44 protein-coding genes and 1 pseudogene (1 of these 45 running past the window's edge) are annotated in these 57,671 nt (G+C 49.7%); 34 read left to right on the plus strand and 11 right to left on the minus strand.

Annotation, left to right across the window (positions count from 1 at the left end):
- Window positions 1–599: 599 nt before the first annotated feature.
- Entirely contained in the window at window positions 600–1,493 is an 894-nt protein-coding gene (locus DMN77_RS19280; RefSeq protein WP_082790103.1) for a helix-turn-helix domain-containing protein, read from the minus strand.
- 155 nt (window positions 1,494–1,648) lie between these two features.
- Between DMN77_RS19280 and DMN77_RS19285 the strand changes: the two genes are divergently transcribed.
- The 4 genes from DMN77_RS19285 to DMN77_RS19300 all read left to right on the plus strand — a co-directional run bounded on the left by DMN77_RS19285 (window position 1,649) and on the right by DMN77_RS19300 (window position 6,365).
- Entirely contained in the window at window positions 1,649–2,395 is a 747-nt protein-coding gene (locus DMN77_RS19285; protein WP_179016052.1) for a sugar phosphate isomerase/epimerase family protein, read from the plus strand.
- Window positions 2,396–2,544: 149 nt separating this feature from the next.
- Window positions 2,545–3,630 (plus strand): Gfo/Idh/MocA family protein, encoded by a 1,086-nt coding sequence (locus DMN77_RS19290; RefSeq protein WP_179016053.1) that lies wholly within the window; start codon window positions 2,545–2,547, stop codon window positions 3,628–3,630.
- A 110-nt stretch (window positions 3,631–3,740) separates the two neighbouring features.
- On the plus strand, window positions 3,741–4,277 hold the full coding sequence (locus DMN77_RS19295) for a superoxide dismutase family protein (protein WP_068781104.1): 537 nt from the start codon (window positions 3,741–3,743) through the stop codon (window positions 4,275–4,277).
- 273 nt (window positions 4,278–4,550) lie between these two features.
- Window positions 4,551–6,365 (plus strand): CBM96 family carbohydrate-binding protein, encoded by a 1,815-nt coding sequence (locus DMN77_RS19300; RefSeq protein WP_179016054.1) that lies wholly within the window; start codon window positions 4,551–4,553, stop codon window positions 6,363–6,365.
- A gap of 74 nt (window positions 6,366–6,439) precedes the next feature.
- Here DMN77_RS19300 and DMN77_RS19305 read toward each other — a convergent pair whose 3' ends face one another.
- Window positions 6,440–6,616 carry a hypothetical protein gene (locus tag DMN77_RS19305; RefSeq protein ID WP_179016055.1) on the minus strand — a complete coding sequence of 59 codons (177 nt, stop codon included), beginning with the start codon at window positions 6,614–6,616 and terminating at the stop codon, window positions 6,440–6,442.
- Between the two features lie 306 nt (window positions 6,617–6,922).
- Here DMN77_RS19305 and DMN77_RS19310 point away from each other — a divergent pair.
- A pseudogene (locus DMN77_RS19310) lies at window positions 6,923–8,149 on the plus strand (family 8 glycosyl hydrolase); the annotation flags it as partial.
- A 36-nt stretch (window positions 8,150–8,185) separates the two neighbouring features.
- Window positions 8,186–8,566: a discoidin domain-containing protein gene (locus tag DMN77_RS24030; protein WP_256872498.1), complete on the plus strand. Its 381-nt coding sequence runs from the start codon at window positions 8,186–8,188 to the stop codon at window positions 8,564–8,566.
- A gap of 181 nt (window positions 8,567–8,747) precedes the next feature.
- On the opposite strand, the gene DMN77_RS19315 is transcribed toward DMN77_RS24030, so the two are convergent.
- Window positions 8,748–12,065, minus strand: coding sequence for a DEAD/DEAH box helicase (locus tag DMN77_RS19315; RefSeq protein WP_179016056.1), 3,318 nt, complete (start codon window positions 12,063–12,065; stop codon window positions 8,748–8,750).
- A 90-nt stretch (window positions 12,066–12,155) separates the two neighbouring features.
- Window positions 12,156–12,494 carry a helix-turn-helix domain-containing protein gene (locus DMN77_RS19320; RefSeq protein ID WP_068781107.1) on the minus strand — a complete coding sequence of 113 codons (339 nt, stop codon included), beginning with the start codon at window positions 12,492–12,494 and terminating at the stop codon, window positions 12,156–12,158.
- A gap of 167 nt (window positions 12,495–12,661) precedes the next feature.
- On the opposite strand from DMN77_RS19320, the gene DMN77_RS19325 reads away from it, so the two are divergent.
- The 4 genes from DMN77_RS19325 (at window position 12,662) to DMN77_RS19340 (ending at window position 18,185) form a co-directional block, all read left to right on the plus strand.
- Complete coding sequence (locus tag DMN77_RS19325) at window positions 12,662–13,765, plus strand: hypothetical protein (RefSeq protein WP_179016057.1); 1,104 nt, start codon at window positions 12,662–12,664, stop codon at window positions 13,763–13,765.
- 169 nt (window positions 13,766–13,934) lie between these two features.
- Window positions 13,935–14,699 (plus strand): MerR family transcriptional regulator, encoded by a 765-nt coding sequence (locus DMN77_RS19330; RefSeq protein ID WP_068781109.1) that lies wholly within the window; start codon window positions 13,935–13,937, stop codon window positions 14,697–14,699.
- Between the two features lie 77 nt (window positions 14,700–14,776).
- Window positions 14,777–16,162 carry a protoporphyrinogen oxidase gene (hemG, locus tag DMN77_RS19335; RefSeq protein ID WP_179016058.1) on the plus strand — a complete coding sequence of 462 codons (1,386 nt, stop codon included), beginning with the start codon at window positions 14,777–14,779 and terminating at the stop codon, window positions 16,160–16,162.
- Window positions 16,163–16,478: 316 nt separating this feature from the next.
- Entirely contained in the window at window positions 16,479–18,185 is a 1,707-nt protein-coding gene (locus tag DMN77_RS19340) for a proline--tRNA ligase (protein WP_179016059.1), read from the plus strand.
- Between the two features lie 297 nt (window positions 18,186–18,482).
- Here DMN77_RS19340 and DMN77_RS19345 read toward each other — a convergent pair whose 3' ends face one another.
- Window positions 18,483–19,712 (minus strand): aminopeptidase, encoded by a 1,230-nt coding sequence (locus DMN77_RS19345; RefSeq protein ID WP_179016060.1) that lies wholly within the window; start codon window positions 19,710–19,712, stop codon window positions 18,483–18,485.
- A gap of 317 nt (window positions 19,713–20,029) precedes the next feature.
- Here DMN77_RS19345 and DMN77_RS19350 point away from each other — a divergent pair, with 317 nt between their 5' ends.
- The 10 genes from DMN77_RS19350 (at window position 20,030) to DMN77_RS19395 (ending at window position 34,201) form a co-directional block, all read left to right on the plus strand.
- Window positions 20,030–21,934, plus strand: a complete 1,905-nt coding sequence (locus DMN77_RS19350) for an assimilatory sulfite reductase (NADPH) flavoprotein subunit (RefSeq protein WP_179016061.1) — start codon at window positions 20,030–20,032, stop codon at window positions 21,932–21,934.
- A 117-nt stretch (window positions 21,935–22,051) separates the two neighbouring features.
- Window positions 22,052–23,776 (plus strand): assimilatory sulfite reductase (NADPH) hemoprotein subunit, encoded by a 1,725-nt coding sequence (gene cysI / locus DMN77_RS19355; RefSeq protein ID WP_179016062.1) that lies wholly within the window; start codon window positions 22,052–22,054, stop codon window positions 23,774–23,776.
- A 214-nt stretch (window positions 23,777–23,990) separates the two neighbouring features.
- Window positions 23,991–24,545, plus strand: a complete 555-nt coding sequence (locus DMN77_RS19360) for a MarR family winged helix-turn-helix transcriptional regulator (protein ID WP_179016090.1) — start codon at window positions 23,991–23,993, stop codon at window positions 24,543–24,545.
- 104 nt (window positions 24,546–24,649) lie between these two features.
- Window positions 24,650–26,455 (plus strand): ABC transporter ATP-binding protein, encoded by a 1,806-nt coding sequence (locus DMN77_RS19365; protein ID WP_256872494.1) that lies wholly within the window; start codon window positions 24,650–24,652, stop codon window positions 26,453–26,455.
- A 14-nt stretch (window positions 26,456–26,469) separates the two neighbouring features.
- On the plus strand, window positions 26,470–27,693 hold the full coding sequence (locus tag DMN77_RS19370) for an MFS transporter (RefSeq protein WP_256872495.1): 1,224 nt from the start codon (window positions 26,470–26,472) through the stop codon (window positions 27,691–27,693).
- 191 nt (window positions 27,694–27,884) lie between these two features.
- Window positions 27,885–29,258 (plus strand): extracellular solute-binding protein, encoded by a 1,374-nt coding sequence (locus DMN77_RS19375; protein WP_068781118.1) that lies wholly within the window; start codon window positions 27,885–27,887, stop codon window positions 29,256–29,258.
- 105 nt (window positions 29,259–29,363) lie between these two features.
- Entirely contained in the window at window positions 29,364–30,257 is an 894-nt protein-coding gene (locus tag DMN77_RS19380) for a carbohydrate ABC transporter permease (protein WP_179016063.1), read from the plus strand.
- Between the two features lie 18 nt (window positions 30,258–30,275).
- Window positions 30,276–31,157, plus strand: a complete 882-nt coding sequence (locus tag DMN77_RS19385; RefSeq protein WP_082790105.1) for a carbohydrate ABC transporter permease — start codon at window positions 30,276–30,278, stop codon at window positions 31,155–31,157.
- Between the two features lie 159 nt (window positions 31,158–31,316).
- Complete coding sequence (locus DMN77_RS19390) at window positions 31,317–32,999, plus strand: sensor histidine kinase (protein ID WP_372776236.1); 1,683 nt, start codon at window positions 31,317–31,319, stop codon at window positions 32,997–32,999.
- Window positions 32,996–34,201 (plus strand): response regulator, encoded by a 1,206-nt coding sequence (locus tag DMN77_RS19395; protein ID WP_179016065.1) that lies wholly within the window; start codon window positions 32,996–32,998, stop codon window positions 34,199–34,201. Before DMN77_RS19390 ends, DMN77_RS19395 begins: the two co-directional genes overlap by 4 nt.
- A 115-nt stretch (window positions 34,202–34,316) precedes the next feature.
- Here the strand turns inward: DMN77_RS19395 and DMN77_RS19400 are convergent, their stop codons facing one another.
- Window positions 34,317–34,904, minus strand: a complete 588-nt coding sequence (locus DMN77_RS19400) for a TetR/AcrR family transcriptional regulator (protein WP_068781122.1) — start codon at window positions 34,902–34,904, stop codon at window positions 34,317–34,319.
- Window positions 34,901–39,133 carry a 2-hydroxyacyl-CoA dehydratase gene (locus DMN77_RS19405; protein ID WP_179016066.1) on the minus strand — a complete coding sequence of 1,411 codons (4,233 nt, stop codon included), beginning with the start codon at window positions 39,131–39,133 and terminating at the stop codon, window positions 34,901–34,903. Before DMN77_RS19405 ends, DMN77_RS19400 begins: the two co-directional genes overlap by 4 nt.
- 234 nt (window positions 39,134–39,367) lie before the next feature.
- On the opposite strand from DMN77_RS19405, the gene DMN77_RS19410 reads away from it, so the two are divergent.
- Complete coding sequence (locus DMN77_RS19410; protein WP_068781124.1) at window positions 39,368–40,072, plus strand: DsbA family oxidoreductase; 705 nt, start codon at window positions 39,368–39,370, stop codon at window positions 40,070–40,072.
- A gap of 123 nt (window positions 40,073–40,195) precedes the next feature.
- Here the strand turns inward: DMN77_RS19410 and cls are convergent, their stop codons facing one another.
- The gene (gene cls / locus DMN77_RS19415; RefSeq protein WP_068781125.1) at window positions 40,196–41,653 is read right to left on the minus strand and encodes a cardiolipin synthase; all 1,458 of its coding nucleotides are present in this window, start codon (window positions 41,651–41,653) and stop codon (window positions 40,196–40,198) included.
- A 619-nt stretch (window positions 41,654–42,272) separates the two neighbouring features.
- Between cls and rsgA the strand changes: the two genes are divergently transcribed.
- The gene (gene rsgA / locus DMN77_RS19420; protein ID WP_179016067.1) at window positions 42,273–43,379 is read left to right on the plus strand and encodes a ribosome small subunit-dependent GTPase A; all 1,107 of its coding nucleotides are present in this window, start codon (window positions 42,273–42,275) and stop codon (window positions 43,377–43,379) included.
- Between the two features lie 188 nt (window positions 43,380–43,567).
- Entirely contained in the window at window positions 43,568–44,305 is a 738-nt protein-coding gene (locus DMN77_RS19425; protein ID WP_179016068.1) for a tyrosine-protein phosphatase, read from the plus strand.
- Between the two features lie 180 nt (window positions 44,306–44,485).
- Here DMN77_RS19425 and DMN77_RS19430 read toward each other — a convergent pair whose 3' ends face one another.
- A complete protein-coding gene (locus tag DMN77_RS19430; protein WP_068781128.1) occupies window positions 44,486–45,346 on the minus strand; it encodes a helix-turn-helix transcriptional regulator in 861 nt (286 codons plus the stop codon).
- Between the two features lie 152 nt (window positions 45,347–45,498).
- On the opposite strand from DMN77_RS19430, the gene fabF reads away from it, so the two are divergent.
- Window positions 45,499–46,734, plus strand: a complete 1,236-nt coding sequence (fabF, locus tag DMN77_RS19435) for a beta-ketoacyl-ACP synthase II (RefSeq protein WP_068781129.1) — start codon at window positions 45,499–45,501, stop codon at window positions 46,732–46,734.
- Between the two features lie 54 nt (window positions 46,735–46,788).
- On the opposite strand, the gene DMN77_RS19440 is transcribed toward fabF, so the two are convergent.
- The gene (locus DMN77_RS19440) at window positions 46,789–47,685 is read right to left on the minus strand and encodes a cation diffusion facilitator family transporter (RefSeq protein WP_148466605.1); all 897 of its coding nucleotides are present in this window, start codon (window positions 47,683–47,685) and stop codon (window positions 46,789–46,791) included.
- 418 nt (window positions 47,686–48,103) lie between these two features.
- On the opposite strand from DMN77_RS19440, the gene DMN77_RS19445 reads away from it, so the two are divergent.
- From DMN77_RS19445 to DMN77_RS19480, 8 genes are all read left to right on the plus strand, one after another.
- On the plus strand, window positions 48,104–49,132 hold the full coding sequence (locus tag DMN77_RS19445; protein ID WP_179016069.1) for a UDP-N-acetylmuramate dehydrogenase: 1,029 nt from the start codon (window positions 48,104–48,106) through the stop codon (window positions 49,130–49,132).
- 111 nt (window positions 49,133–49,243) lie between these two features.
- The gene (locus DMN77_RS19450) at window positions 49,244–50,059 is read left to right on the plus strand and encodes a Cof-type HAD-IIB family hydrolase (RefSeq protein WP_068781131.1); all 816 of its coding nucleotides are present in this window, start codon (window positions 49,244–49,246) and stop codon (window positions 50,057–50,059) included.
- A gap of 166 nt (window positions 50,060–50,225) precedes the next feature.
- Window positions 50,226–50,930, plus strand: a complete 705-nt coding sequence (locus DMN77_RS19455; RefSeq protein WP_082790107.1) for a response regulator transcription factor — start codon at window positions 50,226–50,228, stop codon at window positions 50,928–50,930.
- A 5-nt stretch (window positions 50,931–50,935) separates the two neighbouring features.
- Window positions 50,936–52,333: a sensor histidine kinase gene (locus tag DMN77_RS19460; RefSeq protein ID WP_068781132.1), complete on the plus strand. Its 1,398-nt coding sequence runs from the start codon at window positions 50,936–50,938 to the stop codon at window positions 52,331–52,333.
- A 117-nt stretch (window positions 52,334–52,450) separates the two neighbouring features.
- Window positions 52,451–52,990, plus strand: coding sequence for an FG-GAP repeat domain-containing protein (locus tag DMN77_RS19465; RefSeq protein ID WP_069188368.1), 540 nt, complete (start codon window positions 52,451–52,453; stop codon window positions 52,988–52,990).
- Between the two features lie 181 nt (window positions 52,991–53,171).
- Window positions 53,172–54,296: an FtsW/RodA/SpoVE family cell cycle protein gene (locus DMN77_RS19470; RefSeq protein WP_068781133.1), complete on the plus strand. Its 1,125-nt coding sequence runs from the start codon at window positions 53,172–53,174 to the stop codon at window positions 54,294–54,296.
- Between the two features lie 56 nt (window positions 54,297–54,352).
- A complete protein-coding gene (locus tag DMN77_RS19475) occupies window positions 54,353–54,937 on the plus strand; it encodes an undecaprenyl-diphosphatase (RefSeq protein ID WP_068781134.1) in 585 nt (194 codons plus the stop codon).
- A gap of 142 nt (window positions 54,938–55,079) precedes the next feature.
- The gene (locus tag DMN77_RS19480) at window positions 55,080–56,033 is read left to right on the plus strand and encodes an LCP family protein (RefSeq protein ID WP_372776242.1); all 954 of its coding nucleotides are present in this window, start codon (window positions 55,080–55,082) and stop codon (window positions 56,031–56,033) included.
- A gap of 97 nt (window positions 56,034–56,130) precedes the next feature.
- Here DMN77_RS19480 and DMN77_RS19485 read toward each other — a convergent pair whose 3' ends face one another.
- Window positions 56,131–56,583: an SRPBCC domain-containing protein gene (locus DMN77_RS19485; protein ID WP_068781136.1), complete on the minus strand. Its 453-nt coding sequence runs from the start codon at window positions 56,581–56,583 to the stop codon at window positions 56,131–56,133.
- A 154-nt stretch (window positions 56,584–56,737) separates the two neighbouring features.
- Between DMN77_RS19485 and DMN77_RS19490 the strand changes: the two genes are divergently transcribed.
- On the plus strand, window positions 56,738–57,547 hold the full coding sequence (locus DMN77_RS19490; protein ID WP_256872496.1) for a helix-turn-helix domain-containing protein: 810 nt from the start codon (window positions 56,738–56,740) through the stop codon (window positions 57,545–57,547).
- 24 nt (window positions 57,548–57,571) lie between these two features.
- Window positions 57,572–57,671: the start of a DUF3995 domain-containing protein gene (locus DMN77_RS19495; RefSeq protein WP_179016070.1), read on the plus strand. 557 nt of this gene lie beyond the right edge of the window; the window shows 100 of its 657 coding nt (coding positions 1–100); it begins with the start codon at window positions 57,572–57,574; its stop codon lies beyond the right edge, outside the window.

Genomic DNA, 57,671 nt, shown 5'->3' on the forward strand with positions numbered 1-57,671 from the left:
GCGATACAGAGTTTCGTTAGAGTGTGAAGCAGGGGCGATATAGTCCAATAGGGGTTCCCGATTCCGTTAGTTAGGTTGCGAAGCAGTGCTAATATGGCCCAATAGCGATACAGAGTTTCGTTAGAGTGTGAAGCAGGGGCGATATAGTCCAATAGGGGTTCCCGATTCCGCTAGTTAGGTTGCGAAGCAGTGCTAATATAGCCCAATAGCGATACAGAGTTTCGTTAGAATGTGAAGCAGGGGCGATGAACCAATAGGGGTTCCCGGTTCCGTTAAGTTAGGTTGCGGAGCAGTGCTAATATAGCCAAATAGCGATACACAGTTTCATTAGAGTCTGGAGCAGGGGCGATATAGTCCAATAGGAGTCTCCGGTTACATTAGTTAGGATGTACAGCAGGGGCAAATTTAGCAATTTGTTACGTTAGAGTGTGATGCAAGGCTAAATAACGATACCTGGTTTCGTTAGAGCATGTAGCAGCGCTAATTAGCCCTGTTTTTGTTAGGGCTGGACGAGGCGGTGGCTGCGTCGGACTCTGCTATTTCTGCTTTGCTGCTGAATGCAATTGCAATCGGCATACGAAGCCTGATACTCCTTGGTATCAGGCTTTTCCTTTTTTGCGGAATTGGTAGGGAGAGATGTCTTTGTATTGTCTGAACTGCTGAATGAAGTAGCTGGAGCTTGAGAAGCCAACCTCCAGGGCGATCTCGGTCATGCTCTGATCCGTTGTCAGCAGGAGCTTCTCAGCTTCGGTAATACGGATATAGTTCAAATAGTTTGTGAAAGTCTTGCCCATGATCGCCTTGAATCTTCGGGAGAAATAGCTGTAGCTCATATTGCACAGACGGGCTGCGGTTTGCGCATTAATATCGCTTTTATAGTTATAGTCGATATATTCGAACACCTTCTGCAGCATTTGATAGTCGCTGTCATTCAAGGAATTCGCCACTTCCCAGTTCCAATGCTGCTGTTGACGAGGCTGCCGCAGAAACCACAGGAAGACGCGGCAAATCAGCGTACGGACGGCAAGCTCAAAGCCAAAGCTTTTGGCACTGAATTCATGGTAGATCTCCCAGATCATGTCCGGGATTGGCGTATCTCTAATCTCGGAAGCCGTGAAGACGCGCTGATTGCTAGACTCAGCCAGGGTGAACGGCAGAATATATTTTGATTCTAAAAACGTCCGGGAAGTCGAGTACAGAATCTCCGGATCAAATTTGACAACGATATAGGAGAGCTCATGATCCAGAGAATAAATCGAATGCGTCTCATGGGAATGAATCAGGATGAGGTCGCCCTCACTAAGGACATAGGCTTCGCCTCCTGAATAGACCTTGGCCGTCCCGGATAGCAAATATAAGATTTCAATATACAGATGCCAGTGAGATGGCACAATGCAGCGCGGCTCTTTGCCGTAATGGATCATACTCTCATAAGGATAGTGGATCGACCCGTCCTGGGTCCGGTTGGATTCAAAATAGGGCTCGTTCATCATCTCATCACCTCAACCTCAGTTGCCCCGTATGCAAAAAATAACCTTTGCGGCACCAAGAACAAATATTTGATATTTTTAAGTAGCTTCATTGTATTACTTCTTCTATGATTTTGGTATCTTTACCTTACCTAAGGATTGGGAAGGGGACATGAAATATGGAAAATATTGCGTTGCAACTTTATTCTATTAAAGAACTGACAGGTGAAGATTTTCTTGGCACCTTAAAAAAAGTAGCGGAGATTGGCTACGACGGGGTTGAGTTTGCCGGATATTTCGGCACATCAGCGGAGCAGCTTAGGAAGTCGCTGGACGAATACGGGCTGCGAGCGGCTGGAAGTCATATCGGCATGCCTGATCTAACCGACAGACTGGAAGAGATGATGGATTATTCGCTTGCCATCGGCAGCCCCTATATCATCTGCCCGGGCCTACCTGAAGAGCTGCGTGAGAACGCGGATAGCTATAAGCGGGCTGCTGAGAGGTTTGATCGCATTGGCGAACGCTGCAAAGAGCAGGGGCTCCGCTTTGGCTATCACAATCACGGCATTGAATTCCAGAAGCATGACGGGTTGACAGGCCTCGAGCTGCTGGCCCAACATACCTCGCCTGAGCATCTGTTCTTTGAACTGGATACATACTGGGCAGAATATGCCGGGTTCCGCGCTGCGGACTGGATAGAATCGTTTGCAGACCGCTGCCGAATTCTCCATATCAAGGACATGAAGAGCAAGCAGGATCAGCGCAATACGGAGATCGGCACAGGCATTCTCGATTTCGAGACCATAACGGCAGCCGGCAAGCATTTTGGCATCGAATGGTACACTATCGAACAGGAGGAATACGAGATTCCACAGCTGGAATCGATCGAAGCCAGCCTCCGCTATCTGCGACAAATATTATAAATAATCCTCGATTACGGGATCGCTGATCAGACTGAGCCCAACGTCAATCCGTTGGGTTCGGCGAACAGCGAGAGGTCATACGCTGCGACTATTACTTAAAATTGTGAAATAGAATATTTTAAAGAAGGAATGCAGGAGGAGAAGACCACATGGGCAGAACGATCAAAATTGGCATCATCGGTAGCGGGGGAATCGCGGGTGTGCATGCACGTACCTACAAGGATATCGAGGATGTCGAAATTGTAGGAGTGGCGGATATTTTTCCGGGACGGGCGGATCATTTTATTAACAATTGGGGTCTGCAGCAGGCTGCAGGATTCGATGACCATCACAAACTGCTGGAGCTGGACTTGGATGGGGTCAGTATATGTACGCCTAATGCCGCACACTACCTAACGACACTGGATGCGCTGCATGCCGGCAAGCATGTGATGGTCGAGAAGCCGATGTCGGTCACACTGGAGGAAGCGATAGGCATGGTTCAGGCTTCCAAAGAAGCTGACAAAATGCTTAATATCGGCTTCCAACCCCGATACGATCCGAACATGGGTCTTATCAAGGAGCTTGTGCAGAGCGGACAGCTTGGCAAAGTGTACTACATGGAGACCGGTGGAGGACGCCGCCGCGGCATGCCGGGAGGAACCTTCATTCGTCAGGAGATTTCCGGCGCGGGCGCGATGGCTGATATCGGCTGCTATTCGCTCGATTTCGCCTTGAACACATTGGGATACCCTAAGCCGTTGACTGTATCGGCGTATACGTCGAATCACTTCGGCACCAATCCCAAATATCATCCGGAGGCAGACCGGTTTGATGTCGAGGATTTCGGGGTAGCGATGATTCGCTTTGAGAATGATCTCGTGCTTAATTTCAAGACCTCCTGGGCGATGCATATGGATTCGCTCGGAGCGACGATGTTCCTTGGCACGGACGCTGGTCTCAAGGTGCTGCCTAAGAGCCAGGGGCCTTGGGGCGGCGTATGGGATGGCCATGTTGGCGCGGTATCCCTGTTCCATGACATTCAGGGGCATCATACGGAAAGCGCTATTCCTTTGATTGAACATGAGATCGATGTCTTCGCTGAGAAAATCAGGGATTTTGTGCGTGCGCTTCGCGAAGGCGGGCCAGCACCGATTCCGGGAGAACAAATTGTTCGCAATCAGGCCATTCTGGACGGCATTTTGCGCTCATCACAGACAGGACGCGAAGTTGTGATCGACATACCGGATTTCTAATCGTTATAGCAATATGGGACGAAGTGTTTGTCGTGGAGTTATCTTTTTTATCCAAATGGGACATCCTGTGGAAGGAAGCGAAAACATCTACAGGAGGAAGAATCCGCACTATGAAAAAACAACTCATCTGCCTGAGCATCCTTGGTTCTCTGATGTTCGGAGTTGCACCTATGAATTCGGCTTGGGCCAAATCAGAGGAACTGCAAATCAAGACAGTGATCATCGATTCCAAAGGCGCAGAGATAGGCACAGCCGTGTTGACGCAAAAAGCAGACGCCGTCCATATCCATATCGAAGCTAAAAATCTCCCGCCGGGAGAACACGGCATCCATTTCCATGAGACGGGAAAATGCGATCCACCGGACTTTACGTCGGCCGGGGCCCATTTCAACCCGGAAGGGAAGCAGCATGGATTCAAAAATCCGAAGGGATATCATGCGGGCGACCTGCTTAACATTACAGTCAAGGCAGATGGAACGGTTAACACCGATTTGGAGAGCAAGACGGTGACGCTTAAGAAGGGTTCCCCGAATTCTTTGCTGAAGCCTGGCGGCACTTCGCTTATGATTCATGAAAAAGCCGATGACTACGTTACCGATCCGTCCGGCAATTCCGGAGCACGGATTGCTTGCTCAGTGATTCGTTAGTGGAACAAGGACTTTAACACGACCTCAGCAGCTGAACCTATGGTTTGGCTGCTTTTTTGCTGCATGCCAGAAGACTTAATAGCAATTTACAATTCCAATAATAGGTAAAAATGCTCATATCTGTTCCGTTCTGCTTGCTTTATACTTGAAGGGACAACCCGTGTTTAATCGGCATCAAAAAGCCTGTTAGGAAGGGAGGATAGAGATCCTTCAGCTGACAAGCGTGGACCCGCAAACATAAGAATCAACCGAAAATAAAAAGGAGTGATTCGTATGTCTAGCAGTATCCGCAATATTCATTCGTTGTTCTATAAGCTGGGATTATGCCTTCTGGTCCTGGTTCTTGGCTTATCTTTTACAGAGACTATGGCAATGGCCTCGCCTGTGACACTAAGTCCGATCGGTGACTCTTATGTGCATCAAGGCAACTCCTCCTCCAATTATGGAGCCTCTACATCTTTGTATGTCAAGAATGATACGGCGAGCTCTTGCCAAGCCTTCCTGAAATTTAATCTCTCCGGAATTTCAAATGTAACGAGCGCAAAGCTCAGAATTTACGGAAGCTCATCATACAATACGGTTCTATCCGCCTATCAGACTGCTGATAACTGGAATGAATCGACGATCACCTGGAACAATAAGCCGGTCCAGGGAAGCTTGGCCGGCAGCGTTCCGATGAATACGACCGCAGTCTATTATGAATTAGATGTGACCGGCTATGTAGCGGCAGAAGCGGCCGGAGACGGCATTGTCTCCTTCATGCTTCAAGAAAGCGCAGGCAAGTACACGACACTGAACAGCAGGGAGAAGGGCGTGAATGGGCCGGAGCTTATCATTAGTGGCAGCAGCACTCATCCTGGCGGTAATGAGCAGCCTCCTGCAGCCCCAACGCATGTTACTGGTGTTGCGACTTCAGGTACGCAGATCCAATTAAGCTGGAGCCCGGCCGAGGCCAGCGGCGGAGTTGCGGGGTATGAAGTATTTCGCAATGGGAATTTGGCAGCGGATACAGCGGGGGTCTTTTTTCTGGATAGCGCGTTGGATTCGGATACGTTGTACAGCTACTACGTTATAGCCAGAGACAGCGCGGGCAACCGTTCAGCGCCCAGTAGCACGGTGATGGTTAGAACGCTGGCTGATTCAGGCTCGACTCCGGTCTGTAGCAGCGCGCTGAACAGCGCTGTTGCTATTCAGAATGCCATGCGGACGGCCATGCCCGGCGACATTATTGCGATTGCTCCAGGCACCTACACAGGAGTAAAGGCGACAAGCGGGGATCCCGGAGGCCAAGGATTATTCTATTCCGGTCAAAATGGCACGGAAGCCGCACCGATCCTGCTGACGAGCTGTGATCCGGACAACCCGGCTGTACTAAAAGGAACAAGCGTGAACGACGGGTCCTACGGCATCCATTTAACCGGAGATTATTGGCAAATCCGCAATATGGAAATCGATACGGCACAAAAGGGGATCGTGATTAATCACGGCAACAATAATCTGCTTCATGGCCTGAAAATACATCAGATCGGTGACGAGGGGGTTCATTTTCGCGATGGCAGCTCGTATAACAGGTTGGAGTATTCCACGATCTATAATACGGGTAAATATCAGCCGGGTTATGGGGAAGGGGCTTATGTCGGCTCGGATTCCAGCTCCAATTATGAACATCTGGTGTACGACAATGTAATCAGCCATACGATATTTGATGGCGGGATCACAGCGGAGCATATCGATATCAAGGAAGGGGCAAGTGGAACGATTGTTGAGTATTGCACTTTTAATGGCACGGGCATCAGCGGAGCGAATAGCGCGGATAGCTTCATTGATGTCAAAGGTGTAAATACGATCGTTCGCTATAATCAGGGCTATCGCAACGGCAATGCCAATATTACGGATGCATTCCAGGTTCGGACGCATGGAACGGCGTATCCGACCGGGCAGAATAATTCTTTTGACCATAACACGGTTCATCTTGATGATTCAGCGGGTTATGTCGTGTATGCTACCGGTGCGGCTGCGGGAACGACAGCCCATGATGATGTGCGGATTGGCGGCGGCAACCTGTATAACAACAACGTCAACAAGTGATCTATGGATGGCTACCAGAATGAGAAAATCCGCCCAGCTTCTTCGCTGTAGCGGATTTCACGTCAAGCTGTTAATTATTCCTGATCCGTATCGGTAAATGCAGCCGGTTTTGCGACCCATTCATCCGCTTCAGGCTCAATATCGACGCCTTGTTTCATTTTTTGCTTCTCCTGTAATGAGTCGCCGGAAGGGTCCATTTTATTGCGAAGCTTCGCTTCATCCCGGGAATGATCTTGATTGTGGCTTGTCATAGGCTGGTTCCTCCTGTACATGCATCATGCATAGATTTTGTGAATTCGAATCTGGTTTATTATTTTCAATAAATGTAATATTATACAAGCATGAGACATCCTTGCTTCAGACATAACACATCTTCCATGTTGTAGTTCAGTCGGCACAAGCGGCATATGAATCACACAATTAAAGGAGGAATAGCGATGTTTCAGACAAGGACGAGGGGTAACACCCGGACAAAGCTCGATGTTCATGCACGATCTGCAGCAGCAGCCACAGCTTCAACAACAGGGTCCAGTCCAAAACGGAGTAAAAGGTACAAGATGCTTGTCAGTCTGGTCATTGCCATCTTGTTGGCAGGGGCGGGATCGGTGGCGCCTACGCAAAGCAGCTATGCAGCAGGGGAGAAGAAGCCTTTTCCACAACAGGTAAGCTATCCTGGCATTATCAAACCGGACCATGTCACCCAGAATGCGATGAATCAATCGGTTGCCCAGTACTATGACTATTGGAAAGGCAAGTATTTGAAGAATAACCTCAGCTCACTGCCTGGCGGTTATTATGTCAAAGGTGAAATCACCGGAAATCCGGGCGGCTTCACAGCCTTAGGCTCTTCAGAGGGACAAGGGTATGGGATGATCATTGCCGCGCTAATGGCCGGACATGATCCGGACGCGCAGACGATCTATAACGGATTGTTCAAGACAGCTCGGGCTTATAAGAGTTCGATCAATCCGAATCTGATGGGCTGGGTCGTTGCCGACAACAAAAATGCCCAAGGACATTTTGATTCAGCAACCGATGGGGATCTGGATATTGCTTATTCTCTGATTCTTGCGCATGAGCAGTGGGGATCGGACGGTACGATCAATTACTTGCAAGAAGCGAAGCAGATGATTACCAACGGTATTAAGGCCAGTTATGTAACGACGAACAATCGGCTGAACCTGGGCGACTGGGATGCCAAGAATGCGCTTAATACAAGGCCTTCTGACTGGATGCTCAGTCATCTGAGAGCTTTCTATGAGGTGACTCAGGATCCGGTATGGATTCAACTGATCGATAATCTCTATTCTGTATATCATGATTTCAGCAATACTTACTCTCCTACGACAGGTTTAATCTCGGATTTTGTCGTCAACAACCCACCTAAGCCTGCACCTGAATGGTATCTCGATGAATTCAAAGAGACCAATATTTATTATTATAACGCCAGCCGCGTTCCGCTTAGAATCGTCATGGATTATGCAATGTATGGAGACCCGCGCAGTAAAGCGATCTCTGATAAGCTGACGAGCTGGATCAAAGGCAAGACCAACAATACTCCTTCGAAAATAAAAAATGGCTACAAGCTGAATGGAGCAGAGGTTGGGGACTATGCGACAGCGGTATTTGTGTCTCCTTTTATCTCCGCAGCGACGGCGGATAGCAGCAACCAGGCCTGGGTTAATGCCGGCTGGGACTGGATGAAGAATAAGAAGGAGGATTACTTTAGCGACAGCTATAACCTTCTTAATATGCTGTACATCTCCGGCAACTGGTGGAAGCCTGGCCTAGCCGAGCAGCCAGCTCTGCCGAATCTGGCTCTGAACGCAGCAGCCGCAGCCAGCTCCATTGAAGGCATCGGCTTTGAAGCGGAGCGGGCCGTGGATGGCAATTTGCAATCCAGATGGGCCAGCAGCGAAGGCAGCGACCCGCAGTGGATCTACGTTGACCTAGGTGCTATAAAAGCGCTGGGTAGTGTAAAACTGCATTGGGAAGAGGCTTATGCGGTCAAATTTAAAATTCAAGTCTCCAACGACGGTTCGAATTGGACGGACGTATATACCGAGACGAATGGCAGCGGGGGAGTACAGGATATTCCTCTGAACAATGTGTCGGCCAGATATGTAAAGATGTATGGAACCGAGCGGGGAACTCCTTATGGTTATTCGCTGTATGAATTTGAAGTCTACCCGCCGAATTGAAGTAATCATGAATGAACTAACGAACGGTAAAATCATTTTGGCGGATAGCGGATAAGAGTGATTCGATCGGTGTAAACATTTAATTAACGTAATAATAGTTATGTAAACTTATATATTCTCTGCACAAAAAAGAGCAGGCCCGGATATTTACTCAACCAGGCTTGCTCTTGCTAAATTAGCATCATATCATCAATATCTCACGGATCTCCTGCTCAGACATGCTGGATATGGATTGTTGTCCAGGCTGGATGATCTCGTCGATCAAATCCTTTTTCTTCTGTTGCAGTTCATACATTTTTTCCTCAACGGTCCCCTCGGTCAAGAGACGAATAATTTGCACGACTTTGGTCTGCCCGATACGATGGGCCCGGTCCGCAGCTTGCTGCTCAACAGCCGGATTCCACCATAAGTCATACAGAATGACAGTATCCGCTCCGGTGAGGTTAAGCCCCGTACCGCCCGCTTTCAGAGAGATCAGGAAGATGTCTTTCTCTCCTTCATTAAATCTGTCGCAGAGATCAATCCGTTCGGAAGCAGGAGTTTGCCCATCCAGATAGAAATAAGGAATACCGCCATATCCAAGTTCTCGTCCGATAAGCCCCAGCATTTGCGTAAATTGCGAGAAGATTAGCATTCGCTTCCCGGAGCTAAGGCATTCGTCAACAATCTCGAAGAGCTGATCAAACTTGGCCGACCTGCCTTCATATTCCTCAATAAATAAGGAAGGATGACAGCATAATTGACGCAGCCGGGTAAGCCCGGCCAAAATGCGAATCTTATTCTGCTGGAAGCTGTCTTCGTTAAGATGCTTCAGCGTCTCCTGCTGAAGCTGAGCGAGATAAGCCGCATACAGCTTCTTCTGTTCTGGCAACAGCTCTGAAGCTTGCACCGATTCAATCTTATCCGGCAGCTCGCTTAGAACGTCTGTCTTCAAGCGGCGCAGCAGGAATGGCTTGATCCGATTGGCGATGCTCTCCCGCGACAGATCATTAAAGGTCTGTCGATCCCGGAACAGGGCGGGGAAGACGGCATCGAAGATCGACCAAAGCTCCTCAAGCGAATTTTCGATAGGTGTTCCGGTTAATGCAAATTTATGCTTCGCTTGCAGCGCTTTGACGGCATGCGCCGTCTGTGTCGTATGATTCTTGAAGTTCTGCGCTTCATCCAGAATCAAGGTATGGTAAGGCTGTTCGGAATATTGTTCAATATCTCTGCGCAGCAGTGGATAAGAGGTAATGATAATATCGAATCCATCCTGCTCCTGCAGCTGACGAATTCGTTCGCTCTTACCTCCATCAATGATCATGCTCCGTATTTCCGGTGCAAATTTGCGCAGTTCATTCCGCCAGTTGTAGACGAGAGAAGCGGGGGCCACAATAATCGCCGGCAGCTTCTGCTCGCGGATTTCCGGCAGCACTGAGACCAGGAAGGTGATGCTTTGCAGCGTCTTGCCCAGCCCCATATCGTCGGCCAGAATACCGCCAAAGCGATAGGTGGCGAGCGTCTTCAGCCACTGATATCCAAAGACCTGGTAATCGCGGAGTACCGGAGCAAGACTCGGGGGCAGCGCGAACTCCAAATTGTCGGGATTCTTCAAATTCGACAGAAGACGGCGCAGTGACTTCTCCGGTTTTAATAGCTCCGTATAACGCTGTTCATCCAGAAGATGGAATGAACTGGCTAGCGGCACCCGGAATCCATCACCATTTTCGTTGAACTGGAATTTTCCTGAATCCTGAACGAACTGAGTCATGTGCTTGAACTTCTCGTCTGACAACGGCATGAGGGAACCACTTGGCAGCTTGTAGTATTTACGTTTGACCTCGATCGCCTCGATTAGCTCGCGGATTTCATTGTCGGAAATGCCATTCAATTCGAATTTGAATTCAAGCCAATCTGTACGCTCATCCCAAATCGCGGAGATTCTCGGCGGGATCGCTGGACGCTCGATCCTCAACTTAACAGCCGTTGTGGCAAAGATATCAACGAACTGCTCCAGCCTCGGCACCATATAGTAGAGAAAATCAAACTCCGCATTCTCATCATCCAGGAAGAAGCCACTCTCCGTTCGTACGAAAGAACTCTCATCCATCAGCTCAAGGATTCGCCGCTCCTGGTCTTCGTCACGAATGAGGATGAGGTCGCTGCCGCGCTGCAGATCCTTATCTTCAAGCGGGTTAATAACTACGTCCCCGTATTGGAATTCCACCCCCGCCAGCAGCCGGTTCTTCAAACGGTCCAGATACAATCTGGCCTGCAGCGGCTTACGTATAATCCGATCTGTGATGGAATCATCAATCTTCACTTCACCCAGCTTCATCAATCCCGGCAGAGCTTTCTCGATAAACAGGGACATCTGCTCGGCGCTAACGCCGACCCTGGCCTTGCGATAGACCCGCAGCAGCTTCTTAAGCTCATGGAGCTGTGAGCATTGCTGCGGATCAAGAGTAATCAGCTCGTTATAGATTAGCGCCATATTATAGGAATCGAGAATCGTGATCTCATCCAGACCTTCGACCTCAAAAGAACAGGAATCATCCTCATCAGAATGCCTGATCGCGTATTGGATCGGCAGGGGCCTGCTTGATTCGAAAAATCCTTTGTATAATATGCCATTCGCCTCGAGCTTGACGGAAGGGCAGGAGCGGAGCAGTACGAGCAGCTCGTTCCAGGCGAAAGGAGGTATGACCAGACCGCGCTCCTCGGGATACCCGGAACGAAGATGATTATGATCAGCCATCTCATGTATTAAATGCTCGTTCCGCTGGATCTCTATCAGCTTCTGTACAATCGCGGAAGCCTCAGCAGGGAAGCTGTGGAGCTGTGAATCATAGGTGAAATTAGGCGTAAAAGCATATTTGCCGCCAAGATCAATTTGCTCCAGAAGCTGCTTAATATTTTTTACAATATATAGACGTTTCGTTCCTAGCTTCATTTCCATCGAGAAGATCTGCTTCTCATATCCGTACGAATCCAACTTTAATATAAATTCAGTATCAAGGGGCTCTCTGGCATCGAAGTAGGACCCGGTCCGTGTCAGTCGGGTCTTGCTTTTGCCGAACAGTCCCGTAATATCGCGCATCAGCCGCGTATCCTGGGCCGTGCTGCGATGCGGTGTTTGTCGTCGTGTATCTCGTCTTAATGGGGCAGCCCGATTAGCGCTCATCTGATCCGCAGCCAAATCGCGTCGGCCAGACGATCGTCCAGTATCGTTCTGTATTTTATAGGCGCCAATCATCACAGCAGCGATATGCGGACAATAATTGCCGCTTGCAGCAAAAGCTGGGCAACTACAATCCGCGGTCAGCGCACCGTCCGAATGGATCGCTAAATTCACCTCATACTCATCCGTTCCCGATACAATGGCCGCATAGGTTTGTTGCTCCGTATTCCGGAGCGTATAGGAAACCTTGCCTGCCTCATAATAAGTCTGACCTGCCTCATAAGCCGCCTTGCCGCAGAACATATGTATCGCAGTCTGAGTTAATAAATGTCGCATCGCTTTACATCATCCTCTTACACGATCTATCACATTAATGATAAACAAGTTCCTCTATAAAATAAAGCAAGGCCGGCACCACGGCGGGTGTCAGCCTTTTGGGGATTTGAATTCAACAATCGGTTTAATGACCTGCATGATTAACTTTATCTTCTCCGGTGGACAATCTTCCAGCATTTCTATAATTTCATTACGCAAATAGTCATTGGATAGCTTATTGGTACCGCTCAGAATATACTCTGGAGATTCTTCAAGCACTACGCATAATTGAGATAGCCTGTCCAGGTTAATCGGTGTTTTACCACGCTCAATTTTGCTTATGTATGCGTTGGAGACATCCAGCTTCTCAGCCAGCATTTCCTGTGTAATTCCTTGTTCTTCCCGGGCTTGTTTAATGCGTCTGCCAATCAGGGAATAATCGAAGCTCATGTTCATCACCTACAAGGATTGTAGCAACCTAAGTTGATCTATAACATGCATATGAGGTTCAATTGAACTTATGGGTTAAAAATAGTAATATAAAGGTAATTGATCTTTATATATTTATATTCTCCCAATTCATTATATTTATGTTAGCCATTCGAAGGAGACATCCCATGGTAACTGATCGCGGAATCTCGTCAGGAGAGGAACGGGCCATGCCGTATCAAGAGTTATTCGAGAAGGCGGAGTCGCTGTTTGCCAACGGCATGTGGCAACCTGCAACCGAATTATATGAGAAAATAATAAGCATGAGTGATGATGATAGAATAGTGACGGATGAGGTCGTCATGAGCTATTTCCGGATCTTTTACATGACTAGCGAGACACAGTCCGGCAATTCGGAGGAAATGCTGCGGTTCATTCCATTTCGTCATCGCCTGCGCGATGAGTATGTCCTGGAAGGGCTCTACCTGCTTGCACGAAGCTATGCGGTGCTTGATCGCTGGGACGAAGCTCGGCAATATATCGCCGAAATGCTAACGCGGGCGGAGTCATTGCAGAGGAAGCTGAACGGGCATCGGTTCCGGCGCAGGCTGCCTTTTAGACGCTCCTTGACGAACTACTATGGACATGCTCTGTTAATGATGTCTGAAGGGTACGAGTTCGAAGGAGCATACGCCGAAGCTAGGGAATATCTCGAACGCTGCTTCGTTTTACCGCAAATTCATGATGCTTTGCCAGAAGACAAACTGGAAGCGGAGCGCTTTTCTTTGTTGGCCCAGGGGAGGCTATTGGGACTAGAGGTTAAGAACGGCCATTTGGAACGGCTTCCGCAGCTCGTGGACTTGATGAATGAGTATCCGCTATTAAGAGTAGAAGGCTTAACCGCCTCGTTAATGGCGGCTAATAAATATAAATTTTCCTTCGATCCCGACTTGAAGGATATGCTATATCGCTTCGCTGATTCTTACCCGGCGTTCTCGCTAAGCGGTGAGAATCAGATTAGAGATCGCGATCGGTATAGTAGAATGTATTACCAATGTGCGGTATATTGGCTGAACGAAGGAGAGCATACCCAGGGGGCGCTGCAATTGCTGCGCAGCATTAAGCTAAGCTTATACCTCAAGAATCAGCATCAGCTGCTGGCCAGCCTCATGTTATATGAGAAGCATCTCCCACATATTCCGGAGACGATAAGTGCCGATATTATGAAGTTATGCGAGGAGCGAGCCAAAGAGGTTAAGGTGCGCTTCCCCTGGAAGCAAATGCTCTTATAAATTCGTTTAAACCGTGCCAATCGTTCCTCTATTGACCACAAGCCCTCTATGCTGACCGTCTGCCTGTTGGCATGTGCACATATAGAACTTTTATTATGGGAATTACAAAATAGATGTTGACCTTCACGTTGCGTAAAGGTGTAGATTGAACTTGTCAGGAGGGATACAGATGGAATACACCATTCAGAAGCTGGGTCAGCTTGCCGGAATCAGTACGAGGACATTGCGCTATTATGATGAGATTGACCTTCTTAAGCCGGCAAGAATCAACTCATCGGGGTATCGGATTTACGGGCCAGCCGAGGTTAACCTGCTGCAGCAAATTTTATTTTTTCGCGAGCTCGGATTACCGTTGGATCATATCAAACAGGTGATTGCGGACCCGTCCTTTGACCGGATTGCAGCGCTGAAGCAGCATCGCAGACAGCTCCTTGACCGCAAACGGCAGCTAGACCTGCTGATTGCGAATGTAGATCATACGATATCCGAAGCGGAAGGGAGAATAACAATGTCGGATCAAGAGAAATTTACCGGATTCAAAGAACAGCTAATCGCTGAGAATGAGCGGCAATATGGGACCGAAATACGGGAAAAGTACGGGGCTGATACGATCGATAAAGCAAACGGTAAGCTGCGAAATATGACTGCTGAACAATATGAGCGAGTGACGGCGCTTGCCGATGAAGTGATCGCGGCTTTGCTGGAGGCATACAAGACAGGGGATCCGGCAGGGGAGAAGGCTCAGCGCGCTGCCGAGCTGCACAAAGAGTGGCTGACCTTTTACTGGGACACCTACAACAAAGAGGCCCATGCCGGCCTGGCCCAAATGTATGTCGAGGACGAGCGATTCCGTGACTATTATGACAAGCATCAGACCGGGCTGGCCCAATTCCTGCGCGATGCCATTCATGTGTATATTAATGGAACTTTATAGTAGGAATATTGTCCGCTTTGAGACAAGTAGGTTATGATGGGGAGAGTGAACATAACCCTTGATCGAGGTGGAATAGATTGAAGAAGGTTGCGGTAATTGGTGGAGGAATTACAGGATTGTCCACGGCTTATTATTTGCACAAAATCATCCGGGAACGGAAGCTTGCTGCGGAGATTGTACTGATTGAAGCGGATGAACGGTTGGGCGGGAAGATCCATACAGTGAAGCGGGACGGCTTTATTATGGAGGTTGGGGCCGACTCGCTCGTCGCCCGCAAGCGGAATGTAGATCCGCTGATCGATGAGCTGGGATTGCGGGAAGAAGTCGTCTATAACGCTACGGGTAAATCCTATCTGCATGCGGACGGTAAGCTGAAGTTAATACCCGAGGACGCGGTCTTCGGCATCCCGCTCAGTCTCCAGGCCCTGGCTGAGAGCGAACTGATCTCGGCAGAGGGCAAGGTGGAGGCGCTCAAAGATTTCTACACGACGAATGAGACGTTCACGAAGAATGATTCGATCGGACTGTTCCTGGAAGCTTTTCTTGGCAAAGAGATCGTCGAGAAGCAAATTGCTCCGGTATTATCAGGGGTCTACTCCGGCAAGCTGAATGAATTAACGATTGCTTCCACGCTGCCTTACCTGTTGGATTACAAAAATCAACACGGCAGTATTATGAAGGGACTTGCGGAGAATCGCCAGACCTTCAAATCGCAAGGGGAGAAGAAGTTTCTATCCTTTGCAGGCGGCACCTCAGCGATTATTGAGCGGATGGAGCAGGCCCTGTCAGAGATCGAGTGGATAAAAGGCTGCAAAGTCAGCCGTGTAATACAAGACGGTAAGTTATACACGCTGGATTTGCAGGACGGACGCAGCTTGGTGGCGGATAGCGTGGTTCTGAGTGTACCGCATCAAGCAGCTCAATCGATGCTTGCCAATGAAAATCTGAACGAAGACTTCGCAGAATTGATCGGCAGTTCCCTGATCAGTGTATATATGGGCTTTGACGTAAGCGATGAATTGCTTCCGGAGAACGGAACGGGCTTCATCGTTGCCGACAGCAGCGGCCTGAAATGCCAGGCATCTACCTGGACCAGTCGGAAATGGAGCCACACATCGACAAATCATCAGCTGCTGGTTCGCTTGTTCTATAAAAGCTCAGGCCCGCACTATGAACGGTTGCAAGGCTTATCTGAGGAGGAAATGCTGCAGGAAGCGATGTGCGATCTGCAGCAGAGCATCGGTCAGCTGCCGCCGCCAACAACCTATGCAATTACGCGGTGGACGGATGCTATGCCCAACTATCACTTGCGGCATCATGAGGTCGTCCAATCGCTGGAGCGTAAAGTTGCCCAGCAGTATCCCGGCCTGTTCCTGGCGGGCTGCTCATATTACGGCGTAGGGATCCCGGATTGCATCGCCAACGGCGAAGCGACCGCTGCACGAGTAGCTGAGCTGCTATAGTGTTGACTATCCCACCTGCACATGATAAAGTTTCAAAAAAGCAATGACCAAGACAAGTGTTCCGTAGTTCGCGGTGCAGAGAGAGAATCCCGCAGGCTGAGAGGATTCTTCCGACGAAGGAGCGCTTCCCGACTTGCGAGCTGTAACGGGATAACCGTTACCGGGGTTCGGCCGTTATCCGAAGAAGAGGACAATGACAGGTAAGCAGGCTTTTTGAACGACCGCTTAGCATCATTGTTGAAATAGGGTGGTAACACGACACATTCGTCCCTAACGAATGTGTCTTTTTGTTTTTTATAACAAGGAGGTTGTTACAATGCGACAGAGCACTTTGCTGCTGAACACGTTACGAGAATCGCCTGCGGAAGCGGAGACGGCGAGTCATGAATGGCTGCTGAGAGGCGGATTTATTCGGCAACTGGCCGCAGGGATCTACACCTATCTGCCGCTGGGCCGACGAGTATTGCGCAAGATAGAGGGGATGATTCGTGAGGAGATGGAGCTGATCGGAGTCCAGGAAATACTGATGCCGGCGCTCCAGCCTGCCGATCTCTGGAAGGAGTCAGGACGATATGATGTATATGGTCCCGAGTTGATGCGTCTATCTGACCGCAATGAACGGGAGTTCGTTCTCGGACCCACGCATGAGGAAGTTATTACGGCTTTGGTGCGGGATGAGATGAACTCCTATCGCAAACTGCCGGTTACGCTGTACCAGATTCAGACCAAATTCAGAGATGAGCGTCGTCCAAGATTCGGATTGCTGCGCGGACGGGAATTTGTGATGAAGGATGCCTATTCTTTTGACACAGATTGGGAGGGATTAGATCGTTCCTATCGGAAAATGTATGGGGCCTATGAGCGCATCTTTGAGCGTATGGAGCTGAATTGCAGAGCTGTGGAGGCAGATGCGGGAGCGATTGGCGGAGAAGGGGAGACCCATGAATTTATGGCCTTGGCCGATATCGGCGAGGATACGATTGCATCCTGTACTTGCTGTGATTACGCAGCAAATTTAGAAGCTGCTGTTGGCCGAGACGGAGCTGCCCCCGTCGTGACTTCGGCCGAAGTGCCACCGCGCGAGAAAATCCTTACTTCAGGCATCCGCACCATTGACGAACTCGCCGCCGGCCTGCAGGTAAAAGCTCAGCAAATTATCAAGACGCTTGTTTATAAGGCGGATCAACAAAGGGTCGCTGTAGTCGTCCGAGGTGATCACCAGGTCAATGAACTTAAGGTGATGAAGTATTTAAACAGCGTGAGTCTCGAAATTGTCGATCCGGGTGCCTTACAGGAGCTTGGGCTGGCGCCTGCCGGTTCCATTGGCCCTTGCGGACTCCAAATCCCTGTGCTGGTGGATCAGGAGGTGGCCAGTATGGGGGAAGGGATAGCAGGGGGGAATGAAGCCGGTGTTCACGAAATTCATGTGCGTCCCGGACGGGATTTCAAGCTGGAGCAGGTTGGTGACTTCCGCAGCGTAACAGAGGGGGATCGTTGCCTGAATTGCCAGCAGGGGCGGCTGCAATTTTCGCGCGGGATAGAGCTGGGGCATATTTTTAAGCTCGGCACGAAATACAGCGAGAAGCTGCAAGCTCATTATTTGAACAGCTCCGGCCAAAAGCAACCGATGATTATGGGCTGCTACGGTATTGGAATATCGCGGCTGCTCTCCGCGATCGCTGAACAAGGCCATGATGATCGGGGAATGATCTGGCCTATGCCTGTTGCTCCATTCCAAGTCCATCTGATTCTAATCTCCAGCAAGAATGAACAGCAGGTTCAAACTGCGGACAAACTTTATGCGGAGCTGGTGCAGCATAGGATTGAAGTGTTGTATGACGACAGGAATGAAAGTGCAGGCGTTAAATTTAAGGACTCAGACCTGATTGGCATTCCGCTGCGGATTACTGTAGGCAAGAACGCTGAGCAGGGGGAAGTCGAGTTAGCTGTTCGCAAGAATGGACACCGTGAGTTTGTCTCCATCGATGAGGTTGTTAATCAGGTTAAGGCGCAGGTTTTTTAATGTAAAAGGGGCCGTCATAAAAGTCGGGAATCGATTTTTATGACGACCCTTATTTGACATGCCTCACTTGCTGTTGCCCGGCGCCCCGGACAAAAGTGTCCGTTAGCCAGGCAAAGTAGTTAGTTTGTTTTTTGCTCTAATGGTCACTTTTGACCGCTTGAGCGGTGGGATTAAGCAGTTTTGCATCTTCGTGTTATACCTTTTTAGAGACAGTCCCTATAGTGAACGATTCTATATTCCTATGTTACAGAGATGTGGCTCCATTCCCCAGGTCTAACCTACGGCATGGCTTACGGCTTAGGCCCAATTTCCTTTGCGGAATACCGGTTCAAGCGTGCCGTCAGGAAGCTCGCCGTCAATGTCCAGCGCAGCGCAGCCAACCATGAAATCTACATGGGTCAGGCTCACGTTAGCCCCTCGTTCCAGCAGCTGTTCCTTGCTCAGTTTGGTTCCCTCCTCAATATTGACCGGATAGGCACTGCCCAGAGCAAAATGACAGGATGCATTCTCATCGACTCCGGTGTTATAGAACACCCGGTTCATTCGCGAGATCGGGGAATCATGCGGAACGAGCGCGACTTCGCCAAGATGGGTGGCGCCTTCGTCGGTCTCCAGCAGTTTGGCCAGATGCTCACGGCCGGATTTGGCATCGAAGCGGGTCACTTTTCCGTTCTCAAATTTCAGCTCGATTCCTTCGATCAGCTGGCCGTTCAAATTGAGCGGAAGCGTACTGCGAACCTTCCCATTTACGCCTGTACGATGCGGCATGGTATAGATCTCCTCGGTCGGCATATTAGCGACAAAATAAGTGCCGGAAGCATTTACGTCCCCTCCGCCAAGCCACTTATAGCCTTCCGGCAGCTCAACGCGCAGATCGGTACCCGGTGCCCGGTAATGCAAGCTGCGGTAGCGCTTGTTGTTCATGAACTCCTGACGTTCTTTGAGCTGCTTGATATGTTCCTGCCAAGCCAGAACCGGATCACCGTCACCAACCCGATTTATGGCAAAGACCGCCTTCCACATCGCCTCGATTCGTTGTTCTTCCGGAAGATCGGCAAATACCTTGTCGGCCCAAGCGCGGGTTGGGGCTTTGATCAGCGACCAGCTGATGATATTGTTGCGTGTATATTGGCTGAATTTCTCACGGGCAATGGCCGCTGCTTTCACCGCGGTAGATACTCGCCAGCTATCAACTCCATGAAGCAGCTCCGGGTCAGGCACTTTAATATGCAGCAGAGCGCCACCCGCTTCCGCAAACTGCTCCATTTTGTCGGCTTCCCACTTCGGGTAGAAGCTGAAGGAGCCCTCTGACGCCTTTTCATATCTAATTCGCGAGATCATCTCGTCGATCCACTCCACCTGGACAAGCTTAGCTCCAGCCTCATAGGCCTTGCCGACGATCTGACGCGTCAAGTCTACCGTTTCTATCGGGGCTTGTACGATCAGCAGCTGTCCCGGCTGAATATTAACGCCTACCTTTACTACCAGCTCAGCGTATTTTTCTAATAATTGATTGAAGTTATCCACTGTTTATTCCTCCTTGGACTCGCTTGTCTTCAGTACAATTGTACACCAAGCCCTCTAAAAGGACCCGATCTCCATTATAACGCAATCTTCCGGGATGAGGTTATATAAGGAGGGCCGGCTGACTTTATCAATATTATTGATAAATACCATAAGATCATTCTAATTGACCTCGTATCCATGCTATGTTAATTTCAGTTTATACAATTCTGATATAAATACTTGGAATTTAAAATGTGTGTTCAAGCAGATCGTTTTTGTCTAGAGCGGGCTTTTTGAACAACCTTCTTAAAATGTGCACGTTGGACGGGGTGAAGATATTGGTCTTGCAAGTTACGAATAGTCCTTTTAATGAAGAGCAGGTTGATCTGCTAAATCGTTTGTTACCGGGCCTGAACGATTCACAGCGGGTGTGGCTGAGCGGTTATCTCACGGCACTGCTGGGAACTACCGCAGTAGAAGCGGCTCCAATAGCCTCAGCGGCAGCTGGTCAGACAGCAACTGTAAGTACGGCGGATTTTGCGATGCTTACGGCAAGTGAGCCTTCTTCAGCAGTGCAGGCGGGGGCTCCGGCATCCAAAGAAGTGACGGTGTTATACGGCAGTCAAACTGGTAATGCGAAAGGGCTGGCGCAGCAGCTGTCAAGCAGACTGGAGGGAGAAGGCTTCCAGGTAACGACGGTCTCGATGGGAGATTTGAAGCCCAACCAGTTGAAGAAGATGGAGAGACTTCTGCTCCTGGTCAGTACGCATGGGGAAGGCGAGCCGCCGGATGCAGCGATCTCATTTTACGAGTTCCTGCACAGCAAACGGGCTCCAAAGCTCGAAGGGCTGGAGTTTTCAGTACTGGCGCTGGGTGATACGTCCTATGAATTTTTCTGTCAAACAGGCAAGGATTTTGATCAACGTCTGGAGGAGCTTGGCGGCAAGCGAATCGTTGAACGGGCGGATTGCGATGTCGACTTTGATGAGGCAGCGGCGGAATGGATGAATCAAGTTCTGGCTGCGCTAAATGCAGGGCACGCGACGACCGCGGGGGGTGCTGTCCACGTCAGCACGTCTCAGATTGCGGGAGATCAGACCGGCGGAAACTCCTCCGCATACTCCCGTACAAATCCTTTTCAGGCTGAGATCCTTGAAAATCTGAACCTCAACGGACGCGGCTCAAAACGCGAGACACGGCATATTGAGTTATCGTTGGAAGGCTCAGGTTTGCAGTATCAACCAGGCGATTGCCTGGCTATTTACCCGGAGAATCATCCACAGCTCGTTACGGATATCCTGGAAGCGATGGGCTGGTCGGGTCAGGAAACCGTGACGATCAACAAGAACGGCGAGCAGAGGTCGGTTGGCGATGCTCTGTTGACCCATTATGAAATTACAGTATTAACGAAACCGTTGTTAACCCAGGCCGCGGCCTTAACCGGGAATGCCCGGTTGCAAGAGCTAGTACAGCCTGGGCATGAGGCGGAGCTGAAATCGTATCTGAACGGGCGCGACTTGCTGGATCTGATACAGGATTTCTCGTTAAAAGGGCATTCGGCGCAGGAAATTACAGCTCTTTTACGAAAAATACCCCCCCGCCAGTATTCGATCTCCAGCAGTCCAACCGCCTATCCGGAGGAGGTTCATATTACGGTACGTACGGTGAACTATGAGAGCTATGGCCGGGAACGGTACGGCGTCTGCTCAACGCAGCTGGCACAGCGTGCAGAGGTAGGCGAGCACCTGCCGGTATACATTCAGCAAAACGATCAATTCCGGCTTCCGGAGCATCCGGATACACCGATTATTATGATCGGCCCTGGCACCGGCGTAGCTCCGTTCAGAGCGTTCCTGGGAGAACGGGAAGAGACAGGGGCAACCGGAAAATCATGGCTTTTCTATGGGGATCAGCATTTCACGACTGATTTCCTCTATCAGATTGAATGGCAGCGCTGGCTGAAGGACGGCGTCCTCACCCGGATGGATGTAGCCTTCTCCCGGGATACGACCGAGAAGGTGTACGTACAGCATCGTATGCTGGAGCACAGCCGCGAGCTGTTCGCCTGGCTGGAAGAGGGGGCCGTTGTTTACGTCTGTGGAGATGAGAAAAGAATGGCTCATGACGTTCAGGCGACGCTGCTTCAAATCATTGAACGTGAGGGAGCCTTGAATGCAGAGCAGGCTGGGCAATATTTGGCCGGGATGCACCAGGAGAAGCGTTACTTAAGAGATGTGTACTAAAAGAGTATTGTAGAGGGCCCAAAAGTCCGCTTTCAGCAGCGAAGCTTGTACTTCAAGCATGCGTTTTTCAAGTGGACTTATGGACTACCCCTAAGGCTTGCGAAAGGAGAATGGCCGATGTCAGACAATAACTTACTATCGCCGAACAGTGCGCCGCATAGCGATGCGGAGGATATTAAGCGCAGCAGCAACTATTTGCGCGGCAATCTGCGGGAGACGCTGGAGGATCGCATTACCGCGTCCATCCCGGAGGATGATAACCGATTAATGAAGTTTCACGGCAGCTATATGCAGGATGACCGTGATTTGCGCAATGAGCGTAATAAGCAGAAGCTGGAGCCGGCTTATCAATTTATGCTTCGCGTCCGCGCTGCGGGTGGAGTTGTGACACCGGATCAATGGCTGATGATGGATTCCTTGTCCGATCGCTACGGAAATGGCACGATTCGCTTAACGACGCGGCAATCCTTCCAATTGCACGGGCTCTTGAAATGGAATTTGAAGCAGACGATCAAGGAGGTCAATGATTCCTTATTAACGACGATTGCTGCCTGTGGAGACGTAAACCGCAACGTAATGTGCAACCCGAATCCGTACCAGTCGGAGATTCATGAGCAGGTCTATGCCTGGGCCAGCGAGCTGAGCAGGCATCTTGAGCCAAGAACGCTCGCCTACCATGAGATTTGGCTGGACGGGGAGAAGGTGGAGGGGACGCCGAGCAAGGAGCAAGAACAGGAGCCGATTTATGGCGCGGTCTATTTGCCGCGGAAATTCAAAATCGGCGTTGCTGTTCCACCTTCCAATGATGTAGATGTCTATTCACAGGATCTTGGCCTTATCGCGATCGTGGAGAATGGCAAGCTGCAGGGCTTCAACATAACGGTTGGCGGAGGCATGGGCATGACCCACGGAGATACCCATACTTATCCGCAGGTAGGGCAGTTGATTGGCTTTTGCCGACCGGAGCAGGTTGTGGACCTGGCGGAGAAGACGGTAACGATTCAACGCGATTATGGTGATCGTGCGGTGCGCAAGCATGCCCGCTTCAAATACACGATCGATGATCGCGGTATCGATTGGTTCATCGAAGAATTGACAAAGCGGCTCGGCTGGAGTCTGGAGGATGCGCGCCCGTACCATTTTGAGCATAACGGCGACCGTTATGGCTGGGTGAAGGGCAGCGACGGCAAATGGCATTATACATTATTTATTCAGAATGGACGTATTAAGGATGAGGAAGGCTACTTGCTTAAAACCGGTCTTAAGGAGATTGCCAAAATCCATCAGGGGGATTTCCGCTTGACCGCGAACCAGAACCTGGTGATTGGCAGGGTGTCCAGTCATAAGAAGAAAAAGATTAACGAGCTCATCCAGCAGCACGGATTATCCGATGGGGCTAACTACACAGCCTTGCGCAGAAATTCGATGGCTTGCGTCGCTTTTCCGACCTGCGGTCTGGCGATGGCTGAATCAGAGCGTTACCTGCCTTCCTTGCTGGATAAGATCGAGCCGATGCTGCAGGAGGTGGGGCTGGTGGAGGAGGACATCGTCATCCGCATGACCGGATGCCCGAACGGCTGCGCCAGACCGGCATTAGCCGAGATTGCCTTCATCGGCAAAGCGCCTGGCAAATACAATATGTATTTGGGCGGCGGCTTCGCCGGTGACCGCTTAAGCAAGCTGTTCAAGGAAAATATCGGCGAAGCGGAAATTTTGGATTCACTTTCGCCGATCCTCAAGCACTTTGCAGCAGATAGACGGACAGGGGAGCACTTTGGCGATTTCGTCATCCGCAGCGGCTACGTCAAGGAAGTTCGCTCCGGCCTTGATTTTCATGCATAAATGATTACAAGTAAGGCAGCAGCTCCGGCTTCAAGCGGGGCTGCTGTTCTTCGTACAGGGAAGATATGTCCCATGACGATCTGATGGATGGATTCAGGCTGACGGAGTATAGACCATCCGAAAATGTGATTGATCTGACTTGTCAAGAGAAAAAAAGTAGGTTATATTACATATAATTAGATAATCTAACTATATGGGCAAGGAGGTGTGCATGATGAATAGAAAGCCGGCCAAAGAATACACAACAGAGCAGCATTTGCCTAAACTGGGAATAGATCCGTATTTGAAGCTTATGGAGCATACTGCCTCATCCGAGACGGATCAGAACGCGGCTCATTTGGGATTGGTCATGCTGTGGCTGGGGGATAACGTACTCGACCTAGTGGATGAAGACTTATCTGCTTTTGATATCACCGAGAGCAAGCTCGATCTGTTAATGTTATTATCGCTTCACGCGGATAAAGAGTTGGTTACACCATCATCAATTGCGGCTCGGCTCGGCATACGCCGCTCCTCAGTGACGTCATTGCTGATCTGGCTGGAGCAGAGGAATTGGATTATCCGCGAGCCCTATGCCAAGGACGGCCGCATGACCCATGTCCGCATCAGCCCGGAAGGCAGATCGCTGCTGCAGCGAGTATTGCCTAACTTCTGGTCGACCTGCGCATCTATGGTAGAGGAATTAACTAAAGAAGAGCAGGAGGTGTTGAGAAGCGTCCTGGCCAAGTTAAATAAAAACATCGAAAATCGGCTGGGGGCAGGAAGATAATTTTTTTGAACATATAGTTAGATAATCTAATTACATGAAATACGATCCAGTTAATCTTAATCAACTATTTACGCTTATATTGAAATGAAAGTACGTGATCAAACATGAGACGAACACAAGGTTCCATGCATCAACAGAAAGCGCGTACACCTCATTGGGTTACGCTGCGCATGATGGTGAAGGAGATGTTCATGCACACCAGGTCACAATGGAGCCTGCTGATGCTTGGCGCTATTTCTGTTATTGCCATCTCCGTGCTAGAATTTATGATTCCACAGCTAACCAAGAACATTATTGATCAGATTATACCTGCTAAGAGGTATAACGCATTGTTGGAAACGGGAGGGCTTATTGTGTTGGCAGGCTTGCTGCTGGGGGCGTTTAATTTCGGCAGCAGTTACGTGATGACGCTTGTTAGTCAGAGAGCTATCCTCCAATTGCGGAACAAGCTGTATAAGCACACCCTAAGTTTGGATTTGACGTTTTTCGACCGCAATCGTACAGGCGACTTAATGGCAAGGTTAACGGGGGATGTCAATCAACTGCAAGAGCTGGTTTCCGCTGACAGTCTTTCTATCCTCGCAGACATGATTACTTTTATTGCGATTGTCGGCTACTTGTTTTATACCGATTGGAAGCTGGCGCTGCTGACTTTAATTACTTTGCCTTTTCTATTCATTACATCGCGATTTTTCAGTCTGCGCATTAAAAGAGCCTATCGAACAGTCCGGCAAATATCTGCGGAATTAAATAACTCACTTCAAGATACATTGTCAGGCATTCGTATGGTCAAGTCATTTGCAAGTGAGGATAAGGAAGCCATGGAGTTCGCAAAATGGAGTGAGCAGCACCGGGCAGCCATCGTAGCGGCGTCTCGCTTATCAGCCATCTTCGCGCCTATAATCAACTGGTTTAACCTTATAGGCATGACCGTAGTACTCCTGTTTGGAGCATGGCAGATCATGCACAACCGTATGACTGTAGGTGAGATTGTCGCTTACTTGGCCTACTTGCGCCTGCTGCAAGCGCCCATCCGTTCCTTCAGCCGATTAATAACCAAGCTACAGCAATCTGCAGCCGCCTTCGAGCGGATTCAAGAAGTGCTGGAGGTTGTCCCAAGGGTTTGCGATAAGGAAGATGCGATAGTACTCCCTCCTGTTCAGGGGGATATTGTGTTCGATGATGTAGGGTTTGCTTATGAGGAGGGAAGACCGATTCTGCAGAACTTCCACTTGCGGCTGCGGCGTAATCAGACGACTGCGCTGGTTGGCTCATCAGGCTCAGGCAAATCAACGATTGCTTCTCTGATTGCCCGTCTGTACGACGTTCAACGAGGCGATATCTATATTGACGGATATTCGTTAACGGATGTGACGATGAAATCACTGCGTCAGCAAATGGGGATTGTGTCGCAGGAAGTCATTCTATTGAACGGAACAATTCGTGAAAATATTGCATACGGCAAGCCGGAAGCAACAGCCGAGGAAATTCAGGCGGCGGCAGTCGCTGCGAACGCGCATGAATTTATTGCTGAATTTCCTCAAGGGTATGAGACGCCCGTTGGGGAAAGAGGGGTCAAGCTCTCAGGCGGGCAAAAGCAAAGGCTGTCCATGGCCAGAGCCTTCTTGACCAATCCACGTATCCTTATTCTGGACGAAGCTACGGCGTCCCTTGATACGGAGTCGGAACAGCATATCCAGCGTGCGTTATCCTTGCTTCTGCCAGGGCGGACCTGTCTGGTGATTGCCCATCGGCTTTCGACAATTCAAAGCGCAGATCAGATCGTTGTCCTGGAGCACGGACAGATCATAGAGCTGGGGAATCATGAGACACTGCTGCGGCAAAAGGGAAGATACAAGGCGCTGTATGAGATGCAATTTCCGGCAAAATCTGTCTATGAACTATATTAAATTAGAGGTGTGCAATGATTAAACAAACTAATAGAGCAAGAAACTATTCACTCATGACCGTCATTCTATGCTGGTCCGGACTCGTAGTCATGTCCAGCTTATATGTCACCATTCCGCTTATTTCCGTGTTCGCGCAGCTTTTCAGTATTTCCGAGACACAGGCAGCTGCTGCGGGAAGCACCTTTTCAATTGGCTTTGCCCTCGGGTGCTTAATCTATGGCGCTCTATCGGATAAATACGGGCGGAAACCCGTTATTTTCGCAGGACTGCTTTTTCTGGCGATGATCTCTTTCATACTTGGATTTGTTCATCAATTTACCTGGGTCTTGGTTCTAAGGGGACTGCAAGGTGCTGCGGCTGCAACCTTCTCCCCGGTTTCACTTGCCTATGCGGTGGAAATGTATCCGGCGGAAAAACGGGTTACAACAATCGGGTTTATAAGTACGGGATTTCTGGCAGCAGGGATCGTGGGGCAAGTAATCAGCAGTGTAATCAGTGAGCAATACGGATGGAATGCTGTGTTTTATACCCTGGCAATAGTGTACGCATTAACCGCGGCCGTGGTGTTCTTCTTGCTTCCAAAAGGAGGCATCCAGCAAGCCCATGCTAATATCTGGGAACCTATGAAGCAAATCGGCAAAGTATTTGTCCGGAAGCAGTTGCTGCTATGCTATTTGGTAGCGTTTGTACTGCTTATGTCATTTGTAAGCATGTATACGGTGCTCGGCAATTATTTGAGCCAAGTTCCCTTTGAACTGAGCAAGCAAGAGATCCTCTATGTGCGAATGATTGGCATATTGGGCATGCTCGTGTCTCCCTTCGCAGGCAGAATATCCAAGCGGCTGGGTGTGCGTGTTACGCTGCGGGCCGGGTTGTTGCTGGCAATCATCGGCTTGGCTTCTATGGGAATGATCTCTCATCTGCCGCTGCTGGTTATCATGAGTATCATCTTTGTATCAGGCATCGCCATTGCCGTGCCTTCCCTGGTTTCGCTTGTAGGCCAATTGGGAGGGAAGATGCGCGGAATAGCAGTATCCGTCTATACGTTTATATTGTTTACTGGTACCAGCTTCGGTCCGGTGATTTCACTCTATTCCATGAAGAGCGGCAACTACCTGATTACATTTATTCTGCTAGCTTGCATCCTGTGCGTCGGTTTATTGGCCGCTATGCTTATTAACCGGGAGGAGGCCGATGAAGTGAAACAGGCGGTTGTCCCCGTAGATTTAGATTTGTAATTATCATAAAGAATTCAACTAGGTAATATCTGCAAACCGGGAAATCTCCAGCTTGATCTGGGATGACCCGGTTTTTTTGGAAAAATCTTAATTTTACAAACATGACTCCTTAAGATCACGCATTGTGAGATGATCCCGCTTACAACATAATGAAGCTAGAGATTAAATATTGGCTAAGGGGGATTTACGGGATGAAGTTCAAGCCACTGATGATTGCACTGCTTGCCAGCGCACTGACTTTGGGACTGGCTGCTTGCGGCAGCGGCAATAATGGAAGCGCTAGCAGCAACAATGGCGGGAAGAATGAGGGCAGCACGAACAGTCAGACGAACGCCGGCAACAAAGAAGACACGAGCAAGAAAGAGGTCAAGATTACTTTCCAGAACATTTATCCGGATCCGACCGATCCGAAGTACAAAATGCTTCGCACGGTTGTTGCCAATTATGAAGCCGAGCATCCAAATGTCAAAATTGAGCTGGATTCGCTGAATACCGACCAGCAGAAGGTCAAGCTGAAAACTCAGGCGGCTTCCAAGGAAGTGCCGGACATTACGATCGTTAACCCGGCTGCGCAGATGAAGCCATTTGTGGATGCAGGCCTGTTTGCACCGCTCAACGAGATGGTAGAGAAAAATGGACTGAAGGGAACCTTCCAAGAAGGCATTCTGGATTATTACACCTTCGACAACAATCTCTATGCGCTTCCGGACGGCAACAATATCGCCATTGTCTATTACAACAAGAAGATGTTCGAAGAAGGCGGGGTCAAGGTTCCTACCACCTTCGAGGAAATGGTTGATGTGGTGAAGCAGCTTAAGGCGAAGGGCATTCAGCCGATGGCGATCGGCGAGAAGGATTCCTGGACCGGTTCCTTCCTGTTTATGAATATTCTGCTCCGTACGAATGGCGGCCCCGGCTTCCTCCAGGATGTGATCGATGGCAAGAAGACTTTTGAAGATCCGGCGTTCACCGAAGCGGTTAATGCCTTTGAAGATCTGGTGCAGGCTGGAGCCTTCCAGGAAGGAGCAACGTCCTTCGACTATAACGCAGGCGAGAACTTGTTCAAGACAGGCAAAGCCGCGATGTATTTTATGGGCAGCTGGGCTACGGGCGGTATTGAGGAATCGACAGCTAACGAGAATCAAAATGTCGGTGTGTTCAAGTTCCCGACCGTTAACGGCAAGGGAAATCCGGATGAATTCATGCTTGCTCCGGGCAGCGCGTTCGCCGTCTCCAAGGACAGCAAGCATTTGGAGGAGACCCTCGACTTCCTGAACTACTTCCTGGTCAACTATCCGAAGGAAATGTTCAATCTGAAAGGCGCGATCGGTCTGGCGCAGACGGTGGACGGTGATTTCAAAGCGGCCGGATATTCCGATATGGCGATGGAAGTTCTGAAACTGTTCAAGGATGTTAAAGGGGGAGACCTCGCCTTCGATAATACGATGAACCCGGGTACGGCACAGGCTCATCTAAGCAGCATTCAGAATCTGTTCGTATCCAAGACAGATGCGGGCGTAGTTGCAAAAGAGCATCAGACGGCCTACGAAGAGAATAAAGAATAACAGACGCTGAGGAAGGAGACCGGAAGAAAGCTGGAAATCCCAAGCTCTCTTCGGTCTCCTTGCTTCTCCTTGCTCTACATTAACGTCTAGATAGGAGGGAACATCATGAATGTGCTTAAGGTGTCCGGATGGAAGATCGCTGCGTTTGTGCTGCCTTGTCTATTCATATACAGCTTGCTGGTATTCGTGCCGATTCTTGTCTCCTTCTACAGCGGCCTGCTGGATTGGAACGGGATCGGCGCGGCTAAGTTTATCGGTCTTAAAAATTTCGAGAAAATGCTGACAAACGATCCTATATTCTGGCCCGCTGTTGGAAGAACCATGCTGCTTGCCGGAGTATCCATGTGCGTGCAGCTGCCTCTGGCTTTATGTATAGCGATATTAATCAGCCGCTATGTCAGGAAGCCCAACTTTCTCGTCTCCAGCTACTTTCTGCCCGTCATTCTATCCGTTGTCGTGATTGGACAACTGTGGAAGACTATTTACAATCCGGCTTCGATGGGCGGAATGATTAATCAGATTCTGGAGTCATTAGGGCTTAACAGTTGGACGCACTCCTGGTTGACCGAGCCGAAGATAGCGGTCTATTCCGTGATCGTCGTCGCTTTATGGCAGTATCTTGGCTATCATATTCTGATTCAATTTACCGGCATTCAGAATATTCCTTCCGATATTTACGAAGCGGCCAAGATCGATGGCGCCAGCGGACTGAAGGCAGATCGTTACATTACGCTGCCGCTGATCGTGCCGATTTTCAAAATTTCGGTGGTGCTATCGTTTATCGGTTCGCTGCAATCTTTTGACTTGATTATGGTGATGACCGGCGGAGGTCCGGCACATGCGACAGAGGTCGTGGCCAGCCTGATGTACAATATGTCGTTCTTATCCATGAAGTACGGATACGGCAGTGCGATCGCTTCTTTCCTGGTCATTCTATGTCTGGCAGCAACGATTATTATCAACGGTTTGTTCAGCAAGCTGGACAAACGGTATTCATAGAAGAGAGGGGGAGATAAGATGAGTCACACGGCACCTGTCCTGCGGAAACCTACTGTGCGGAATTATAGACATAGACGCTTCTCAATAACCACTTCCATCGTCTATGTGATCTTCGCGATCCTGATCGTTACTCAGCTCTATCCTTTGCTGTGGCTGCTGATCTATTCCTTGAAGACGAACGAGGAGATTCTCTCCGGAAGCTTCTTCGCCTTGCCAGCCAGTCTGCAATGGCAGAATTACAGCGATGCGCTCGGAGGCGGGCAGTATTTCCGCTATTTGCTGAATAGTCTATTTGTTACTTCTGTAACGATGCTCTGTGTTATTGTACTGGCTTCGCTGACTGGATTCGCCATCGCCAGATTCCGTTGGAAATTTGCGAATGTGGTATTGATGGTGTTCCTCGTTGGGATGATGATCCCGATGCAGGGCACCTTGCTTCCGCTGATGATCATTTTCAAGCATCTGGGGATTTTGAATACGCATCTGTCGCTCATTTTGCCTTATATGGCTTTTCAGACGCCAATTGCCGTATTTATCATTAGCGGCTTCATGCGCTCGATTCCGCACGAGATCGAAGAATCAGCCATTGTAGACGGATCGGGCGTCTTCCGGATTTATTGGAATATCGCACTGCCGATATCGGTTCCGCCGATGATGACTGTCTGCATACTGACTTTCATTAATATTTGGAATGAATACATCCTGGCTGCCACCTTCGTTACAGCCGAGCGGTTAAAAACATTACCTTTTGGCGTATACAGCTTCGTCAGCCAATATTCGGTCAATTATGGGGGAATTGGGGCCTTCCTCGTGCTCGGAGCACTGCCTGTCATCCTGATCTACTTCCTGCTCGCAGAGAAGATTACGAAGGGGATGGTCGCCGGGGCCGTCAAAGGGTAAAATAGGTTTACTATGAGAAGCTTCCGTTCAATTCATACCCGTCTGTTTCTACTATTATTAGTAGGTATGCTAGCTTTAGTATTAATAACGACTTATTTATACTATCAACGGGCGACCGAGCAAATACGAACCAAGGTGAGTGACATTGCGGAGAAGAACATGTCTCAGACCGCGGGGTTATTTGATTTGCTGTTAAAAAGCTATGACAGCGTTACTAAATCGCTGAACAGCAATACCGAGTTGATTCGTCTCCTGCAGGATCGCGGCAATAAAGATAATCCGGTGGTGCAAGTTAATAATGATCAACGGATTACCGATACATTAGGGGCAATCTTTTATTCGCGTGATGATATCGTAGGGATTCATATTGTTACCTATTCCGGCCGGGTATACAGCTATGAACGTTCTATGGGCGGAATGGTTCGCGAATATGCGGAGACGGCCTGGTTCCGGATGCTGCGTCAGTCTTCCGGGGAGATGAAATGGCTGGGGGTGTACCCTCAGTCGCTGATGAGCGGGGGATTCGACAAGCCGGTCTTCGCTTTTGGCCGTCAGCTGTTCGAGCTGACCGAGCTTAAGAAGATCGGCGTCGTGCTGATCGAGACGGATGCTTCCGCGATCATCTCCGCGTTATCCAATGCCAGTCTGGGAGCAGGCAGCATTGTGGCGATCCGCGATGAACATGGAATGGAGATCATCAGCACCGCTCAGGGTGGGGAGGAGACGGGCATTCCGCAGAACTGGCCTTCTACAGCGCGTATCGACGGCATCCGAAACCAGGAAATGAACGGCTCCTTGCTTACGGCCGCGCCGATTCAAAAACCGGAATGGACGTTAATTAGTCAGACCCCGATGTCGGATATGCAGCTTGAATTGAGGAAGACCAGACAGTATCTAATGTCTGTCGTTATTGGCGTCATTATCGCCGCTACATTTCTGGCCGGCTTCATCCCGCGGACCTTCTCCCTGCCATTTAAGCGACTGATCCGTCAAATGAAGCAGGTAGAGATGGGGAACTTCCGCGGGGAAGTGAAGGCCGGTTCCTATGAAGAGATTAATGTGCTTGTCGCTTCCTTCAACCGGATGGTCGGACGAATCGATGACCTGATCGAGCGGATTAAGCTGGCATCGATCAGCGAGAAGAGCGCCCAGCTTCAAGCGCTTCAGACCCAGGTGAACCCGCATTTCCTGTTTAATACGCTTGATATGATCTATTGGATGCTGGATGAACGGGAAAATGACCGTCTGGGCCGGGTTATCCTGGCCTTGTCCCGCATGTTCCGCTATAACAGCGAATGGGAGGAAGGTGGCAGTTCCCCGCTGGGCAATGAGCTGGAGCAAATGCGCAATTACTTGACGATTATCGAGACTCGTCTCGGTGAGAGATTGCATGTAAATATTTCGGTTCCACCGCAGCATCTGGATTCCAAAATTCCAAAAATGACGCTGCAGCCGATTATCGAGAACGCTGTAAAATACGGCCTTGAACCGCTGGCCCAATCGGGCACGCTGCATGTCTATAGTGAGGAATGTGAAGACCGCCTGCTGTTGATCGTAGAGGATGATGGGGTGGGCATGGACACGGCTACCCTGGAGCGCCTCTCGGATATATTGCTTCCCGGCCGCCACGGAGCCGAGCACGAGCTGGAACCGCAGATGAAGATCGAGCAAGTGGAGGGATTGGCTGTAAGCCGCCGCGGTATAGGGCTTTTTAATGTTGATCAAAGATTAAGGCTGATGTTCGGCGAGCCCTATGGTCTCATTCTACATAGCGAAGCGGGGCAAGGAACCAAAGTTATTGTTGTAATGCCAAGATCCGATACGAGAGGAGCAGAGGTATGAACATTTTGGTTGTTGATGATGAGAGCATCATCCGCGAAGGGATTCAACGTACGTTAGCTCATCATTTTCCTGAATATTCCGTTCATTTGGCTGCGAAAGCGGATGAAGCGGCCTGGCTGCTCAGAACCGAGTCTATCGACCTGGTCTTAACGGATGTACGAATGCCTGGCATGACAGGGCTTGAACTGATGGAGCTGTCTCGCAGCAGACACCCTCATGTCAAATGGGTGGTCATCTCGGCTTATTCCGAATTTGCCTATGCCCGCGAAGCGGTGCGCCTTGGCGCCCGGGATTACCTGCTTAAGCCAATCGGCAAAGAAGCGTTAATCGATATGGTGGAGCAGCTTAGCGAGGAAATTGAGCAAAGCACGCTGCGCTCCAAGGAGACGCATTTGTTGCGGCAGAATGTGCGCCTGCTTCGGGAGGGCGCACTAACCAGGCTGATTACCGGATTGGACCTTGGCGGTATCGATTTGAACGCGTTGCTGGAGGAGCCGCCTTATTTCTATGTGGTGATGGTACAAATCGAACAGAAGCGATCCGGACATCTGGAGCATTTTATTGTGGAAAATGTGTTGACGGAGTTGATCGACAATATTGGCTATGGTGTCGTAGCCAGCGCTTCGCTCTGTCATCTCGTAGGCCTGGTAACACCGGATTTGCCACACCAGCTGCCTGTGCTGCTTGATGAACTGAGGACCCAGCTGAAGCACTGCTTGAAGGTGCCATTCCGGATCATCGCCTCGGAGGAGCTGGACAATTTCTCCCTCATTCCGAGCCAGGTTGAGCTTCTGAAGAAAGCGGCAATCGATCAATTCAACGAGCCCGAGCATGATAATAATCATAACAATGAAGCCATTGAACTGGCGCTAAAATATATCCGAGCTCACTATCAGGAGGAGCTTACGCTTGAGAAAGTATCTTCCGTCGTCTTTCTAAATCCGGTTTATTTTAGCCAGTTGTTTAAACAGAAGGTGGGACAAGGGTTTAAGGACTATATTATCCATCTGCGAATGGAGGAAGCGCGGCGCTTGCTGAGCCAACCGGGCCTGAAAATTTCCGAGGTCGCGGAGAAGGTGGGCTATCAGGATATGAGGCATTTCTCCCAGGTGTTCCGTCGCAAATATAACATGACTCCAAGCGACTATCGCCAGCTGGGCGATTCCGGGAAGGGAGAGGGGCACCGCCTTTCCTGGAGCTAATGATGGAGCCGGTCGGCGTAGCCCATCCTAGATAACCATATGTACGAATTAGCGCAAAAAACCGGAGCAGCCCTGATTTCAAAATGGGGCTGCTCCGGTTTTAACTTTTCCTGAGCTATGATATTCTACTTAGAATATCCGCAACCTGCTGCTCAAGATCAGGCATAGGGCAATGATACATCGGACCGATAATCGGCTCCATCAGGATGGGGAAGAGCAAAGCGCCAAAAATCTGCACGCTCGTCAGTATCAGCTTGTCCGGGTCCAGCTCATTTGTCATTTCTTTCAGGACAGCGGTTACTTTTGGAAATCCCATTGTCTTCACATAATGAGCGAACTCAAATTGGGAGTCAAACGGGAAGCTGCTATGCCTTACAATTTGCCTCAGAAGCTCCGGATATTTCTGAAAGGTTCTGGCGTATTCGGTCAGGAAGATCTCCATGCGCCTCTTGGCGGGCAGTTCCACTTGATCCAGAATGGAGAAGCAGCCCTTATATGAGTTGAGGATCGTCTTGATCGTCTCGTTTAACAGCTTATCCTTGGAGCCGAAATAGTAATTCACCATCGCAATATTTACGTTTGCCAGTGCCGCGATTTTCCTTGTCGTTACGGATTCAAAGCCGGTCTGCATAATATAATCATGAGTGACCTTTAAAATATGCTCTTTCGCTGATAATTCATGTTCTTTAGATGACTGCTTCATAGGCTCACCCCGGCTCTTTCAATATTTTTGAATGCAGTGGCCAGCATCAGCTTCAGACGGTTGATCTGATTGACCTCCGTTTCGCTGGCATCATAGTCAATCGCTGTAATGTTAGCTGCTGGATACAACTCCTTAAGGCCCTTAAGCATTCCACGTCCTGTAACATGATTCGGCAGACAGGCGAACGGCTGAATGCAGGCGATATTCGTTACTCCGCTCTCAATCAGCTCCATCATCTCCGCGGTCAGGAACCAGCCTTCCCCGGCTTGATTGCCGACAGACAGCAGCCGGCTCGCCTTATCGGCCAGCTCGAAGATCGTCAGCGGCGCGGTAAAGCGCTCGCTTACCAGCAGTGCATCCTTGAGCGGCTTGCGGAACTGCTCCAGGAAATAAATCGCGCTGCGTCCGCCTGCGATTCCCAGCTTGCTCTTGCCGAGATGCTGGCCTTTGTACATCGGCCCGTAGCTGCAGTAGAGGAAGAAGTCGAGAATGTCGGGGATCGCCGCTTCTGCGCCTTCCTGTTCAATCAGCTCCACAATATGGTTATTAGCTCCGGGATGGAATTTGACGAGGATCTCGCCAACGACACCGATTCGCGGCTTACGCTGATTTGCAATCGGCAACGTGTCGAAGTCCTGCACAATCCGGGCGAGGTTGCTCCTGTAAATTCGGAAGCTGAAATGATATAGCGAAGCACGGCAAGTGTCCATCCATTTACGGAACAGGTCATCGGTGCTGCCCGCTTGAAGCTCGTAGGGGCGGATCCGGTTTCTGACCCGCATCAGGGCATCGCCATACACGGTAGCCGCAATCAGCTTCTTGATCAGGCCTAGCGAGAATTCAAAGCCGGGATGCTTCTCCAGGCCGACCGCATTCAGCGAGATGACCGGAATCTGTTCCAGGCCGGCATCCTTAAGCGCTTTGCGCAGCAGCGCGATATAATTTGTAGCGCGGCAAGCTCCGCCTGTCTGAGACATAATAACTGCCGTGCGATGGACGTCATATTTGCCGCTTCTCAGGGCATGAACGAGCTGGCCGATGGTCAGGATCGCCGGGTAGCAGGCATCATTATTCACGAAGCGCAGTCCTTCATCGATCGTATCCGGCGTCACTTCCGGGATCAGCTCAGCCCGATAGCCTTCACTGTTCAGCACCGCCTCATATAATTCAAAATGAATCGGCGACATTTGCGGGATCAGAATCGTATAATTCTGCTTCATTTCCTCCGTGAACAGGACTGTACCGCCGGATAGCGTCTCTGTCCGATCCGCTCTCACAGTCTTATGCTCACGCTCTTTCATCGCGGCCAGCAGCGACCGGATTCGAATGCGGGCGGCTCCAAGATTGTTAATCTCATCGATCTTGATCATCGTATACATCTTCCGGTTGCTTTCCAGTATCTCCTGAACCATGTCGGCCGTCACCGCATCAAGACCGCAGCCAAAGGAATTCAACTGTACGAGCTCGACCTCCTCGCGCTTGGCAACTACCCTGGCCGCGCGATAGAGACGGGAATGATAGGTCCATTGATTGACAACACGCAGATCATTGGCCGGCTCGGCAAGATGGGCGATAGAATCCTCGGTTAATACCGCCAACCCGTACGTATTGATTAACTCGGGAATCCCGTGGTGAATTTCCGGATCAACATGATAGGGTCTGCCGGCGAGCACAATCCCCTTTGTTCCGCTCTCCTCCAGGAAACGCAGCGTTTCCTCACCCTTGCGGCGAATATCCCGCCTGACGGCATCTGCTTCTGCAAGGGCGGCATCCACGGCTTCATTTATTTCCTTACGCGGGATCTGTGTAAAAGTATTTGCCAGCTCTTGCTTGAGTGATTTCGGGTTATCCAAAGTCAGGAAGGCCTGAACATACGGAATGCCCGCCTCCTTGAGTCGATCCATGTTAACGCGGATTACTTCAGGATAGGAGGTGACCACCGGACAATTGAAATGATTCCTCGCTTCTTCATCTTCTTTATGTTCATAGACGACCGAAGGGTAGAAGATGAAATCGACCTTCTGGTCGATCAGGCTGTCCACATGGCCATGAGTTAATTTGGCCGGGTAGCAGACGGACTCGGAAGGGATCGATTCCATGCCCCGCTCATACAATTTCTTGCTGGAACGAGGCGAGAGGATCACACAGTAACCAAGCTTTTTGAAGAAGGTGTGCCAGAATGGATAATTCTCATACATATTGAGAACTCTTGGAATTCCGACCGTGCCGCGCATTGCTTCTTCAACAGGCAGTGATTCATAGCCGAAGATCCGGTCATATTTATATTCATAAAGATTGGGCAGATTGCTTTTCTCTTTGCGCATGCCGGCGCCGCGTTCACAGCGATTGCCGGTGATGAAGAAGCGCTTGTCCTGGAAGCGATTGATCGTCAGGGAGCAGTTATTGCCGCATAGACCGCAGCGGCTATGGGATACCGAGCAGGTGAATTCCCCAAGCTCGGATAGCGACAACAGGCCGCTTGATCCGTCCTTGTATTGCTCCTTGGCGATCAAGGCGCAGCCATAGGCACCCATCATCCCGGCGATATCCGGCCGAACAACCTGCTTGCCTATCAGCAGCTCGAAGGCCCTTAACACCGCTTCATTGTAAAATGTCCCGCCTTGAACGATGATGTTCTCGCCAAGCTCCTCGGTATTGCGCAGCTTCAGCACTTTCTGGATCGCATTTTTGATGACGGAATAGGAGAGCCCCGCGGACAGATTGGCCAAGGAGACGCCTTCTTTCTGTACCTGCTTCACCTTGGAGTTCATAAAGACAGTGCAGCGCGAGCCGAGGCCAACCGGCTCATCGGCAAGCAGCGCCGCTTCCGCGAACTGCTTGATCGGCACGTTAAGCGAACCGGAGAAGCTCTCCAGGAAGGAGCCGCATCCGGCGGAGCAGGCTTCATTCAGCATCAGTCCATCGATCGCTCCGTTTTTGATCTTGATGCATTTCATGTCCTTGCCGCCGATATCGAGGTTAAAATCCACGTTCGGAGAGAAGCGGGCCGCCGTTTTGTAGTGGGCCACCGTCTCGATTTCGCCGATATCGATCTGGAATGCGGCTTTGATCAATCCCTCGCCATAGCCCGTTACCGCGGCATTTGCGATGTAGACATCGCTTGAAAGCTCGCGATACATTGCCTGCAGACCGCTGCGTACCGATTCCAGCGGATTCCCGTGATTGCTGTCGTAGAACGTATCGAGCAGCTCATCATCCGTTCCGGTCAGCACGATCTTGGTAGTCGTGGAACCCGCATCGATTCCGAGGAAGAGGGGGCCGCCATAACTTATCAGCTCCCCCTTGGGGACCGAGGCTTGGGCATGGCGCTCACGGAACTGCTGCAGTTCCCATTCATCCTGGAACAGGCGGGGAAGGGGGGCGGTGCTGCGGCTTCTGCCCATCATCGTAAAGCTCTCGAAGCGCGAGCATAGATCGCTGATCGCAATCGGCTCATTGCCGCGGCTCTTGATGGCTGCGCCGAGTGCTACGAAATAGAGACTGTTCGCGGGGAAGATGACCGATTTGTCAGCGATCTTCAGCGTCTCGGCGAAGCGCTGGCGCAGCTCGGATAAATAGGTCAGCGGGCCGCCGAGAAAAGCGATGTTGCCGCGAATCGGACGCCCGCAGGCCAGCCCGCTGATCGTCTGTGTAACGACGCTCTGGAATACGGAGGCGGCGATATCCTCTTTGCGGGCGCCTTCATTGAGCAGTGGCTGCACATCGGTCTTGGCGAACACGCCGCAGCGGGAAGCGATCGGATAGATCGTCTTGCAGCCTTTGGCCAGCTCGTTCATTCCCTCCGCATCGGTCTTTAGCAAAGCGGCGATTTGATCAATGAAAGCGCCAGTGCCTCCGGCGCAGGCGGAATTCATTCGCTGCTCCAGCCCGCCGGTGAAATAAATGATTTTGGCGTCTTCGCCGCCCAGCTCAATGACAACATCGGTGGCGGGTATGTATTGCTCGACGGCCTCTGTGCAGGCGATAACCTCCTGAACGAAGGGCAGTCCCACATGCTCTGCCAAGGATAGTCCTGCAGAGCCGGCTATGTTCATCGATACGGCAGCGTCCGGAAATTCAGCCTTTACATCATTTAGCATTTGCAAGGTCGTACCTTTCACATCCGCATAATGTCTGCCGTATCTCTGATGTATGATCTCGCCATTTGCTGTAATGGCAACCAGTTTAGTTGTAGTTGAACCAATATCCAGTCCAATGTGAAGTAGCATACAAAGGGTCTCCTTCAAACTGTGATTTAAACATTGTTTAACGCGAATATAGCACTGGGACTTTAAAGAGGTCTGTAATAAAAGGCACAATTTTTTTAAATTAATTAATTTAAGGTGCTGTAGTTTTGTAAGCAAATGCTTTATAATGTAATTGTCATAGTTACAGCTATGGTTCGCATGTATGGACTACGGTGTCTCGGCTTAAGGTCGGGAATAAAATAAGGAGGATTCTAGATGAAAGTTGAAGTATGGTCAGATATTGCTTGTCCCTTTTGCTATATAGGAAAACGGAAGTTTGAACAAGCGTTGGAGCAGTTCCCTCATAAAGATCAGGTGGAGCTCGTCTTCAAGAGCTTCCAGCTCGATCCGAATGCGCCGAAGCAATATGACGAATCGATGGACGAGATGCTTGCACATAAATATGGGGTTTCCGTTGAACAAGCCAGAGGGATGAATGAGCAGGTATCTGCGCAGGCGCGTGAAGTCGGATTGGATTATCACCTGGATACGGCGGTGATGACGAACACGCTTGATGCCCATCGCGTTAGTCATTATGCGGATACGAAGGGCAAGAGCAAGGAAATGATGGAGCGCCTTCTGGCTGCCTATTTCACCGAATCGAAGCATGTCGGGGATCATGACGTATTGGCTGGCCTGGCTGCCGAGGTTGGGCTGGATGGCGCTGAAGTGAAGCAAATGCTGGCTGGCGACGAATATGAAGAGCAGGTCATTGGCGATCAGCAGGAAGGGGCAAAACTGGGTGTTCAAGCCGTGCCGTTCTTCGTACTCAATCGCAAGTATGCGGTTCGCGGCGCACAGCCCGTGGAAGCCTTTCTGGGCGCGCTGAATCAGGTATGGGAAGAGGAGAATCCCAAAGCGAAGCTCGACCTCCTCGGTTCTGACGGTGCAGCTTGCACAGATGACTCTTGCTCATTGTAAGCCGCTGAAATAGGATAGCCTAATAGCAAAAAGCCAACCGATGATTAGCAGAGGCTGATCACCCGGTTGGCTTTTGTTTGTGCTTAAGTGTAATAAGGTTAAGTATGTTTCGGGTCCACTTCGCTACAAAATTGGCGATAGCAAGCGGGAGATTGATTCCTTCATGCGGACCCATCGCGGACGTTTCTCATAATCTTCCTCAGTCAGGAGGGTGGAGTCCTTGACGTCCTTCATGAATATCTCTTTCAGCTTCTCGGCGGTAGCTTCATGATATATAAATGCATTGACTTCAAAGTTCAAGCGGAAGCTGCGATAATCCATATTTGCGGTTCCGACCGAAGAAATCTCATTGTCCACGACGATCGTCTTCGCATGGATAAAGCCTTTTTTGTAGAGATAGACATTGACACCAAGCTTCATCATCTCCCCGATATGGGACAAGGTAGCCCAGTAAATAAACGGATGATCCGGCTTGTCCGGGATCATGATATTGACATCCACGCCGGATAGCGAGGCGATTCGCAGCGCATCAAAGACACTCGGGTCCGGAACAAAGTAAGGCGTCTGAATGTAGATGGAGTGCTTGGCGGACATGATCATTTTAATGTAACCGTTCTTGATATGCTCCAGTCTGGAATCGGGACCGCTGGTAACAATCTGCATACCTACCTGATCTTTGGTCTCTATGTCCGGGAACAGGCTAGGCTCGTATGTAATCTCGTTATGCTGCGAGGCTTGACTCCAGTCGAGAATGAAGCGAATTTGCATCGCATAGACCGCGCTGCCTTGAACCCGCAGATGAGTATCGCGCCAGTAGCCGAACTTCTTCTTTGTGCCGAGGTATTCATCCCCGACATTAAACCCGCCGACGTATCCGATCCTGCCGTCAATAATGACGAGCTTGCGGTGATTGCGATAGTTAATTCTCAGGTTGATGAGATGGAGCTTGGAAGGGAAGAAGGCTTCCGCCTCGCCGCCAGCTGCGAAAAACTCCTTGAAGAAGCCCTTGGTTAGCTGCCTGGAGCCAAGCTCATCATACAGCAGACGAACCTTGACGCCTTGTCTCGCTTTTTCCGTCAGCAGATCAAGAAATTCCTTGCCGAGACGATCCCGACGGAAAATATAATACTGAACATGCACCGATTCCTGCGCCTCTCTAATGTCCTGAAAGAGCCGGTCGAATTTTTCCCTGCCATCTGTAAAAATATCGATCTCATTATCTTCCGTCAGCAAGGCGTGATTTTCGTTCAAATGCATGTAAATGAGATCGTCATATTTGTTGGAAACCTCATTTTTGAACTGAAAACGGCTTGATTGGATGCTCCCCATCTGTGTGAGTAATGTTTGTTCATAGTGCAGCTTTTTGAAATCATCCCAATGAAAAAGTCGTATCTTGCGAAAATCCTGGGCAAATAGCAGGTACAGAACGAATCCGAGCACAGGGATGAAGGAGAGGACGAGGAGCCAGGCCCAGGTCGAGCCGATATCTTTCCTCTCCTTGAAGACAATGACTAGACCGAACAGAATGTTCAGTACAAAGATAATACCGGCGACGACAGTAATAAGGGAAGAAATGCTCATATTAGTTCCAATAAGTCCTCCTGCAACTAGTTTGTAATATTGTGATGATTATGCCACATCATTATACTTGAGCCTCTCTCCAAAAGACAACCTCCAAGAGGTTTTCTGAAGTTCGCCTCCGATCACGAAGAGCAATACCAATAGATGACTATAGTTATTTTGTCCATTGACTTCCCTTGGGGCTTTCCGATAAACTATGGGAAATTGTTGAAGGAGGCGATGTTGTATGAGTAACCGGATCATTGCTGTATATGTTGCTTATAAAAATACGTCTCCCGAACGGATATTTGTCCTCTGATCGAAGTCCCTTGCCCGGTTTGTAGTTAATTGCTTACAACGGTGGCAAGTTTTGAGTTCATCAGATAGGCATATGCTTGAGCATCCGTAGAGGGATTTCTGCGGATGCTCTTTTTGGTATGTGCTTATCTCGATTCAACATTACGGTGATTGGCAGTTGTGAAATGCTTCGGAAATGGCGTCAAGATGACCGGGGAAAGAGTCATTTCTCTACTGTCTATCGTAATGGATGGGTAACTATGTGCCCCGGAAAGCTGCAGCGCAGGGATATCCTTTACGCATCTCTTGATCTGTCGGGAGAAGACGAAAGGGAGAACATCATTTGGAAAATCATCAATTAGAAGCATTTGGATGGACTGCGGAATGGCAGCCTAAATGGCAGCATATTGCCGAGCAATACAGTGTAAAAGGCCAAATGGAGCCGGCGAGAATTGTAGCCGATCATGGCCAGAAGTATGAGATTCGAAGTGAGCGGGGGACGAGTTGGGCGACTTTATCCGGCAAAGCTCGCCTCAAAGCCACGGAGCTGAGAAGCTATCCCGGTGTCGGAGACTGGGTTGCGGTGAAGATAATGAATGAAGGCGATGATGCGATTATCCATGAGATCGTGGATCGTAAGAGCCTGATTGTCAGGCAAGCGGCGGGGTTTGAGACGAAGGAGCAGATTATCGCTGCTAATGTAGACACCCTGTTTATTGTCTGTGCGCTTAACCACGACTTTAATGTCCGCCGCCTGGAACGTTATTTAATCATGGCCTGGAACAGCGGGGTTAATCCGGTGATCGTGCTGAGCAAGTGCGATCTCTGTGAGGATATTCCTTCCTACATCGCCGAGACAGAACTGATTGCTCCCGGAGTGCCTATAATTAGCGTATCGGCTCATCTTGGCATCGGCAGGGAGCAGCTTGAGACTTACGTCTACCCGGGTACAACGATAGCTCTGGCCGGATCATCCGGAAGCGGCAAATCCACGATCATCAACTGGTTAACCGGAGCTGAGCTGCAAATTACGCAGGACGTTCGCGAAGACGATAGCCGCGGACGCCATACGACGACGCATCGCGAGCTGTTCCTGCTGCCGCAGGGCGGTGTGCTTATCGATACGCCAGGAATGCGGGAGCTATCGATCTGGGAGGATGATGGCGGCCTGGAGCGTACCTTCGAGGATATCGAGCGACTGAAGGAACAGTGCCAGTTCAGCGATTGCCAGCATAAGCACGAGAAGGGCTGTGCGGTACTGCAGGCGATAGACGAAGGCCAGCTTGACCGGAAGAGACTTGAGAACTACCATAAGATGCAGCGTGAGATTCAATTTCAGATGAGAAAAGAAAGGATCGCCGCGAAGAGAAACGCCGGACGTTCAAGCACAAGCTCTTCTAAATCGGGGAAAAGAAGCCGCCAGGAATGGCGTAAAGAGATCGAGGACTAACTCCTCGATTTCTTGTTTTTAGAGGGAGATATATGGGCAGGTTAGACCTACTCCTTCATATTTCTGCACAAAATTGACGGAAGAGCTGCAGGTTTCCTATAATTTGTAGTAGGAAGCTGCGGATTTGCCTGGGGACTTACTGATAGGAATCCGACATGACCTGGATCATTTGAAAGGCGGTTATTCTATTGAGAACGGCACCGAACGGCTTGGAGCGTCTGCTGAAATTGGACGGAGCTTATAATGTGCGTGATATTGGCGGATATGAGACAATGGCCGGTGAAATGGTACAGCGAGGACGTTTGTTCCGTGCAGATGGTCTGCACCAGCTCTCGCTGCGCGATCAGGAATTGATTCTCAAGCTGGGAGTAAGGACGATAATTGATCTGCGCTTCAGTGACGAGACGGCAGCGAAGAAGGATGTTTTTGCAGATCATCAAGGGGTCAATTATTATAACATCTCGTTGGTAAATCCAGCGACTACGAAGTTAAGAGATATTCGCAACCTGGGGGATATGTATAAAATACTGCTTGATACCTCCGGGCCGTTGATCGCGGAAGTATTCAGCCGCATTGCGGAGACGGAGGACGGGCTGCTGTTCCACTGCTCTGCTGGCAAGGACCGGACAGGAGTTATCGCTGCACTTCTGCTGGATCTGGCAGGGGTTTCTCGGGAGACCATTGTTAGCGATTATGCCGAGACGGAGACAAACCTGGCCCCCATTATCGATGAGATGGTGAAGGATCACCCGGCGGAAATGTCGCTGGAGGAGTACCGTGCCTTTATGGGCAGTGCACCCGAAAATATGGAGATTATGCTCGATCACCTCTATTCGGTTTATGGCGGTGCAGAGCAATATCTGACCACGAACGGTCTTTGTGCGGATGAGATCGAGACGATAAGACATAAGCTGTTGCAGGCCTAGGCAATGGAATGAACGATAAAATAAAAAAACAAACTTACCTTGATCTGAGCGGACGCTTCCTGCAAAAATGCGTTTTATGGTTGATTAATATCTGGAATCAGGAAATGGATGCGTATTGCAGAATATTAAAAAGAATAGGCCCTTTCTATGTTAAAACCTGCATATTTGCAGGTTTTTTTCTTAGCTGTTTGGGCCAACTGCCTGCTGCCTCTCCAGCAGTCTTCTCAGCTTATTTTCTGTATTTGATTCGGCGGCAGGGGTGTAAATGCTGCAGCGCAAATCGGCGTCCCCCTGTACCTGGAAGGAGGTGAGATGGAATAACATCTTGCCGGCTTTGGCGTGTCTGAATTCAAGCAGCACCTCCGGCGCCGTACTTACCTTGCTCTGCTGCCACAAGGCGTTGAACTCCGGCGCGGCCCGGTTCATTTCCGCAATAAACTGCTCGTACCATTCATCTTCTACATACTGGCCATAATAAGCGCGGAAGATCGCCAGAAAGCCGCTGACGAAGTCTTCCCAATTGACGGCGAGCCGCCGTAATTCCTTTCTCGTAAACAGGAGGGAGATCATATTTCTCTGTTCAAAGGGAATGCTGTCGAAATTGATGAATACCTGTGAAGCCGCTGCATTCCAGGCCACGATATTATAATGGCGATCCGTGATAATCGCCGGACAGTAGCGCAGCTCCTGAATAATCTTGATCAGAGCGGGGCTGATCTCTGCAAGCTCACCTTTGGAGCGGGCGGCAGGAGAGACAGGACCCATGGCCAGGGAAAACAGGTATTTCCGTTCGTCAACGGTTAGCTGCAGCGCTGTAGCAACACAATCCAGTACAGAGGCGGATACCTGAATATCTCTGCCTTGCTCCAGCCAGGTGTACCAGGTCGGACTTACTCCGGCCAGCTGCGCCACTTCCTCTCTCCGCAATCCAGGCGTACGCCGTCGCGAACCGTGCGCAAACCCGACGGATTCCGGCGAAATCTTGGCCCGGCCAGCCTTGAGAAATTCCGATAAGGCCTGGAGCCTTCCTTGATCTTTCATCAATCATTCCCCTTCCAGAAGTCGAACTCGTTAGACTAGTAGTCTTTATACTATGATAACACACAACTTGTAATAGCATAATAAAAGTGACAAGATGGATGGTGAGCAAGGTTCTTAACTGAGCTGGATGAGACAGAAAGGAAGTTTGAACGATGGAACGAGTAGTGATTACAGGAATGGGCGTTATATCGCCTGTCGGACATGAAGTGGACAGCTTCTGGAACAGTCTTGTACATGGTAAATCAGGAATATCATCGATTGATACATTTGATACTTCAGCACATAAAGCAAAAATTGCCGGGCTTGTAAAAGATTTCGACGCCGAAGCGGAGCTTGGACGCAAGGAAGCGCGCCGTATGGACCGCTTCTGTCAACTCGCTATGGTTGCTGCCGAACAAGCCGTTAAGGATGCGGAGCTGAATCTGGAGGAGATCGATCAGCAGCGTCTGGGGGTCTACGTTGGATCAGGCGTAGGCGGCATACAGACATTGATCGATCAGCATGATCAGCTGAAGAACAGAGGAGCGCAGCGAGTCAGCCCGACACTGGTGCCGATGATGATCTCTAATATGGCGGCGGCAATGATCAGCATTAAATATGGAGCGACCGGGCCAACCCTCTCTCCGGTAACGGCCTGCTCGATAGGCAATACCGCGATAGGCGAGGCTGCACGCCTGATTCGCGCGGGCGGCGCCGATGTTATTATTGCCGGGGGGACGGAAGCAGCGATTACGGAAATCTCCCTGGCCAGCTTTGGCAACGCTGGGGCACTATCAAGCCGCAACGAGGCGCCGGAACAAGCGAGCCGACCGTTCGATCGCGATCGCGACGGCTTCGTGATGGCGGAGGGTGCGGGGATCGTCGTGCTGGAATCGCTGGCCCATGCCGAGCGGAGAAATGCCAGGGTTTACGCCGAAGTGCTCGGCTATGGAGCCACTTCCGACGCCTATCATATGGTGGCGACGCATCCGGAGGGAATCGGAGCGTACCATGCGATGGAGCTGGCGCTGAAGGATGCCGGAATGGAGCCGGGGCAGGTTGATGTAATCAGCGCCCATGCGACGAGTACGGAGATAGGGGATATCTCGGAGACGAAGGCAATTAAGAAGCTGTTTGGAGCTGCGGCGTACCATGTTCCCGTAACCGCCAATAAATCGATGACAGGCCATTTGCTTGGCGCATCAAGTGCCGTTGAAGCGATCGCTCTCGTCAAGAGCCTGCAGGAGGGCATTATCCCGCCGACGATCAACCTGAACGATCCCGATCCAATCTGTGATCTGGATTATGTCCCGCATGAGGCGAGAAAAAAGGACCTGCAAATCGGCATGTCCAATTCTTTTGGCTTCGGCGGACATAATGCAGTCATTGTGTTGAGAAAATTTAATTAATGCAAAGAAGAAGAGAGACCGTGAACAGGAAGCCGGGGAGGCTTGCGGTCTCTCTTATTTAATTTTGGGAGCGATATGGATGCCGGCATGCTTCTGCTCATGCTCAGGTTCCACATGTATTAGGATCTGAGCGCGCTCAAAAATGCGTTTAATTGCGGTCTCAATATTATCGCAAAGCCGATGCGCGGTTTCTATGTCCATTTTGGATGGAAGCACGAGATGAAAGTCGATATATTCCTCCGGGCCGGAGCGGCGGGTACGGAAATCATGGATTTCAATGTATTGGGTTTCGTATAGAGCAATGGCCTGCAAAATCTGCTCTTCCTCCGACTCCGTTAGTTGAGCATCGATCAATGGAGGGAAGGATTCTTTCATAAGCTTGTAGGCTTCCCACATAATATAGCAGGCAAGCACGATTCCGATCAGGGGATCAAGAATGGTCCAGCCCGTGAGCGCGGCCAGAAACAAGCTGATTCCCACGCCAAGCGAAGTATATACATCGGTCAGGAGATGCAGTGCGTTCGATTTCATCGCTACGGAATGTGTCTCGGCTGCGGCACGCTTAACCTTCATTGAAACCACGAAGTTAATCGCTGCACCGATGAACATGACGATAATTCCGAGATGCGGAAGCTCGACCGGGGAAGGATGAGCCAGCTTCTGCACACATTCATAAATAATCCATAAGCCGGCCACGAAGATGAGCAGCGTCTCGATGGTCCCCGATATGTTTTCTACTTTTCCATGCCCGTACGGATGACCGCGGTCTGCGGCCCGGCTTGAGATACGAACGGATATAAAAGCGATCAACGAGGCTACCAAGTCCAGAGCAGAATGAATCGCTTCCGAGATCACGGCAACGGAGCCGGTCAGGAAGCCAACAATAAGCTTTAATATAACGATAAAAGTGTTGCTGAACACAGACAGACTGGCTGTTCTGGAACCGTTCATATCGATCACAACCTTAGAGTTCTTTCTTTATATTGTACTACCTCAACCTATTACTCGTGTAGTCTCCGTCGAAATTCGCTGCCTTATTCAAGCCTCGCATTCTTATTCCATAGCGCAAATCGGAAATCAGGCACATATCTTGTATAGAGACCTATAACTATATATACTTATAGAGATTGTTCAAAAAAGTTTGCTTTTGATAAGAAAACCGACCGAAGTTATGTTTCCTACGGAAACAACTTAGGGGCTTACGAAGGTTTTATCTGGGCTCCGTTTCTACCGTCCCTTGCTTTATCCAACCTTCCCGGTGCTTATAACCGGTCTTTTTGAACACTTACTTACAGAGCCCGCTTCATTAGCGGTTTTTCTTTGAATGGCCTCGCTAGAGGTTTTCTTATTGTTGAAAGGAGACTTACCCATGTTTTGGGATCACAGACTAACCCAGATATGCAAAGAGAATGAAAATTTATCGAAATATTCAACTTATGAAATCGGAGGGATGGCCCGGTTTGTCGCCAAGCCCAGACGTACTGAGGATATTGTACTCTTGTTAGAGCAAGCTCAATCCAGTGGAATGCAAACAGTTATGTTCGGGATGGGATCGAACCTGCTGCTGCCCGATCATCCCGATCCTGAGACGATCTATATATCGATGCGTGACCATATCGAAGTTATGCCCAGAGGAGATCTCCTATATGTGTCGGCAGGAACTCCGCTATCGATGCTGTCGCTATTCGGCGATCTGAGCGGCTTCACAGATTATCACTTCACCTTCCTGCTGCCGGGTACGCTGGGCGGTGGAGTCTACATGAATGCCAAATATTTTGACAATGTGATGTGCGATTATTTAGATACGGTATACTATATCGATCTGGAGGCCCCGGGGAGAGGTATCCAAAGCATCCGGACGGATGATTGTCAATTTGCTTACAAGCAATCCATTTTCCAACATCAGCCTTGGTTCATCACCGGAGCTGATTTAAAGCTGAAAACAGCAGGAGCCGCCTTTGATTTTGAACGGATCAACGATTATTTGAACCGTCCCCTGGTTAAGGAGAGCATCGATAATTCCAGCTTGGCAAGCTTCTATCGTTTTTATCGCAGTTATTTGTCTTCATTAGAGCAGGGGAATCAGCCGGTTCCTGAGGCGATGATGAATGTCGTTCTTGACCGGACCGGCAAAAATCATTTCGAATACCCTTCCTGCGGTTCCGTGTTCAAGAACGATTATACGATCGGTACGCCGGTAGGCAAGCTGGTGGAGAGCGTTGGGCTTAAGGGAACGGTTCGCGGCAAGGCGATGATCTCTCCGGTGCACGGCAATGTGATCCAGAACCGCGGTGGAGCAACGGCGGCAGATGTAATTGAGCTCATCAAGATCGTCCAGGAAGCTCTTCATAAAAGCTTCAATTTTGTGCCTGAACCGGAACTGGTCATCGTAAAGTAAACTTGAAGTGTTAATGAATACAGACAAAGCTCGCATACAAACACGTCTCGACCCGGATTAGAGCATCCAGGCCGAGGCGTGCTTTTATTTAAAATTTAAAGGAGGAACAGGATGAGTAGAGGCCGGGTTCAGGAGCCAGTGATGAGATATGCAGCTGTCGTGCTGGATTTAGACGGAACGCTGCTAAATTCGCACAAACAGGTATCGGACAGAAACTTAAGCGCGCTTCTTCAGTGTCATGGACTGGGGATGAGGATGATCTTCGCTACCGGACGCCCGCCAAGGGCTGTGAGGCGATTTCTCCCGGAAGAGCTGCTGGAAATAGGTTCATTTATTTACTATAACGGGGCGATGATCAGCTGCAAGCATACCGGGATTTCCCGTCACGAACCGATAAAAGCGCATCTTACTGCCGCGATATTAGATTATTGTCTGCGTTGTAATCCCGGACTGGATATTAGTCTGGAGGTTGAGGATCAATGGTTCAGCTTGAAGGAGTATGATGAGGCGACTTTAATGAGGGTGAAAGGTCATCCGATCGTAACGCCGCTGGAGGAGCTCCGCAAGCATGCCGCAACGAAAATTTTATTCTCCGGAGATATGGACATCCCCCCGCTTCAGACCAGGTTCGGATCAGAAATAAATATACTGGTCACGGATCAAGGGCAGCTTGTTCAAATTTCATCAAGCAGAGCGTCGAAGGAGGCTGCACTCCTTGTCTTGTGTCATGAAATGGGTATCACGCCAGATCAAGTCATCGTCTTCGGAGATGATATGAACGATCTCGGTTTATTTCATACCTGCGGATGGTCTGTCGCAATGAGCAATGGGGTGGAGGAGTTAAAACAGCTGTCGGACGAGATTACCGATACCCATGATCATGATGGGGTGGCAGTCGTTTTGGAACGAATAGCATTATCGAAATAATAACGGTATGAGTTCAAATATGCTGCTGTTGAAAAGAATGTGGGGGAGAAAATCCGGTCTTGTTTGGGTTTGGAGTTTTTGAATTTCACGATTTTTGACAAGCTCTGCAATTTCGAGTAACATCCATTTTATCGTTAATGCATCCATGGTTGGGAGGTGCAAAATCTTGGATACTATAGCGCGAAATCAAGTATTGGTCTGTGAAGATGATGATCATATCAGACGCTTTATCTCGATTAACCTGTCTAATAATGGATTTATCGTGTATGAAGCTGCGGATGGCGTGTCGGCCATAGAGTGCTATTCTTTGCATCAACCGAATGTGATCATTCTGGATATTATGCTGCCGGATAGCGATGGCTTTGAAATCTGCAGGCAAATCCGGGAGAAGAACCCCTCTGTCATAATTGTATTTCTGACCGCGAGGGGGCAAGATCTGGACAAGATTAAAGGGCTGGAGATCGGGGCCGATGACTATATCGTCAAGCCGTTTAATCCGCTTGAGCTTGTGGCGCGTATTCATGCCATCCTGCGTCGTACGGATAACCGCCAGACCTCGCTGCGGCATATTCTGGAATCCGGTCCGATCCGCATCGACATCAATTCCAATAAAGCGTTCAAGCATGATCAAGTCATTGAGCTGACACCCAAGGAATTCCAGATGCTCCGAACCTTTCTGGAGCATCCTGACACGGCGTTATCCCGCAACGAATTGTTGAACCTCGTCTGGGGTGAGGACTTTGTCGGTGATCCGAAGACGGTGGATGTGCATGTGCGCAAGCTCCGTGAGAAGGTCGAGGATGACTGCTCCGATCCGCAGTGGATTGAGACGGTATGGGGCCTTGGATACCGCTGGGGGAAGGACGGATAAGAAGCATGAGCATACAGAAAAGGCTCGTGGGAAGCTATATGGTCGTGATCTGCCTCACCGTGCTGATTCTTGAAATCTTCTTGATCGCTTCGGTGAGGTTTTATTATTTTCATAATGTCGAGCGGATTCTGATGAATCAGGCTGAACTGTCCGCTTCTTTTTATCAGCAATATTTTGCGGAAGAGGATCTGGCGGCGCAATCGGAACGTCTGCTGAGCGGGTTCGCGCACAATTCCGAAGCCCAGGTGCAGATCATTACCTCTTCCGGCGAGCTATTGCAGGATTCCAACGGGGCGCAGGGGAACCTGTCCATGAAGGAATATCCGGATGTAAAGACGGCTATCTCCGGGATGCCCGGCACATGGAAGGGGAAGGACCCGGTAACCGCTGAGCCGATTCTCGCGGTAACCTATCCTCTTCAAGCGCATGAACACGGCGCTACGCTAGGCGAGGTCAGATTCGTGACCTCCCTGACAACAACGCTGCAAACGATCCATCAGATCACGGTTATTCTTATCATTGTCGGCATTCTGGTCATTGCGATCGTTACGGCGCTTGGATTGCTGCTGTCCTGGACGATCACAAGATCGATCAAGGATCTGAAGCAAGCGGCCGATCGGATGACGGAAGGGGATTTCGGCATTCGTGTACGCAAGCGTTACCGGGATGAGCTGGGTTCCTTGGCAGAGACGCTGAATATGATGGCTGCAAGAATTTTGAAAAGCGAAGAGCTGAAGAATGATTTTATCTCCTCCATTTCACATGAATTAAGAACACCGCTCACTTCCATCAAAGGCTGGGTCATTACCCTCAAAGCAAACGGTCGCGATAACCAGCAGCTTGTTCACGAAGGACTGGATATTATTGAGGCGGAGAGCGACCGATTAACTCATTTAGTGGATGAATTGCTTGACTTCTCAAAATTGGATAATGGGAGAATCACGCTGCAGCTTGCCTCTGTTGATCTGGAGCCATTGATTCGGCAGACCGCCAACCAGCTTGGTCCAAGGGCAGCCAGGCAGGGCGTGGCACTTGAGGTAGAAGTGCCCGAAGCGCTTCCCCATATTCAAGCTGATCTGAACCGGCTGAAGCAGGTTTTGATCAATCTGCTGGATAATTCGCTGAAATATACCGATTCTGGCGGCAGAATCACAATCCGGGCCTATCGGTATCAAGGGAATGCCGTTATCGTTGTAGAGGATACCGGGGCCGGGATCGCTGAGGATAAGTTGGCGAATGTCCTTCACAAGTTTTATAAAGCGGATCAGCATGCCGCAGGCAGCGGGCTTGGTCTGGCGATATCCGAACAAATCATTCAATTGCATCACGGAGAATTGCGTATTAGCAGTACGGTAGGCAAAGGAACGAAGGTGCTTATTTTGCTGCCTATAGGTGGTTCATAAAAGTCGGTTTTTCAGGGCAAAGCGGGTGGATAGAATAAAATTTAACTTTTTCATAACCACTTGCAGGACAGCTGCGATTAAAATAGGTACTAACCTTGAATGGTCAGGGGGATGATCATGAACGTGCTTCAGAGACTGAATCGGACAGGAATCCTGTTGACGAGCTTATTGCTGCTCGGGGGGTGCGGTATTCCGGCGACACCTGTCGATATGATTAAGGCGCCCGCCTCTGCTAGCCGTCCCCAGCGGGACAATATGAGTCAAGAGCTTATGAGGCTGCTGCCCGATCAGGCGCAATTGGTAGTCCCTATGCAAGGTGAACAGGGACAGGATATCTCCTTCGGGGATCTGGATGGCGATGGAATAAATGAAGCGGTCGTCGTATATGAAGAGAACGGGACATCGGGCAAAGCATTGAAGGCTGCATTATTCAAGCAGCAGGATAACACATGGCGAATCGTATCCGAGATCAAAGGCTTTGGATACGGGCTGGAATATGCCGGCTTCCCGGATATTAATCACGATGGCAGAATGGAGCTTGCGCTCGGCTGGTCATTAGGAGCGGCTGGCAATGGACTGGATATTTATGAATGGAATAATGAGCAGTTGGAGCTCGTAAAGAAGAAGGAATATCACGGCAAGCTTGATCTTGAGTAATTGCTAGAGACACAAATTCATATAAGGGTCGGGTATCGGACGAGATATCTCCGATCGTTATGACCCGCCAGATAGTCCGGGGCACTGCGTCTACAGAAGGCGTATGAGCGCTCATTGGACTATTTGTGATGCCTATTTTTAGTATTTTTTTGCAAGCTGGAGGATTGAGGTCATACGACATATGCTTAAACACAAAATTATGAAGCTGGATGAATTAACGTTGTTCATTCTGCTCTGTCTGGTTGGCTGTGGAACGATCTCGATCTACGGGGCAACCCACAATACGAAGCTGGAAGGGCTTCATATCAGCAATATATATCTGTTTATAGCCTTCTGCATCCCGATGCTGGCACTTGCCTGGTTCGATTATAGAATCCTGCTGGGCAAATGGCTTTATCTCTTCTATGGACTGGGTATCGGGTTGCTTATTCTGGTCCGCTTCACCGGCGAAAATATCAATGGAGCTGTACGTTGGTTAAATATTGGACATTTTCAGCTGCAGCCCTCGGAGATCGTCAAAATATTTACGATCTTGCTCGTGGCTCAAATGCTGGGCAGACGTAGGGGAGAGACGCTTCGTCCGATCCGTGACCTGCTTCCGATCTGCCTGGTCTTTATGGTGCCTATTATGCTCATTATGCAGCAGCCGGATCTGGGCACTGCACTGGTATTCGTCGGAGTACTGCTCAGCATGCTGTGGATGGGGAATGTCCGCCTGGTCTATATGATTGTATTCCTTGGTTTCGTGATCACGATGATCGGTGCGGTCCTGTGGCTGTATTATGCGAACCATGACTTGCTGGCCAAATTCGTAGAACCGCATCAAATGGCGAGAATTCAAACCTTTCTCGATCCTGCAAGCGATCCGGACAAATCATGGCATGTTAAAAATGCCATGCGGGCGATCGGCTCGGGAGGGTTAACCGGCGGTGATGGCTATTATTTGCAAATGGGTTATATTCCTTATGCCTATTCCGATTCCATTTACGTCGTTATCGGCGAGAATTACGGATTTATTGGCTCAGCCGTACTCCTGATTCTCTATTTCGCGCTGATCTATCGCATGGTGCAAATGGTGATGGATAGCAAAGACCTCGCTGGGGCGTATATTGTCGTCGGCATAATCGGGATGCTCGTATTTCAGATTTTCGTCAATATCGGGATGCTAATCGGTCTGGTCCCGCTGACGGGAATTTCATTGCCATTTATCAGTTATGGCGGCAGTTCCTTACTTAGCAATATGATCGCTATCGGCTTGGTGTTAAGCGTCCACGCTCACGGAGTGGAGGGACCTATTTCCAGCTGAGAATTTTACAGGCAAGCTTGCAATAGACTATACCGCACATCAGGAAGAAGGTTTTTATGTTGAACATTGCTCAATTCGATCATTCTCTTTTTGAAGCCATTCATCAATTCGCATTATCCCTGCCGGGATTGAATCCGGCTATGCGCATATTGTCGCAAAAAGCAGAATATCTATTTTACCTGGGAATCATCATATATTGGTTCAGCCGCGGACGAGAGAACAAGAAAATGGTTCTAGTCGCACTCTTCGCTGCCTGTGCAGCCTTTGGAACAGGAAGTGTTCTTGCTCATTTCTTCTATCGGGATAGACCGTTCGTTCAATATGCCTTCCATCCACTCATTGAGCATGCTGCGAATGCCTCATTTCCGAGTGATCATTCGATAGGCTCCTTTGTAATTGCCACCGCTATTTTCTTGTATCGCAGAAAGGACGGAACCGCTTGGCTGCTGCTTGCCGGGTTGGTCTCATTTTCCCGCATCTGGAACGGCGTTCATTTCCCGTTTGATGTCATTACCGGAGCCCTCCTGGGCGTATTGAGCGCTATTCTGGTGAAACAATTGTTCCAGCATTGGTCTTTGGCCAATAGATCCCTGAACGCTGGCCTTGACCTGTACGAGGGCATAGTAAGGAAGGTAGGTTGAGCGAGATATGACTGTCAGCAACACTAGTGAAAGCAAAACCAAAAGTAAAAGTACAAGCAAAAGCAAAAGCAAGATAAACCGAAAGGCTCTAAAAATCGCAGGTATGGCGTTAACTGCGCTTATACTTGGTGTTTGCATCTATGTGGGGTATATATACTATAAGGCGGAGACGACCATCCATCGCATTGCTTCTCCGGAAAATCTGACTGAGAAGTATCAATCCTCCGCGCCAGGCAGCGATCATAATGCGGAGCAGCAAGTCCCGGCTCCGCAGCTTAAGCCTATGATCTTCATGCTGGCGGGCGTTGATAGCAGAGACGGAAGCGGAGGTACGGTGAATACGGATGTGCTTATGATTGTAAGCTACAACCCGGATACGCGCTCTGCAAAGCTCTTATCTCTACCGCGCGATCTAATGGTCAAGTCCGAGTTTGCACGTTCTCGCAAAGCCAATTACTATTACGCTTATTACTATATCAAGGACAAAACGGCGGCTATTTCAAATACGAAGCAATTTTATAGCAACCTGCTGGATCTGCCGATTGATTATATGGTGGTGATGGACTTTGATGCCTTGCGCAAGACGGTGGATGCGTTAGGTGGCCTGCAGATCGATGTCGAGATGGATATGAAGTACAGGGACACCGCGGATGGAACGAATATTGATTTGCGAAAAGGACTACAGAAGCTCGATGGCTCGCAGGTGCTTGACTATGTCAGGTATCGGAAGTCCAATCAAGGCACGCAGGAATCCTCCGATTTTGCCCGCAATGAGCGGCAGCAAAAGGTGATCAAGCAGATTCTGGAGAAGCTGGGGGCATTCCAAGGAATAAGCCAATGGGGGACGATCCTGGACATCATCGGTGATCATGTGACCTCAGATTTTCCCGAATCGCTAATACGGCAAGGGATCTTGAATTTCAGCAGCTTGAAGCCCAATCAAATACAAACCTTGAAGATGGATAGCATCTGGAAGAGTCCCTTCGTCTATGTGAAGCAGGAGGACCTGCAAAAGGCGCTGATCGAATTGCGGGAGGAAGTGGGGTTAAGCGCCGATAGTCAGCCCCGGTTTAAATCGATCGGCACGATGGATTAGCCCTAAGTTAAGACATTAAAAAGGTGGTGGAGCCCATTCCGAGAGGAAAAGGGCATCCGCCTTTTTATTTCTGCAATGGTACATATGATCTTTGCTCTTACCCAGCGAAGTCGAGCGTATTCCCGGTTTCGGCGACCGTCTTGATATTACTCAGTATCGCCCACCAGTGTCCCTCTGAATTCTGCAAGGAAGGATGGTTGTCCGACCATTGATCATTGATCAGCGTAAGCTTCGTGCATTTGCCAACTGTATCCAGGGTGAAGGTCACACGCGAGGTCAGCTTCTGATGATTTTCTTGATAGGAAGGGCCCGGATGCTCAATGTAGCTTAACGTCTTGTTCGGTTCATAGGCCAGGATATCTCCGTATACATGCACCGTCTCATCCCCGTCGGCCCCCGGTCCGATGTAGGCGAAGGGCTCTCCGGCAATAAAACTCGACTGAAAGACGCAATTGAAAAAAGTTTTCCGCGTACCTTCCGGTTTCACTAGCAGATTCCATACTTGCTCCGGTTCTGCTCCGATATAAAATTCGTATTTTAAGCTTGTCATATTGCCACACTCCTTATGATATTTCAAATTTGATAGAACTCCCGGATTCAGGAATTTTATGTTAAACTCAGGATACCTTGCAAGTGAAGAAGATGTATTGTAAAAACACGACAAGAACAGATGTTCTTGATGGGGAGACAGGAGTTGATTAAGCTTGCCCGCCAATACCCACAGGCCGAGTATGGGAGTTCTGAATCTGCAGGGAGGAGAGAAGAGATTCAATTTGTCCCGCCTGCCCGCAGCGGAAGCGCTGAGCTATTTTGTGAAGCATTATTGGATGGTCAGTTGGAACAGCCAGGATGATGAGCCTTATATGCAGCATGTTGTTCCGAATCCTTGCGTTAACCTGATTGTAAAACCGGGGAAGACGATGATCTATGCTCCTGCAACGCAGAAATTCACTTACCCCATTTATGGAGAAGGTCTGGTATTTGGGGTCAAATTCAAGCCCGGGGGCTTTTATCCATTCCTGCAGCAGCCTGTCTCCGGTTTGCTAGATCGTCCGCTGGAAGTGAGGGCTATACTCGATATAGACGGGATGGAACTGGAAAAAAATATTCTCTCCCAGGGGGATGAACAGGCGATGGCTGCAATCATGGATCAGCTGCTCTTGTCCAAGCTTCCGCCGCAGGACGAGCAGGTGCTTCAGATCAATCGGATCATTGACTTCATCATGGCAGAGAAGGATTTATCCAAGGTAGATGCGGTATGCGAGCATTTTCAGATCCATATCCGCAAGCTTCAGCGTCTCTTTGACCAATATGTTGGTATCAGCCCCAAGTGGGTGATTCGACTGTATCGTCTGCAAAATGCTGCTGAGACAATGGACTTGCAGATGCCGATCGATTTGTCCCAGCTTGCCATAGAACTGGGGTACCATGATCAGTCTCATTTTATCAAGGATTTCAAGGCGGTTGTCGGCTGCACACCCGATGAATACCGACGGAACATCCAGAATGGCTGACTCCACAGGACAAGGGGGAACAGGATGGCTTCGATGCCAGGTTTAAATGCCTTTGAACGTTTTACAAGAAAGTCGGTCTGGCCAGCATATACCGGCTTTCTATGGGCGCTTCTTTACGCGGTTT

This window comes from Paenibacillus sp. 79R4, assembly GCF_013393165.1.
Classification (GTDB): Bacteria; Bacillota; Bacilli; order Paenibacillales; family Paenibacillaceae; genus Fontibacillus.

Bases quoted from the DNA above. Each gene is read 5' to 3' on its own strand.
- DMN77_RS19385 (WP_082790105.1), top strand. From the start codon at position 30,276: ATGAGTCACACGGCACCTGTCCTGCGGAAACCTACTGTGCGGAATTAT.
- DMN77_RS19475 (WP_068781134.1), top strand. From the start codon at position 54,353: ATGTTGAACATTGCTCAATTCGATCATTCTCTTTTTGAAGCCATTCAT.
- DMN77_RS19470 (WP_068781133.1), top strand. From the start codon at position 53,172: ATGCTTAAACACAAAATTATGAAGCTGGATGAATTAACGTTGTTCATT.
- DMN77_RS19395 (WP_179016065.1), top strand. From the start codon at position 32,996: ATGAACATTTTGGTTGTTGATGATGAGAGCATCATCCGCGAAGGGATT.
- DMN77_RS19370 (WP_256872495.1), top strand. From the start codon at position 26,470: ATGATTAAACAAACTAATAGAGCAAGAAACTATTCACTCATGACCGTC.
- DMN77_RS19300 (WP_179016054.1), top strand. From the start codon at position 4,551: ATGTCTAGCAGTATCCGCAATATTCATTCGTTGTTCTATAAGCTGGGA.
- DMN77_RS19465 (WP_069188368.1), top strand. From the start codon at position 52,451: ATGAACGTGCTTCAGAGACTGAATCGGACAGGAATCCTGTTGACGAGC.
- DMN77_RS19290 (WP_179016053.1), top strand. From the start codon at position 2,545: ATGGGCAGAACGATCAAAATTGGCATCATCGGTAGCGGGGGAATCGCG.
- DMN77_RS19365 (WP_256872494.1), top strand. From the start codon at position 24,650: ATGAGACGAACACAAGGTTCCATGCATCAACAGAAAGCGCGTACACCT.
- cls (WP_068781125.1), bottom strand. From the start codon at position 41,653: ATGAGCATTTCTTCCCTTATTACTGTCGTCGCCGGTATTATCTTTGTA.
- fabF (WP_068781129.1), top strand. From the start codon at position 45,499: ATGGAACGAGTAGTGATTACAGGAATGGGCGTTATATCGCCTGTCGGA.
- DMN77_RS19325 (WP_179016057.1), top strand. From the start codon at position 12,662: ATGGTAACTGATCGCGGAATCTCGTCAGGAGAGGAACGGGCCATGCCG.
- DMN77_RS19405 (WP_179016066.1), bottom strand. From the start codon at position 39,133: ATGCTACTTCACATTGGACTGGATATTGGTTCAACTACAACTAAACTG.
- DMN77_RS19315 (WP_179016056.1), bottom strand. From the start codon at position 12,065: ATGCGACATTTATTAACTCAGACTGCGATACATATGTTCTGCGGCAAG.
- DMN77_RS19375 (WP_068781118.1), top strand. From the start codon at position 27,885: ATGAAGTTCAAGCCACTGATGATTGCACTGCTTGCCAGCGCACTGACT.
- DMN77_RS19430 (WP_068781128.1), bottom strand. From the start codon at position 45,346: ATGAAAGATCAAGGAAGGCTCCAGGCCTTATCGGAATTTCTCAAGGCT.
- DMN77_RS19460 (WP_068781132.1), top strand. From the start codon at position 50,936: ATGAGCATACAGAAAAGGCTCGTGGGAAGCTATATGGTCGTGATCTGC.
- DMN77_RS19295 (WP_068781104.1), top strand. From the start codon at position 3,741: ATGAAAAAACAACTCATCTGCCTGAGCATCCTTGGTTCTCTGATGTTC.
- DMN77_RS19285 (WP_179016052.1), top strand. From the start codon at position 1,649: ATGGAAAATATTGCGTTGCAACTTTATTCTATTAAAGAACTGACAGGT.
- DMN77_RS19320 (WP_068781107.1), bottom strand. From the start codon at position 12,494: ATGAGCTTCGATTATTCCCTGATTGGCAGACGCATTAAACAAGCCCGG.
- DMN77_RS19390 (WP_372776236.1), top strand. From the start codon at position 31,317: ATGTCTCAGACCGCGGGGTTATTTGATTTGCTGTTAAAAAGCTATGAC.
- DMN77_RS19305 (WP_179016055.1), bottom strand. From the start codon at position 6,616: ATGACAAGCCACAATCAAGATCATTCCCGGGATGAAGCGAAGCTTCGC.
- DMN77_RS19360 (WP_179016090.1), top strand. From the start codon at position 23,991: ATGAATAGAAAGCCGGCCAAAGAATACACAACAGAGCAGCATTTGCCT.
- DMN77_RS19400 (WP_068781122.1), bottom strand. From the start codon at position 34,904: ATGAAGCAGTCATCTAAAGAACATGAATTATCAGCGAAAGAGCATATT.
- DMN77_RS19380 (WP_179016063.1), top strand. From the start codon at position 29,364: ATGAATGTGCTTAAGGTGTCCGGATGGAAGATCGCTGCGTTTGTGCTG.
- DMN77_RS19485 (WP_068781136.1), bottom strand. From the start codon at position 56,583: ATGACAAGCTTAAAATACGAATTTTATATCGGAGCAGAACCGGAGCAA.
- DMN77_RS19450 (WP_068781131.1), top strand. From the start codon at position 49,244: ATGAGTAGAGGCCGGGTTCAGGAGCCAGTGATGAGATATGCAGCTGTC.
- DMN77_RS19440 (WP_148466605.1), bottom strand. From the start codon at position 47,685: ATGAACGGTTCCAGAACAGCCAGTCTGTCTGTGTTCAGCAACACTTTT.
- DMN77_RS19280 (WP_082790103.1), bottom strand. From the start codon at position 1,493: ATGATGAACGAGCCCTATTTTGAATCCAACCGGACCCAGGACGGGTCG.
- DMN77_RS19445 (WP_179016069.1), top strand. From the start codon at position 48,104: ATGTTTTGGGATCACAGACTAACCCAGATATGCAAAGAGAATGAAAAT.
- DMN77_RS19330 (WP_068781109.1), top strand. From the start codon at position 13,935: ATGGAATACACCATTCAGAAGCTGGGTCAGCTTGCCGGAATCAGTACG.
- DMN77_RS19340 (WP_179016059.1), top strand. From the start codon at position 16,479: ATGCGACAGAGCACTTTGCTGCTGAACACGTTACGAGAATCGCCTGCG.
- DMN77_RS19410 (WP_068781124.1), top strand. From the start codon at position 39,368: ATGAAAGTTGAAGTATGGTCAGATATTGCTTGTCCCTTTTGCTATATA.
- cysI (WP_179016062.1), top strand. From the start codon at position 22,052: ATGTCAGACAATAACTTACTATCGCCGAACAGTGCGCCGCATAGCGAT.